The organism is Nonomuraea turcica (genome assembly GCF_030718205.1).
GTDB lineage: Bacteria > Actinomycetota > Actinomycetes > Streptosporangiales > Streptosporangiaceae > Nonomuraea.
Map to the genome: position 1 here is coordinate 1 of NZ_JAUZQF010000012.1, position 56358 is coordinate 56358.

General features: G+C 71.0%; 52 protein-coding genes (1 of these 52 only partly in view). 23 read left to right on the forward strand and 29 right to left on the reverse strand.

Annotated elements, in window-relative coordinates; translation table 11 throughout:
* Positions 1 to 389: 389 nt before the first annotated feature.
* Positions 390 to 1127, forward strand: coding sequence for a DUF6461 domain-containing protein (locus tag Q9G87_RS29305; protein ID WP_305919729.1), 738 nt, complete (start codon positions 390 to 392; stop codon positions 1125 to 1127).
* 42 nt (positions 1128 to 1169) lie between these two features.
* On the opposite strand, the gene Q9G87_RS29310 is transcribed toward Q9G87_RS29305, so the two are convergent.
* On the reverse strand, positions 1170 to 4076 hold the full coding sequence (locus Q9G87_RS29310; protein WP_305919730.1) for an AfsR/SARP family transcriptional regulator: 2907 nt from the start codon (positions 4074 to 4076) through the stop codon (positions 1170 to 1172).
* Positions 4077 to 4309: 233 nt separating this feature from the next.
* On the reverse strand, positions 4310 to 4444 hold the full coding sequence (locus tag Q9G87_RS29315) for a hypothetical protein (protein WP_305919731.1): 135 nt from the start codon (positions 4442 to 4444) through the stop codon (positions 4310 to 4312).
* Between the two features lie 61 nt (positions 4445 to 4505).
* Between Q9G87_RS29315 and Q9G87_RS29320 the strand changes: the two genes are divergently transcribed.
* The 4 genes from Q9G87_RS29320 (at position 4506) to Q9G87_RS29335 (ending at position 9021) form a co-directional block, all read left to right on the forward strand.
* Entirely contained in the window at positions 4506 to 5789 is a 1284-nt protein-coding gene (locus Q9G87_RS29320; RefSeq protein WP_305919732.1) for a helix-turn-helix domain-containing protein, read from the forward strand.
* Between the two features lie 44 nt (positions 5790 to 5833).
* The gene (locus Q9G87_RS29325) at positions 5834 to 6448 is read left to right on the forward strand and encodes a copper resistance CopC family protein (protein ID WP_305919733.1); all 615 of its coding nucleotides are present in this window, start codon (positions 5834 to 5836) and stop codon (positions 6446 to 6448) included.
* On the forward strand, positions 6445 to 8421 hold the full coding sequence (locus Q9G87_RS29330; RefSeq protein WP_305919734.1) for a cytochrome c oxidase assembly protein: 1977 nt from the start codon (positions 6445 to 6447) through the stop codon (positions 8419 to 8421). The genes Q9G87_RS29325 and Q9G87_RS29330 overlap by 4 nt, the downstream gene beginning before the upstream one ends.
* 207 nt (positions 8422 to 8628) lie before the next feature.
* Complete coding sequence (locus tag Q9G87_RS29335) at positions 8629 to 9021, forward strand: sensor histidine kinase (protein ID WP_305919735.1); 393 nt, start codon at positions 8629 to 8631, stop codon at positions 9019 to 9021.
* Positions 9022 to 9138: 117 nt separating this feature from the next.
* Here Q9G87_RS29335 and map read toward each other — a convergent pair whose 3' ends face one another.
* Positions 9139 to 9987 (reverse strand): type I methionyl aminopeptidase, encoded by an 849-nt coding sequence (gene map / locus Q9G87_RS29340; RefSeq protein WP_305919736.1) that lies wholly within the window; start codon positions 9985 to 9987, stop codon positions 9139 to 9141.
* A 32-nt stretch (positions 9988 to 10019) separates the two neighbouring features.
* Here map and Q9G87_RS29345 point away from each other — a divergent pair, with 32 nt between their 5' ends.
* The gene (locus Q9G87_RS29345; protein ID WP_305919737.1) at positions 10020 to 10196 is read left to right on the forward strand and encodes a hypothetical protein; all 177 of its coding nucleotides are present in this window, start codon (positions 10020 to 10022) and stop codon (positions 10194 to 10196) included.
* On the opposite strand, the gene Q9G87_RS29350 is transcribed toward Q9G87_RS29345, so the two are convergent.
* Entirely contained in the window at positions 10193 to 10837 is a 645-nt protein-coding gene (locus Q9G87_RS29350) for a cyclase family protein (RefSeq protein ID WP_305919738.1), read from the reverse strand. The genes Q9G87_RS29345 and Q9G87_RS29350 overlap by 4 nt on opposite strands.
* Complete coding sequence (locus Q9G87_RS29355) at positions 10834 to 11085, reverse strand: CBU_0592 family membrane protein (RefSeq protein ID WP_305919739.1); 252 nt, start codon at positions 11083 to 11085, stop codon at positions 10834 to 10836. Before Q9G87_RS29355 ends, Q9G87_RS29350 begins: the two co-directional genes overlap by 4 nt.
* 73 nt (positions 11086 to 11158) lie before the next feature.
* Here Q9G87_RS29355 and Q9G87_RS29360 point away from each other — a divergent pair, with 73 nt between their 5' ends.
* A complete protein-coding gene (locus tag Q9G87_RS29360; protein WP_305919740.1) occupies positions 11159 to 12115 on the forward strand; it encodes a LysR family transcriptional regulator in 957 nt (318 codons plus the stop codon).
* 169 nt (positions 12116 to 12284) lie between these two features.
* On the opposite strand, the gene Q9G87_RS29365 is transcribed toward Q9G87_RS29360, so the two are convergent.
* Positions 12285 to 12863: a hypothetical protein gene (locus tag Q9G87_RS29365; protein WP_305919741.1), complete on the reverse strand. Its 579-nt coding sequence runs from the start codon at positions 12861 to 12863 to the stop codon at positions 12285 to 12287.
* Positions 12864 to 13037: 174 nt separating this feature from the next.
* Here Q9G87_RS29365 and Q9G87_RS29370 point away from each other — a divergent pair, with 174 nt between their 5' ends.
* Positions 13038 to 14180 carry a lipase family protein gene (locus tag Q9G87_RS29370; RefSeq protein ID WP_305919742.1) on the forward strand — a complete coding sequence of 381 codons (1143 nt, stop codon included), beginning with the start codon at positions 13038 to 13040 and terminating at the stop codon, positions 14178 to 14180.
* Between the two features lie 205 nt (positions 14181 to 14385).
* Entirely contained in the window at positions 14386 to 15039 is a 654-nt protein-coding gene (npdG, locus tag Q9G87_RS29375) for an NADPH-dependent F420 reductase (RefSeq protein WP_305919743.1), read from the forward strand.
* Positions 15040 to 15129: 90 nt separating this feature from the next.
* Here npdG and Q9G87_RS29380 read toward each other — a convergent pair whose 3' ends face one another.
* Positions 15130 to 15831 carry an alpha/beta fold hydrolase gene (locus Q9G87_RS29380; protein ID WP_305919744.1) on the reverse strand — a complete coding sequence of 234 codons (702 nt, stop codon included), beginning with the start codon at positions 15829 to 15831 and terminating at the stop codon, positions 15130 to 15132.
* 13 nt (positions 15832 to 15844) lie between these two features.
* Positions 15845 to 17287 carry an aminotransferase-like domain-containing protein gene (locus Q9G87_RS29385; protein WP_305919745.1) on the reverse strand — a complete coding sequence of 481 codons (1443 nt, stop codon included), beginning with the start codon at positions 17285 to 17287 and terminating at the stop codon, positions 15845 to 15847.
* A gap of 59 nt (positions 17288 to 17346) precedes the next feature.
* On the opposite strand from Q9G87_RS29385, the gene Q9G87_RS29390 reads away from it, so the two are divergent.
* Both Q9G87_RS29390 and Q9G87_RS29395 read left to right on the forward strand, forming a co-directional pair.
* Entirely contained in the window at positions 17347 to 18519 is a 1173-nt protein-coding gene (locus Q9G87_RS29390; RefSeq protein ID WP_305919746.1) for a trans-sulfuration enzyme family protein, read from the forward strand.
* 27 nt (positions 18520 to 18546) lie between these two features.
* Positions 18547 to 19503, forward strand: a complete 957-nt coding sequence (locus Q9G87_RS29395; protein ID WP_305919747.1) for a serine/threonine dehydratase — start codon at positions 18547 to 18549, stop codon at positions 19501 to 19503.
* A gap of 361 nt (positions 19504 to 19864) precedes the next feature.
* Here Q9G87_RS29395 and panB read toward each other — a convergent pair whose 3' ends face one another.
* Complete coding sequence (panB, locus tag Q9G87_RS29400) at positions 19865 to 20695, reverse strand: 3-methyl-2-oxobutanoate hydroxymethyltransferase (protein WP_305919748.1); 831 nt, start codon at positions 20693 to 20695, stop codon at positions 19865 to 19867.
* A 136-nt stretch (positions 20696 to 20831) separates the two neighbouring features.
* On the opposite strand from panB, the gene Q9G87_RS29405 reads away from it, so the two are divergent.
* The 3 genes from Q9G87_RS29405 to Q9G87_RS29415 all read left to right on the forward strand — a co-directional run bounded on the left by Q9G87_RS29405 (position 20832) and on the right by Q9G87_RS29415 (position 24580).
* Positions 20832 to 22079, forward strand: a complete 1248-nt coding sequence (locus tag Q9G87_RS29405) for an MFS transporter (protein WP_305919749.1) — start codon at positions 20832 to 20834, stop codon at positions 22077 to 22079.
* Positions 22080 to 22256: 177 nt separating this feature from the next.
* Complete coding sequence (locus Q9G87_RS29410; RefSeq protein ID WP_305919750.1) at positions 22257 to 23810, forward strand: MFS transporter; 1554 nt, start codon at positions 22257 to 22259, stop codon at positions 23808 to 23810.
* A 167-nt stretch (positions 23811 to 23977) separates the two neighbouring features.
* A complete protein-coding gene (locus Q9G87_RS29415; RefSeq protein WP_305919751.1) occupies positions 23978 to 24580 on the forward strand; it encodes a TetR/AcrR family transcriptional regulator in 603 nt (200 codons plus the stop codon).
* A gap of 75 nt (positions 24581 to 24655) precedes the next feature.
* On the opposite strand, the gene Q9G87_RS29420 is transcribed toward Q9G87_RS29415, so the two are convergent.
* Positions 24656 to 25369: a DUF4386 domain-containing protein gene (locus Q9G87_RS29420; protein WP_305919752.1), complete on the reverse strand. Its 714-nt coding sequence runs from the start codon at positions 25367 to 25369 to the stop codon at positions 24656 to 24658.
* 216 nt (positions 25370 to 25585) lie between these two features.
* On the opposite strand from Q9G87_RS29420, the gene Q9G87_RS29425 reads away from it, so the two are divergent.
* Positions 25586 to 28417: a BTAD domain-containing putative transcriptional regulator gene (locus tag Q9G87_RS29425; protein ID WP_305919753.1), complete on the forward strand. Its 2832-nt coding sequence runs from the start codon at positions 25586 to 25588 to the stop codon at positions 28415 to 28417.
* 63 nt (positions 28418 to 28480) lie between these two features.
* A complete protein-coding gene (locus tag Q9G87_RS29430) occupies positions 28481 to 30649 on the forward strand; it encodes a right-handed parallel beta-helix repeat-containing protein (RefSeq protein ID WP_305919754.1) in 2169 nt (722 codons plus the stop codon).
* Positions 30650 to 30682: 33 nt separating this feature from the next.
* On the opposite strand, the gene Q9G87_RS60815 is transcribed toward Q9G87_RS29430, so the two are convergent.
* Both Q9G87_RS60815 and Q9G87_RS29445 read right to left on the reverse strand, forming a co-directional pair.
* The gene (locus tag Q9G87_RS60815; protein WP_371825848.1) at positions 30683 to 31744 is read right to left on the reverse strand and encodes an ABC transporter permease; all 1062 of its coding nucleotides are present in this window, start codon (positions 31742 to 31744) and stop codon (positions 30683 to 30685) included.
* Entirely contained in the window at positions 31671 to 32612 is a 942-nt protein-coding gene (locus Q9G87_RS29445; RefSeq protein ID WP_305919756.1) for an ATP-binding cassette domain-containing protein, read from the reverse strand. Before Q9G87_RS29445 ends, Q9G87_RS60815 begins: the two co-directional genes overlap by 74 nt.
* A gap of 49 nt (positions 32613 to 32661) precedes the next feature.
* On the opposite strand from Q9G87_RS29445, the gene Q9G87_RS29450 reads away from it, so the two are divergent.
* Positions 32662 to 33423 (forward strand): TetR/AcrR family transcriptional regulator, encoded by a 762-nt coding sequence (locus Q9G87_RS29450; protein ID WP_305919757.1) that lies wholly within the window; start codon positions 32662 to 32664, stop codon positions 33421 to 33423.
* Here the strand turns inward: Q9G87_RS29450 and Q9G87_RS29455 are convergent.
* On the reverse strand, positions 33397 to 34542 hold the full coding sequence (locus Q9G87_RS29455; RefSeq protein WP_305919758.1) for a hypothetical protein: 1146 nt from the start codon (positions 34540 to 34542) through the stop codon (positions 33397 to 33399). The two genes, Q9G87_RS29450 and Q9G87_RS29455, sit on opposite strands and share 27 nt — an antisense overlap.
* An 83-nt stretch (positions 34543 to 34625) precedes the next feature.
* Here Q9G87_RS29455 and Q9G87_RS29460 point away from each other — a divergent pair, with 83 nt between their 5' ends.
* The 3 genes from Q9G87_RS29460 to Q9G87_RS29470 all read left to right on the forward strand — a co-directional run bounded on the left by Q9G87_RS29460 (position 34626) and on the right by Q9G87_RS29470 (position 37357).
* Positions 34626 to 35309: a TetR/AcrR family transcriptional regulator gene (locus tag Q9G87_RS29460; protein WP_305919759.1), complete on the forward strand. Its 684-nt coding sequence runs from the start codon at positions 34626 to 34628 to the stop codon at positions 35307 to 35309.
* Between the two features lie 159 nt (positions 35310 to 35468).
* Entirely contained in the window at positions 35469 to 36464 is a 996-nt protein-coding gene (locus Q9G87_RS29465; protein WP_305919760.1) for a sigma-70 family RNA polymerase sigma factor, read from the forward strand.
* Positions 36465 to 36523: 59 nt separating this feature from the next.
* Positions 36524 to 37357: a YybH family protein gene (locus Q9G87_RS29470; RefSeq protein WP_305919761.1), complete on the forward strand. Its 834-nt coding sequence runs from the start codon at positions 36524 to 36526 to the stop codon at positions 37355 to 37357.
* 15 nt (positions 37358 to 37372) lie between these two features.
* Here the strand turns inward: Q9G87_RS29470 and Q9G87_RS29475 are convergent, their stop codons facing one another.
* Positions 37373 to 38371 carry a sigma-70 family RNA polymerase sigma factor gene (locus Q9G87_RS29475; RefSeq protein WP_305919762.1) on the reverse strand — a complete coding sequence of 333 codons (999 nt, stop codon included), beginning with the start codon at positions 38369 to 38371 and terminating at the stop codon, positions 37373 to 37375.
* 146 nt (positions 38372 to 38517) lie between these two features.
* On the reverse strand, positions 38518 to 38886 hold the full coding sequence (locus Q9G87_RS29480) for a MerR family transcriptional regulator (RefSeq protein WP_305919763.1): 369 nt from the start codon (positions 38884 to 38886) through the stop codon (positions 38518 to 38520).
* 102 nt (positions 38887 to 38988) lie between these two features.
* On the opposite strand from Q9G87_RS29480, the gene Q9G87_RS29485 reads away from it, so the two are divergent.
* Positions 38989 to 39612, forward strand: coding sequence for an SDR family NAD(P)-dependent oxidoreductase (locus Q9G87_RS29485; RefSeq protein ID WP_305919764.1), 624 nt, complete (start codon positions 38989 to 38991; stop codon positions 39610 to 39612).
* A gap of 73 nt (positions 39613 to 39685) precedes the next feature.
* Here the strand turns inward: Q9G87_RS29485 and Q9G87_RS29490 are convergent, their stop codons facing one another.
* The 8 genes from Q9G87_RS29490 to Q9G87_RS29530 form a co-directional block, all read right to left on the reverse strand.
* A complete protein-coding gene (locus Q9G87_RS29490) occupies positions 39686 to 40759 on the reverse strand; it encodes a hypothetical protein (protein WP_305919765.1) in 1074 nt (357 codons plus the stop codon).
* Between the two features lie 36 nt (positions 40760 to 40795).
* A complete protein-coding gene (locus Q9G87_RS29495) occupies positions 40796 to 41299 on the reverse strand; it encodes an SRPBCC family protein (protein WP_305919766.1) in 504 nt (167 codons plus the stop codon).
* Positions 41296 to 41658 (reverse strand): metalloregulator ArsR/SmtB family transcription factor, encoded by a 363-nt coding sequence (locus Q9G87_RS29500; RefSeq protein ID WP_305919767.1) that lies wholly within the window; start codon positions 41656 to 41658, stop codon positions 41296 to 41298. Before Q9G87_RS29500 ends, Q9G87_RS29495 begins: the two co-directional genes overlap by 4 nt.
* Before the next feature lie 74 nt (positions 41659 to 41732).
* Positions 41733 to 42428: an alpha/beta fold hydrolase gene (locus Q9G87_RS29505; RefSeq protein WP_305919768.1), complete on the reverse strand. Its 696-nt coding sequence runs from the start codon at positions 42426 to 42428 to the stop codon at positions 41733 to 41735.
* Between the two features lie 30 nt (positions 42429 to 42458).
* Positions 42459 to 44237 (reverse strand): NAD+ synthase, encoded by a 1779-nt coding sequence (locus Q9G87_RS29510; RefSeq protein WP_305919769.1) that lies wholly within the window; start codon positions 44235 to 44237, stop codon positions 42459 to 42461.
* Positions 44238 to 44269: 32 nt separating this feature from the next.
* Complete coding sequence (locus Q9G87_RS60820; protein WP_371825849.1) at positions 44270 to 45724, reverse strand: BTAD domain-containing putative transcriptional regulator; 1455 nt, start codon at positions 45722 to 45724, stop codon at positions 44270 to 44272.
* Positions 45725 to 45773: 49 nt separating this feature from the next.
* Positions 45774 to 47645: a sensor histidine kinase gene (locus tag Q9G87_RS29525; protein ID WP_305919770.1), complete on the reverse strand. Its 1872-nt coding sequence runs from the start codon at positions 47643 to 47645 to the stop codon at positions 45774 to 45776.
* 72 nt (positions 47646 to 47717) lie between these two features.
* Entirely contained in the window at positions 47718 to 48911 is a 1194-nt protein-coding gene (locus tag Q9G87_RS29530) for an MDR family MFS transporter (RefSeq protein WP_305919771.1), read from the reverse strand.
* A 59-nt stretch (positions 48912 to 48970) separates the two neighbouring features.
* Here Q9G87_RS29530 and Q9G87_RS29535 point away from each other — a divergent pair, with 59 nt between their 5' ends.
* On the forward strand, positions 48971 to 49933 hold the full coding sequence (locus Q9G87_RS29535; protein WP_305919772.1) for an ArsR/SmtB family transcription factor: 963 nt from the start codon (positions 48971 to 48973) through the stop codon (positions 49931 to 49933).
* A 27-nt stretch (positions 49934 to 49960) separates the two neighbouring features.
* Here the strand turns inward: Q9G87_RS29535 and Q9G87_RS29540 are convergent, their stop codons facing one another.
* Both Q9G87_RS29540 and Q9G87_RS29545 read right to left on the reverse strand, forming a co-directional pair.
* Entirely contained in the window at positions 49961 to 50935 is a 975-nt protein-coding gene (locus tag Q9G87_RS29540; RefSeq protein ID WP_305919773.1) for a terpene synthase family protein, read from the reverse strand.
* 8 nt (positions 50936 to 50943) lie between these two features.
* Positions 50944 to 51489, reverse strand: a complete 546-nt coding sequence (locus Q9G87_RS29545) for an EF-hand domain-containing protein (RefSeq protein WP_305919774.1) — start codon at positions 51487 to 51489, stop codon at positions 50944 to 50946.
* A 163-nt stretch (positions 51490 to 51652) separates the two neighbouring features.
* Between Q9G87_RS29545 and glnA the strand changes: the two genes are divergently transcribed.
* Complete coding sequence (glnA, locus tag Q9G87_RS29550) at positions 51653 to 53014, forward strand: type I glutamate--ammonia ligase (protein WP_305919775.1); 1362 nt, start codon at positions 51653 to 51655, stop codon at positions 53012 to 53014.
* Positions 53015 to 53070: 56 nt separating this feature from the next.
* On the opposite strand, the gene Q9G87_RS29555 is transcribed toward glnA, so the two are convergent.
* From Q9G87_RS29555 to Q9G87_RS29570, 4 genes are all read right to left on the reverse strand, one after another.
* A complete protein-coding gene (locus Q9G87_RS29555) occupies positions 53071 to 53514 on the reverse strand; it encodes a GNAT family N-acetyltransferase (protein ID WP_305919776.1) in 444 nt (147 codons plus the stop codon).
* A gap of 21 nt (positions 53515 to 53535) precedes the next feature.
* Complete coding sequence (locus Q9G87_RS29560) at positions 53536 to 53883, reverse strand: YciI family protein (RefSeq protein ID WP_305919777.1); 348 nt, start codon at positions 53881 to 53883, stop codon at positions 53536 to 53538.
* Between the two features lie 115 nt (positions 53884 to 53998).
* Positions 53999 to 55918 carry a S8 family peptidase gene (locus Q9G87_RS29565; RefSeq protein WP_305919778.1) on the reverse strand — a complete coding sequence of 640 codons (1920 nt, stop codon included), beginning with the start codon at positions 55916 to 55918 and terminating at the stop codon, positions 53999 to 54001.
* Positions 55919 to 56125: 207 nt separating this feature from the next.
* Positions 56126 to 56358, reverse strand: partial view of an AAA family ATPase gene (locus Q9G87_RS29570; RefSeq protein WP_305919779.1) — the final stretch only. The gene runs 397 nt beyond the window's last position; 233 of the gene's 630 nt are visible here — the last part of the coding sequence; the start codon falls outside the window, past its right edge; it ends in the stop codon at positions 56126 to 56128.

Here is a 56358-nt window from a genome sequence, read left to right on the forward strand (position 1 = left end):
CATTAACCAGCTCAAACGCAACCGCGCCATGGCCACCAGGTACGACAAGCTCGCTGTCCGCTTCGAGGCCACACTCACCATCGCCGCGATCAACGAGTGGCTCAGTGCCTTATGAAACACGGCCTAGTCGCGGGTTCGTGGTTCAGAGCTTATGTACTTCGTCACGGCGGGGTCGCCGTAGATGGTCAGGAGCGGGTCCACGTCGTCCGTATGGTCGTGACCTTTGCGATCAACGTGCGGCGCCTTCAGGCCAAAACACTCCGATGGGCACGACGCGGTTGTGGGCGGTGGCTAAAACGTCCTGCTGTGCCTCCGTAACCCCTGGAGGGATGCTACGTCTCGCCACTATTCGCAATCGGAGAGTGGATAACGCACGAGGAGCGCTTGGAGTGGAAATCACTTACGCCGATGTCAGCTGGCTCGCCGACGGGTGGGAGTTGGGCGACGTATGGTGTCTGACATTCCTACGAGGTCTGGAAGCGGCGGAGGCGCTACGGCGGTTAGGCGCCGCCGAGGAGAGCATCCGGCCGCTGAGCTACAGGGAATTGACGGATGCGGGACTGTTCCCGCACACGGTTCTGGCTGGGCGTCTTAAGGGTTGGGTCGTGCTCATCGAGCGGAACGGCAGCGAGGCGACAGAACTGGATACAATGCGAGCGCTGTCGGCCGGGACGGAGCTCGTGTCCGTCCTGCGGCACGACTACGCGACCGATCTGTTCGCGTATGCCATCGACGGGGATCGACTGACTTCCTTCGACCCGAGGAAGCCCGCATGGCGGTACGGCAGCGATCCGGATCGCCTCATCGACGCGATGCGGGAGGTAGGTGTTGATCCAACGTTCCTACCGGGAGGAGACGTCGCCGGAGACGAAGCCATCAGCACCGGTGCTCCGACAATGAGCGAAGTACTGATGCTCGCGGCCCGGCTGACCGGCGTCGTGCTGACTCCGGAAGTGCTGAACGGTCCGTTTGTGGGTGGTGTTGTCGGCTCTCAGGCTGACGACAGCCTAGAAGATGGCGATGGGCAGCAGGGGACAACATCGCACACGACTGTCGAGCTGTTTGCGGCGATCCGGCGAGGTGACCCGCAGCAGGTAAACCGCGACGAGGCAAGCGCCCAGGCATAGGCGGCAGCGGACGGCGGACACTGACCGCTGCGCTGAATGTGATCACACCCGGTGCACAGGCGCGGAGCCGCGCGCTTCGTGCACCGCGGCTTGTTCGTCCCTGAGCCGCCGCTCCCAGCGGGCGTGCCCGAGGCCGCCTCCCGCGGCGGCCGCCTCGTGCAGCACGGCGAGTGCTCGGTCGAGGTCGCCCAGCATCCGGTAGGTCCTCGACAGCGCGACCAGGCAGCGCAGCAGTCCGATCCGGTAGCCGTCCGCCGTGATCAGGTCGCGGCCCGCGAGGAGATGGGGCAGGGCCTGCTCCGGGTCGCCCATGGCGAGGTAGGCTTCGCCGAGCGCGAAGCGGATCCCCGCCTCGTGGCTGGCGTCTCCCGCCTCCTTGGCGTTGGCCAGGGCCTCGTGCAGCGGGTCGAGTGCCTTCTCCGGACGCCCCACGCCCACGAGGGCGCCGCCCATGACCATCAGCGCGTACCGTACGCCGACGCGGGCGCCGATGCGCCTGGCCAGCTCCAGCTGACGCTCGGCCCAGGGCAGTGCCTCCTCATGGCGCTCACCCGAGTTGCAGGCGGTGGCGAGGTTACCGAGCGTGCACATCTCGCGGAAAGAGTCGCCGAGTTGCCTGGCGATCGCCAACTCGGCCTGGAAGTGCGCGAGGGCCTCGTCCGTGCGTCCCGTCATGCGCAGGGCGTTGGCGATGTGTCCGTGGGCGAGCATGGTGCTTGCCTCGTCGCCGAGCCGTTCGCCGGCTCGCAGCGCCAGGGTGTTGAGTTCGTACATCTCGGCCATGCGGAAGGTCCGCTCCTGCTCCCAGAGCAGTCCGAAGGCGAGGTTGATGCCGAGCCGGGCGATCGTCTCGTCGGAGGAGCCGAGTGCCTGGCGCGCCGCTGCCATCAGGACGGCCTCCTCCTCCTGGAGCCATGCTCTGGCCTGCGCCGCGTCGCCGACCACGTGCGGAACCGCGTCGACCTGTCCGGCGGCCTGCGAACGGTGCGGGTCGCTGACGTGGCTGGCCAGGCGCGTGGAGGCGGCGTAGTACGACAGCGCGCGGATCAGCGCCTCGCGGGCCCCGGCCGGCCGCAGCTCGCCGGCGAAGAGACGTACGAGGTCGTGCAGCTCGTAGCGGGAGGGGCCGAGGCGATCGAGCAGGTGCGCGTCCACCAGCCGCTCCAGCGCCGCCTCCGCCTCCGGGGCGGTGACCGCGAGCAGCGCGCCCGCCGCCTCCGCGGTCACCTCCGGCACGTGCAACCGGCCGAGCAGCGCCAGGGCGTGCGCGGCCAGCCGGTCCACCGGGCGTGGGCCGCGTTCGAGGGCGGTGTGGCTGGCGGACAGGCTGGAGCGTACGGCCAGGTCGCCCGCGGACAGCTCGTGCAGGCGGCGCCGCTCGTCACTCAGCCGAGCCGTCAGCGCCGAGACGCTCCAGTCAGGACGGCCGGCCAGGCGCGCCCCGGCGATGCGCAGGGCCAGCGGAAGGCCTTCGCACAGGTGTACGAGCCGCGCGGTCTCGCCCGTGTCGGCCGCGACTCGTTCCGCGCCGGCCAGCTTGGCCAGCATCGTGGCCGCCTCCGCCTGAGACATCCGGCCGAGTTCCAGCTGGTAGGCGTCCTCGCTCCAGGACATGCTCTCGCGGCTGGTCACCAGCAGCGCGCTGCCGAAGGGCACCGCCAGCATGGGCCGTATCTGCCCCAGGTCTGCGACGTCGTCCAGAAGCGCCAGCACCCGCCGGCCGTGCAGGCGGCTGCGCCACATGGCGGCCGCCTCGTCGAGGTCCGCGGGCACGGACTGAGCCGGCACGCCGAGCCCCCGAAGGAATCGGCCGAGCATGTCCAGAGCGGTGAGCGGGGGCAGCTCCGGCGTGGCGCCCCGGCAGTTCACATAGAGTTGACCGTCGGGGAAGCGGGCCTTCGCCATGTGGGCGACGTGCGCGGCCAAGGCCGACTTGCCGACGCCTGGCGGGCCGGAGATGATCACGAGCGGGCCGGGTGGGCTGTCGTCCCACGGTGCCAGCCGCTCTTTCAGCCGTACGGCCTCCCTCACCCTGCCCACGAACTCCGCCAGCGGGCGGGGCAACTGATGTGGCACGAGCGTACGTGTCTCAGGATCCCCGGAGGCGTCGGTTCCCGGGCCAGGGGTTTCCGGTCCTCGAGCGGGCGTCTCGGGCGCCTGGGCGGGGGTATCGGGCTTCTGGTCGGGGCGTTCGGCACGTAGCACCATCTCGTGGCACCGGCGTAACCCCTCGCCCGGCGACAGGCCCAGCTCCTCGGCGAGCAGGACCCTGCCCTCCTCGTACACCTCCAGCGCCTCGGCCCGGCGGCCCGAGCGGAGCAGAGCCGTCATGAGCAGCTCCCGCGCCGGCTCGCGCAGGGGATGATGGCGGGTGAGGTCACGGAGCTCGTCGGTAGCCTCCTGGTGACGCCCCAGCCGCAGCAGGACGTCCGCGCGGTGCTCGGCCGCCGCCAGCCGCAGGTCTTCCAGACGGGCGCGTTCCGCCTCCGCGAACAGCCCCGGCAACCCGCTCAGCGCGGTGCCCCGCCACATGGCCAGGGATTGGTCGAGGAGGTGAAGGGCCCGGCGGTCGTCACCGGCGTGCCGCGCCTGGTGCGCCTGGCTCACTCGCTCGGCGAACGACAACGCGTCCACCTGCCCGGGCTCCACGCATAAGACGTAGCCGGCCGGCGACCCTGCCAGCACCCGCGACGGCTCACGGCGTCCCCGGTCCGGCTCGAAGGCGCGACGCAGCCCGGCGATGTAGGTATAGACGCTCTGCTCGGCGTTGCGCGGCGCCCGCTCACCCCAGATTCCGGCGACCAGCCGGCCCATCGGGACGGGACGGCCGGGTGCGGCGGCGAGAATGGCGAGCGCGGCACGCTGTCTGGCCGGGCCGAGGTCGAGGGAGACGGAGCCGCGCACGGCTGTCACCGCTCCCAGCAGGCGAATGAAGATCCCCTCGCTCACGCCAGCCTCCGTCGTCGCCCCCCATCCGTGCCAGGACGGCAGCGTAGTCTCTTTTGAGATCCCGTGAAGAGGGGCCCGAGACGATGTAGATCGAATATAGAGGCCGGTCGCTAAGCTGTCCTCAGCGCTGGGGTGGGGACCCGGAAGAGAGGGCACATGAGGTGCGTTGCCCAAGGCGCGGTGCGGTGTCGAGCCAGTGGCGGGCGTATGCGCCCCCTCTTGCGGAGCTCAGCTCAACAGCAGTCGCTGTTGTCCACCGCTGAATAGAGGGAAGACGCGTCGGCACTTGCGGCCGTAACATTACCTCCAATGGTCGTCGCGACCGCGACCGCGGTGATCAGGGCGGACAGGGCAATACGCATGCGCATGGGGTTCTCCCTCGCCTATGTGGGGGTTGCTCGGACTTCATCTTCTCAGGGAGCGAAAACTGTGACTACATCTGACCTAGTCGGACTCCGCATCAAGACGGTTCGGCGACAACGCGGCCTGTCACAGGCACAGCTGGCGCACCCCGAGTTGTCGGACAGTTACGTCTCGTTGATCGAGAGTGGCAAGCGTACCCCGACCCCGGCGGTTCTGGAGCTGTTGGCCCAGAAACTGGACTGCTCCCTGTCCTATCTGATCAACGGCGTCACCGCAGAGCAGATGGAGGACATCGAGCTGGCCCTCGGCTACGCGCGGCTGGCGCTCGAGAACGGCGAGGTCAACGAGGCACGCACCCGTTACACCGAGCTCCTGTCCAACAACAACCTGACCGGGCTCACCTCTCTTCGTCAGGACACCGAGTTCGGTCTCGCCCTCGCTCACGAGGCGTGCGGAGATGTCGACGAGGCGATCTCCATCCTGCTCAGTCTCCGCGACGAGGAGTTGTCCCCCGAGCGCCGCATCGAGGTCGCGATGGTGCTCTGCCGCGCCTATCGGGACAGTGAGCGGCTGACCGAGGCGGTCGAGGTGGGCGAGCGGATGCTGGTCGGAAACGAGCGCCTTCCCTGGACCGATCAGCTCGTCGAGCTGGGCGCCACCCTGCTGTCCGCCTACTACCAGCGTGGCGACCTGCTGCGTGCCCGCCAGTTCGCGGCCGAGCTCCTCAACGCCGCCGACGTGCTCGGCACGCCCCGCGCCATCGTGGCCGCCAACTGGAATGCCTCCAGCGTCGCCAACATCACCGGCCACGACGAGGAGGCGCTGTCGTTCGCCGAGCGCGCCATGGCCGTACAGGTCGAGAACGGCCAGCCCCGCGCCATCGCCAGGATGCGCCTCGCGCTCCTGCAGAAGCGGCTCAGGGCCCGCCCCCATGAGGCCCAGGCCGTGCGCGACGCGCTCCGCGCGACGGTGGCCGAGTTCGAGCAGACCTCCACCAGCCAGATCGACCGGGCCCGAGTCCACGTGGAGCTCGCGTACGCCGAATACATGACCGGCGACTTGGACAAGGCCGTCGAGCACGCCCTGATCGGCCGGGACCTGCTGCCCGAGTTCGGGCACGCACTCGGCGCCGAGGCCGGCCTCCTGCTCGGCAGGATCTACGGCTCCGTCGGCCGGGCCGATGAGGCCGCCGGGCACGCGGCCTCCGTACGCGACTGGCTGACGCCGCTGCCCGACTCACGCCGTTCCGCCTCCACCTGGTATGCCACGGCGGAGACCATGGAGCAGCTGGGCGACTCCGACGGCACGGTGGAGGCGTACCAGCGGGCGCTGGCCTGCGTGGGGCTGTAGCGCGGTCCGGACCGGGCAGTGGCGTCGGTAGCCTTGAGGATGCCATGAAGACATCCCCGCTCGCGGCACTCGTCGCGATACTCGCCGCCCTGCTCGTTCTCGGCGCCGCCGGGCCGGCGCTGGCGCATGACGCGCTCAAAAGCAGCACCCCGGCCAAGGGGGCGGAGGTCGAGGCCCTGGACGAGGTCAAGCTCGAGTTCAGCGCCACGGTGCGCATGCCGTTCGTCATCGTGCGCGGGCCCGGGGACACCCCGCGGCAGGCCGGTGACCCGCAGGTCGACGGCAAGGTCGTGACGCAGGCGGTGAAGGGGCCGCTGCCGGACGGGAAATACACGATCGCCTACCGGGTCGTGTCGTCCGACGGGCATCCGATCGAAGGGGAGATCCCGTTCACGGTCAAGGGCGCGAAGACGGCGTCTCCAAGCCCTGAGCCGTCCGGTAACGCGTCCGCGACCCCCGAGCCGTCTGGGACGGGGGAGGCGTCGCCGAGTGCGGCGCCGACCGGTGCTTCCGCGCCCGCGGGGCAGGCGTCGCTGGAGGCCGACCAGGCGTCGGCCACCCAGGACGCTGGCTTCCCCGTCTGGCTGATCATCGTGGTCGGCGGGCTCATCGGCATCGGCATCGGCTTCCTCCTCAGCGCACGGAGAAGGAAGCCATGAGCAGGGCGGCGCGTCTCGCGTTCGCGGGAGCGGCGGCCGCGGTCGTCGCGCTGGTGCTCGGCATGATCGCCGGAGGCAGGGCCTTCCCCAGAATCATTCCCGGTCTGCCCGACTCCGGCGCGGTCGTCAGGTGGGGCCTGCCCGTGTCCAAGCTCCTCATGGACGGCGCGGGACTCCTCACCGTCGGACTGCTGCTGATGGCCGCCGCGCTGCTGCCCAACGACAAGGGCGTGCTGGGCAAGCCCGCGCTCCACTACGTCAAGGCCGCCTCGTGGGCGGCGCTGGCCTGGGCCGGCGGGGCGTTCCTCGCGATCGTGTTCGGCGCCGCCGAGTCCATCGGCCGCACCGTGCCCCAGATCCTCGACGGCCCCATCCTCAGCAGCTACGCCACCCAGACCACACAGGGCGTGGCGCTCACTCTGGTCGTGTTGTTCGGCGTGGCGATCGCGCTGTTCTCACGGGGCGCGATCACCGCGGGCGCCGCGGCGGGACTGCTGGTGTTCGCACTGGTGACGCTGCTGCCCGCGCCGCTCACCGGGCACACCTCCTCCTCGCCCAACCACGACCTGGCCACTTCGGCGGTGTCGCTGCACCTGCTCGCGCTGGCTCTGTGGGTGGGCGGGCTGGTCGTGCTGGCCACGCACGCCCTGCGGCGCCAGCCGCAACTGGACGTGGCCGCCACCCGATTCTCCAAGATGGCCCTGTGGTGCTACATCGGGGTCGGGCTGTCCGGGGTGTTCAGCCTGGTCGCCCGGCTGGGCGCGGTGTCCGACCTGTGGACCTCCGAATACGGCGTGCTCGCCGTCGTGAAGATCGTCGCATTCGTGCTGCTCGGCTACGTGGGCTACTGGCACAGGGGGCGCACCCTGGCCCAGCTCGCGTCCGGCAGGCCCGGGGCGTTCACCCGGCTGGCCGGCGGCGAGACGCTGCTCATGCTCGCCACCGTCGGCGTGGCCGTCGCGCTGTCGCGCACGCCGCCGCCCGACTTCAGCATCCCCGCCGACCGGGCGTTCGAGCTGCTCGGCTTCCCCCTCCCGCCGGAGATCACCGTGGCGAACGTGTTCGCCCTGTGGTGGTTCGACCTGTTCTTCGCCGTGGTGGCCGCCGTGCTCGCCGGGCTCTACGGGATCGGCGTACGCAGGCTCGCGCGGCGCGGCGACCGCTGGCCGCCGGGGCGCACGGTCTCCTGGTTCGCCGGCGTCGCGCTGCTGGTGTTCGCCACGCAGAGCGGGCTGGCCAGATACGCCCAGGTCATGTTCGACATTCACATGATCGAGCACATGACCCTCTCCATGATCGTGCCGATCTTCCTCGTCCTCGGGGCACCCGTCACGCTGGCCCTGCGCGCGCTCAAGCCCGCTGCGAGGAAGGGCGACCGGGGACCGCGGGAGTGGATCACGACGATCCTGCACAGCCGGTTCACCAAGGTCGTCACGCATCCCCTCGTCGCCACGTCCATCTTCATCGCCTCCACATACGCGCTCTACTTCACGCCGCTGTTCGAGTCCGCCATGACGGAGCACCTCGGGCACATCTGGATGACCCTGCACTTCCTGATCAGCGGGTGCCTGTTCTTCTGGGTGATCATCGGGGTGGACCCCGGGCCCAACCGGCTCCCGCACGTCGGGCGGCTGCTCATGCTTTTCGTCACCATGCCGTTCCACGCGTTCTTCGGCATCGCGCTGATGATGATGGGCACGGTGATCGCCTCCGGCTGGTACGAGCAGCTCGGCCGCACCTGGGGCGACACCCTGCTGCAGACCCAGCAGGACGGCGGCGCCATCGCGTGGGGGTTCGGCGAGATCCCGACGCTGATCGTGCTGCTGGCCATCGCCGTGCAGTGGTACAAGGACGATTCCCGGCAGGCGCGGCGCTCCGACCGCAGGGCCGAACGGACCGGCGCGGGAGATCCAGAACTCGACTCCTACAACGCCTATCTCGCCCGTCTCAACCGCGCTGACAAGGGCGAGTAGCGGTTCGGCCATGCCCTCCTATCTTCCAACTACAAGTCTCTGGACCGCCAGGTAGCCTTTCTCTCAGGGGAGACGGGCATAACCTCGTCAGCTAGCGAGCGCAGCCTTGAGGGGGGATTGCGCACCGCCAGTGAGAGCGCCGGAGTGGGGACCGGCGCCGGCCCGGGGTGCCGAGGAAGGCGAGAACCATTGTCGGAAGAGACACGCATGCGCGGGGGGCAAAGCCTGGCCGAGGCGCTCGAGAGCTACCTCGCCGAATGGTCGGAACGCACCGGGATCGCCGTTGAGACCTGGGCGTTGCCGGCCACCGACGTCCCATCCCGCGTCTCCAGCAGCGTCATGGCCACCCTGCGTGAGGCCCTGGACAACGTGGAGCAGCACAGCAGGGCCAGGATCGTGTCCATCGCCGTGACGGTCGGCAAGAGCGGGTTGCGCATGACCGTCAGCGACAACGGCCAGGGTTTCCCTGCGACGGGGGCGGGACGGGGGATCGCGCGGATGCGGGCGGCGCTCGCCGAGGTCGGGGGCAGTTTGTCGGTCAACAGTGTGCACGGCGAAGGCACCACGATCACCGGGGTGGTGCCCACACAGCGTCACTGAGCGTGCCGGATTGGAGCGTTGCAGTCACGGAGGTCTGTTCCGCGCTGCCGCCGCCGCGGGTCTGCGGCGCCGGCGGCGCGTCGGCAACCGGCCGGAGCTGCGGGCGGCGGTGTTGGATTACGGGAGGGTGAGGATTTCGCTGCCCGATTCCGTGACCACGATCGTGTGCTCGAACTGGGCCGTGCGCTTGCGGTCCTTCGTCACCGCGGTCCACTGGTCCGGCCAGATGTCGTACTCGATCGTCCCCAGCGTGAGCATCGGCTCGATCGTGAACGTCATGCCGGGCACCAGCTCCACCCGCAGCGTCGGGTCGTCGTAGTGGGGGACCATCAGGCCGGAGTGGAAGCTCGTGCCGATGCCGTGGCCGGTGAAGTCGCGGACGACGCCGTAGCCGAAGCGCTTGGCGTACGCCTCGATGACCCGCCCCACCACGTTGAGCTGGCGGCCGGGGGCGACCGCCTTGATGGCGCGCATCGTCGCCTCGCGGGTGCGCTCGACCAGCAGCCGCGACTCCTCGTCCACCTCGCCCACCAGGAACGTCGCGTCCGTGTCGCCGTGCACGCCGCCGATATAGGCGGTGATGTCGACGTTGACGATGTCACCGTCGCGCAGCACGGTGTCGTCGGGGATGCCGTGGCAGATCACCTCGTTGATCGAGGTGCACAGGGACTTGGGGTAGCCCTTGTAGCCCAGTGTGCTGGGATAGGCGCCGTGGTCGAGGAGGAACTCGTGGCCGATCCTGTCGAGCTCGTCGGTGGTGACGCCCGGCTGGACGTGCTTGCCCACCTCCTCGAGCGCTTGGGCGGCGATCCTGCCCGCCACCCGCATCCGCTCGATGATCTCGGGGGTCTTCACGTCGGACTCGCCGATCTTGGGGCGCTTCTTGCCGACGTACTCCGGCCGCTCGATGTGGGCGGGGACCTTTCGCAAGGGCGAAACTCGCCCTGGCTGGAGCAGTGTCGTCATGAACTAGGAGTCTACGGGGCAGAATTGACCTCGTGAGCGAAGGCCAGTGGTGGTTCTGTCTCAAGCACATGCGGGTCGAGCCCGAGCAGGGCTGCCCCAACAAGGACCGGATGGGTCCCTACTCCTCCGAGCAGGAGGCGGCCGGGGCACTGCAACGCGCCGCCGAGCGCAACAAGGCATGGGACGAGGCCGACGAGGACGACGATTAGGCAACGATGGCGTAGGCCCGGACGGGGAAGGTCCCCATGCCGGCGATCATCGGTGGCGCGGCATGGAAGCGGAAGCCCTCGCCGGGCAGCTCCGCCAGGCCCGTCAGGTGCTCCACCAGCGGGATCCCCGCCTCCAGCAAGATCGTGTGGGCGGGGCGCTCGCCGTGCGGCGGGGTGTCGTCGATGTTGAGCGAGTCGATGCCGACCAGCGCCGCGCCCTGCTCGGCCAGCCACTTGGCCGACTCCGGCGCCAGGTAGGGGTGGCCGTGGGTGTAGGCGTCGGTGCCGAAGTAGCGGTCCCAGCCGGTGTGGATCAGCACGGCCTTGCCGCGTACGTCCAGGCCCTGGTCCAGGACCACCTCCCGCGGTCCCTGCGCGCGCACGACGAGTCCCGGGAGATCGGCGAGCTTGGTCAGCGGCACCTGTGACAGGTCGGGGCCGTCGGCGTAGCGGTGGTAGGGCGTGTCCAGGTAGGTGCCGGTGTTGGCGGCCAAGGTGATCATGCCGATGTGGAACTCCGTGCCGGGCGCGTACACCTCGCGGGAGTCCTCCCGGCTGAGATGCACGCCCAGCTTGGGGCCGGGGATGCCGGGATAGGTCACCATGCCGTCGACGATGCGATGGCTGAGCTCGACGATCATTTGGCCACTCCTACGCGTGCGAGTTTGATCAGGGCCACCCCGCCGATCGCGGCCCACACCAGGTTGAGCCCGGCCGAGGGCCACGCGGCGCTGTAGGCGCTGTTGACCATGAGACCGACCGAGCCGAACAGGTTGAGCAGCTGGTATGCCACCCCGTCCCCGGAAAGGCGGGACGACGATACCAGGGCGTAGCCGAGCAGGAGCGCGGCGGCGCCCGCCCACCCGATGACGGCGAGGAGCAAATCCATGGGCGCCATTGTCCGGAAATTTGGCGCTGAAGCACAAATAAAGAAACCTAAAGGTGGTCGTAAGCTAACCTTCATGGACATTGATCCTCGGCGGCTGCGCGTCCTGCATGAGGTCGCCCGCCGCGGTGGCGTGATGCGGGCCGCCGAGGCGCTCCACCTGACCCCCTCCGCGGTGTCGCAGCAGCTCGCCCAGCTCGAGCGCGAGGTCGGGCTGGCGCTCATCGACCGCTCCCAGCGCAGCGTCTCGCTCACCCCGGCCGGGCGGGTGCTGGCCGGGTACGCCGAACGGGTGGAGGAGGAGCTGCTGGAGGCCAGGCGGGAGCTCACCCGGTTCACCGAACGGCTGGCCGGGCCCGTGCACATCGCCGCGTTCCCCACGGTGATCACGCACGTGCTGGTGCCGGCCATGCGGGAGCTCGCCGTACGGCATCCCAAGATCACACCGATCATCCACGAGATCTACGGCCAGCCCGCGCTGCAGGAGCTGCGGATGGGCGCGGTGGACGTGCTCATCACCGAGCAGGACATGGGACTGCCCGCGCTGTCGCAGCCGTCGCTGAGCACGCGCCTGCTCTACGTGGACGAGTACCGCATCGTGCTGCCGCCCGACTGGCCGGACCCGCCGCGTGCCTTCGCCGACCTGACGGAGGTGCCGTGGGTGGCCGGGGAGCCGAGCCAGGCGACCGGGCAGGCGCTGGAGCGGCTGGCGGGGCTGCACGGGTTCGAGCCGCGCAGGGTGCACGTCATCACGGAGTTCGGGCCGACGCTGGCGCTGGTGGCGGCTGGGCACGGGGTGGCGATCGTGCCGGCCCTGGCCCTCCTGGACGTGCCCGAAGGCGAGGTCCGGGTGAGCGGGTTGCGGGATGTGGGGGCGCGGCGGCTGGACGCCGTGACTCGGGTCAGCCGTACGAGGTCGGGGGAGCCGGACCCGGTGCAGGCCGTGGTGATCGGCGCGATCGAGGAGGCCACGGCGGCCCTGGCGACGCCTCTCAGCGGCCGTCTGCGCACCCCCGAACCGCTCGACTCGTAGCCGCCCGGCTCCTGGACCTGCTCGGCTCCTGGACCCGCCCGGCCGGACTGTGCCTGGTCGGGCTGTGTGGCTGGCTGGTGCTCGGCTGGGCCGTGTGGCCGGACGGTGTGGCCGGTGTGGTCGGGGGACGGGGACGGTCGGCGGTTGGCCGCGTAGTGAGGGCTGCGGCTCAGTCGGCCAGTTGGGGGCCGCTGACCTTCTCCAGGAGGCGGGCCAGGCGGGCGCGCAGGCCGAGCCGCTGCTCCACCTCCCCGGCCGCCGCGCTCACCAGATGCTGCGCGCCGTCGAACGTCACCAGCCCGTCCCGCGGCACCGCGATCCTGTCGTGCGCCAGACCGGCCAGCTCCGTGTCGCCGCCCTCGATCGCCAGGATGGTCGCGCCCGTGTGGCGGGCGTCGTTCACCCGCTCGAGCAGCGGCACCGGTGCCTGCTGCTCCGACAGCACGAACAACGTCTCGCCCCGCGCCGCCTGCTCCAGCCGGTCGAGGCCGACGCGCAGGTGGGCGGGCGCGTCGAGGGGCGGCGCCCAGCGCACCAGGGTGGGCGTCAGCTGCGGCAGACCGGAGAACCGGGCCTCGTCGCCGAGATGCGCGGTCAGGTGCCATGGCTCGTCGTCAGGGGTGCCCACCAGCAGCAGGCCGCCGGGGGAGCGGGTGGCGCGCAGGGCGTGGCCGAGCTCGCGGGCGCGTTCGAGCCAGCCGGTCTGGGCCAGGAGTTCGCGCAGAAGGGCTACCGATCCTGAGTCCATGGGTTCCATGGTGCCTGACGAGTCCGTTCGGGGGAGCTGTTTCGCGAGTGATGTATTGACACAAGCTGTGTTTCTCCGTCATTTCGGGCCTTGACATGGAGTTACCCTCGGGTAACGATCGGCTCGCGGCGCCGCCGTCCCAAGTCGAGTGATCCTTAGGGAGAGGGGCGGCACATGAACTTACGTGTCCGCGTCAGCGTGTCCGTGATCCTGTTATTGATCGTGTCCCTCACCACGGCCCCCGCGCGCGCCGCGACGGCGGGAGACGTGGTCTCCGCACAGCCCACCACCGTCTACCTCCTGCCGGGGAAGCTGCTCGAGGTGCCGGTCAACGCCTGGCACATCCTCTACCACTCCACCTCCGCCATCGGCGCGCTCAACGCGGTGTCCGGCACACTGCTCGTGCCCAAGAGCGCTTACCCGCTGGGCACGCGCCCGATCATCGGGTACGCCACCGGCACCCACGGCCTTGGCGACCAGTGCGCCCCGTCCGTCAGCATGAGCGAGGGCAGGGAGGCCGAGCTGGCGCTGGTCAGCCTGTTCCTGCTCAAAGGGTTCGCCGTGGTCGTGACCGACTACGAAGGCCTCGGGACGCCGGGGCAGCACACCTACATGGCGGGGATCTCGCAGGGCCACGCCGTGCTCGACGCGGTCAGGGCCGCCATGCGGGTGCCGGCGGCCGGGCTGTCGACCCGGGCGCCGGTCGCCGTCATGGGCTACTCTCAGGGCGGCGCGTCGGCCGGGTGGGCCGCTCAGCTGCAGCCCGCCTACGCGCCCGACCTCAGGCTCAGGGGCGTGGCCGCGGGCGGCGTGCCCGCCGACCTGCGCGCCGTGGCGAGCCACCTGGACGGCGGCGAGAACTTCGGGCTGGCCGCGGCCGCCGGGGTCGGGCTCGACGCCGCCTACCCCGAGCTCGACCTCGAGGCCGATCTCAACGACCGGGGACGGGCGCTGCTCGCCGACGCCGCCGACGACTGCGTGGGGGACCTCGACAGGCTCGCCGGGCTCCGCTTCTCGGACCTGAGCCCGATCGACCTGCTCAACCAGCCCAAGTGGCTGGCCCGGCTGGCCGAGAACCGGCTCGGGGCGGTGACGCCGCGGGTGCCGATGTTCCTGTACCACGCCAGGGGTGACGAGATCATTCCGCTCGCGGTGGGGTCCACTCTGCGCTCGGAGTACTGCCGGGCGGGGGTGAACGTACGGTGGATGGCGCTGCCCGCGCCCGATCATGTCACGGGGGCCGTTGAGGGTGGGCCGCTCGCCATCGAGTGGCTGACGCTGCGGATACTCGGGCTGCCGGCGTTCGGCAACTGTTAGCGGCCTGCGATCGCACAGCCGGGCCCTGGCCCTGTCCCGGGCCCGGCTGTGACTTGCCGGTGCTGCCGGCTGTTGAGTGGCCGATCATCCTGCTGGCGACGGGCCGGCGCCGCACGGCGCAGGCCGGGCGCTGGAAGGCGGCGGGCGGTGGCGGAGGGTGTGGGCGGCGGTGGGGTGGGAGCGGGGTGCTGGCATGATGCGGCATATGACTGACGTGAACGGGCTTTCCATCGGCATTCTCGGCGGCACCGGCGACCAGGGGAAGGGGCTGGCGCGGCGGTTCGCGCTGGCGGGCCATCAGGTGCTGATCGGCTCGCGCAGCGCGCAACGCGCCCAGGACGCGGCCGACTCCATCGGGTCGGGCGTCACGGGTGGTGAGAACGCCGCCGTGGCCGCCCAGGCCGACATCGTGATCGTGGCGGTGCCGTACGAGGGCCACAAGGCGTTGCTGGAGTCCCTGCGCGCCGAGCTGGCAGGGAAGATCGTGGTGGACTGCGTGAACCCGCTCGGGTTCGACAAGCAGGGCGCGTACGCGCTGCCCGTCGAGGAGGGCAGCGCCGCCCAGCAGGCCGCGGCGGTGCTGCCGGACAGCCGGGTGGTGGCGGCCTTCCACCACGTGTCGGCCGTCGTGCTGATGGATCCGGCGGTGGACAAGGTGGACCTGGACGTCCTGGTGCTGGGCGACGACCGGGAGGCGACCGACACGGTGCAGGCGCTGGCGGACGTCATTCCGGGCGTGCGCGGCGTCTACGGCGGCCGGCTGCGCAACGCCCACCAGATCGAGGCGCTCACCGCCAACATCATCTCCGTCAACCGCCGCTACAAGGCGCACGCGGGGCTGCGCATCACCGACATCTGAAGATCACAGCCAGCGGGCGTTCATCGGCGATCCGGATGGCGTCGATCTTGTTGCGGATCGTCGTGCCCTGCCCGGCCGGTCAGCCCGAATTCACGACTTGCGCGACAGCTTCAGCAGCGCGTCCGTGACGCCTTCTGGGTCGACGATCTGGTGCAGGTGGTTGCCGGGGACGCGGGTCACCGGCCAGCCCCGCCGGTGCGCCTCCTCGGCGACCTTGTCGTACGGAGGCCCGAACCACAGGCACGAGCACCTGACCTCGTCCCACCCGGCGGGCACGGGGATGGACTGTGTGTAGTAGTCGAGCGGCAGCCGCGGCTGCTCTCCCGCGACCCGCACGCGTACGGCGGGATCGGGCAGCATGGCCACCACGTCCTCCTCGTCCCACCAGTCGGTCCAGCGCGGCAGCACCCCGTCGGGCCCGGCCAGATCGTGCAGGAACGGCAGGAAGCCGTCGTCCGCGACCTTGATCAGCCCGTCGCGGGGCGGGATGTGCGCGTCGGCGAACACGCACGCCACCACGCGATCGCCCAGCCCCTCCTTGATCAGCGGCAGGAAGAATCCCGCGTTGCTGTGCCCCACCAGCACCACCGGCGTGTCGGGCGTGGCGTCCCTGACCGCCGCCACCACCCGCGGCCAGTAAGGCGGCCCGCCGACGGAGATGCCGGTCACTTCGGGCACCACGGCGGCGTGTCCGCGGCGCTGCAGCGACTCGGCCACGGGAGTCCAGGTCGACGGTCCGACGGAGGGGCTGTGCACGAGGACGAAGGTCTTCTCGATAAGAGTCGTCTCCACACGTCCCACACTTTCAGACGATGAGGGTGTGGCGGGAGGCCGTGCGCCCCGCTCCGTCGAAGACCGCCCAGGCCGCGGCCAGGTTGTTCACCGCTCGCGAAAGCTCGTCGGCCGGGAACAGGAAGTGCAGCCGCATGTGGTCGGCGTGCCCGCCCAGCGGGTCGAACGATCTGCCCGGCGGCACCGCCACCCCGTGCCGCAGCGCCACCTGGGAGAAGGCGTCCGCGTCGCCGCGCGGGATCCGTACCCAGATCGTCTGACCGCCGTGGGCGGGCTCGAACGACCACGACGGCAGGCTCCCGCGCAACTCGGCGCACAGGTGGTCGTGGCGCTCGCGGAGCCCGCGCACGCGGGCCGCGCGCACCTCCTCCAGGCGGCGCAGCAGCGCCGCGGCGGCGAGCTGGCTGAAGACCTCGCCCCCGAGGTCGTGCACGGCCCGCAGCCGGGCCAGCCGGGAGATGAGCGGCGCCGCCGCGCGGATCCAGCCCACGCGCAGCCCGCCCCAGACGAGCTTGCTCAGCGAGCCGATCGTGATGACGTGCTCGCCCTGTCCGGCTCTGGGTCCGAACGCGGCCAGCGGGGGCGGTGTCTCGCCGGAGAAGCACAACTCGGCGCAGACCTCGTCGTCGATCAGCGGCACGTCGTGCTCGCCGGTCAGAGTCACCAGCCGCCTGCGGTCGTGGTTGGCCATGACGGCGCCGTCCGGGTTGCGCGCGGTGGGGACGAAGTAGGTGAACGCGGGACGTTCGCGCAGGGCGTAGCGCAGCTGCTCCGGCGTCACGGGCTTGACCACGGCGGCGGCGTGCCTGAACACCTCCAGCGAGCCCGGGTACGTCGGCGACTCGGTCAGCACGGTGTCGCCCGGCGCCGCCAGCAGCGCGGTGAGCAGCGTGAGCGCCTGCTGAGCGCCCGTCGTCGTGATGATCTCCTCCGGCGTCGTCGGCACGCCGCGGGCGCAGTAGTAGTCCGCCAGCGCGGCGCGCAGTTCGGCGTTGCCCGCCGGCTGGTAGCCCAGGTCGCGCACGCCGGCCAGCCGCGCCCCCGCCTCCTCGTACGCCTCGAACAACGCCTGCGGCGGATCATGGGGAGCGGCGCACGTCAGCAGGATCACCCCGTCCGGCGGGTGCAGGATGTGCTGCAGCAGCGGATTGGCGACCACGCCGTCGGCCGTCCGGGTCGCGGACAGGTCGAGCGGGGCCACCCGGGTGCCGCTGCCCTGGCGGCGCACCACGCGGCCTTCCTGCTGCAGCAGGTCGTACGCCGCCACCACGGTGCCCCGGCCCACCGCGAGCCGCTTGGCCAGCACCCGGTCGGGCGGCAGCGCGTCGCCCGGTGGGAGCACGCCGTCGTCGATCAGCGCCCGCAGCCGGACCGCCAGCAGCAGGTAGAGCGGGCCGCGTCCCGACGCCCACCGCCCCAGCAGATCGACGAGGTCATCCAGATTGGCCCCATTCATGAGCCAATTCTGCCCGATTGGCTCTGACGTTGAATCCCCGCACGGGAAATCATGGCCACATGACCGATTTCCGCCCCGAGACCAGAGCCGTCCACGTCCCTCAGCCGCTCGTCGAGGGCAGCCGCCCGATCACCATGCCGATCTACCAGACCTCGGGGTTCGTCTTCGACGACCCCGCCGTGATGGCCGACGCGATGGGGCGTCCCGACGGGGCGTTCGTGTACGGGCGCTACACCAACCCGACCGTGCGCTCACTGGAGCTGGCCGTCGCCGGGCTCGAGGGCGGCGCGGCCGCCATTGCCGCGGGCTCCGGCATGGGCGCGATCAACACCGTCCTGCTCGGCCTGCTCCAGCCCGGCGACCACCTGATCGCCCAGCGGTCGCTGTACGGGGGGACGGCCGCGATGCTCAACGAGCTGGTGGGCAGGTTCGGGATCACGGTCACGTACGTGCCCGAGAACGATCCCGCCGCGCTGCGCGCCGCCGTGCGGCCCGAGACCAGGCTCGTCTACCTGGAGACGATCAGCAACCCGATGACGCTGGTGGCCGATCTGCCCGGGATGTGCGGGGTGGCGCGCGAACTGGGGATCCCGTCCGTGGTGGACAACACGTTCGCCACGGCGATGCTGTGCCGGCCCTTCGAGCATGGGGCGGACATCGTCATCCACTCGACCACCAAATATCTGTCCGGACACACCGATGTGGTGGGCGGCCTCGCGGTCTTCGCCGACACCGCGCTCTACGAGCGGATCTGGCACTTCGCGATCGAGCTGGGCGCCTCGGCCGACCCGTTCGCGGCCTGGCTGACGCTGCGCGGGCTGCAGACGCTCGCGCTGCGCATGGAACGCCACTGCTCCAACGCCGAGTTCCTGGCCACCCGGCTGGCCGAGCACCCCGCCGTCCAGGCGGTGCACTGGCCGGGGCTGGCGTCGCATCCGTCGTACGAGCTGGCCGGCAAGCTGCTGCCCGGCTTCGGCGGGGTGTTCTCGTTCGACCTGGCCGGCGGGCGGGCCGCGGGCGAGAAGTTCATGAGCTCGGTACGCCTCGCGCTGCTCGCCCCCTCACTCGGCGGCGTCGAGACGCTCATCCTGCACCCGGCCACCACCTCGCACCGCGCGCTGAGCCCGGACGAGCTGGCCAGGAGCGGGATCGGCGAGGGCACGGTGCGGATCGCGGTGGGCATCGAACATCCCGAGGACCTCTGGGCCGACGTCTCCCAGGCGCTGTCGTAGCGTTCCTCCGTCTTAGGGTGTGATTCCATGACTGCCGTCGCGTATGAGGATGTGCTGGCCGCCGCCGGGCGGATCTCCGGGCTCGTGCTGCGCACGCCCATGCTCGAGGTCTCGCCCGGGCTGTTCCTCAAGCTGGAGCTGCTACAACATTCCGGATCGTTCAAGGTGCGCGGGGCCTTCAACCGGATGTTGTCGGCGGGTGCCCTGCCGGACAGCGGGGTGATCGCGGCCAGCGGGGGGAACCACGGGCTGGCGGTGGCGTACGCCGCGAAGGCGCTGGGGGTGCGGGCCGAGATCTTCGTGCCCGAGGTGACCAGCCCGGTGAAGGTGGCCGGGCTGGCGGCGCTGGGGGCGGATATCACGCAAACGGGGGCCATCTACTCGGACGCCGCGGAGGCTGCGGCCAAGAGGGCCGCCGAGACCGGTGCGCTGAGCGTGCACGCCTACGATCAGCCGGAGGTGGTGGCCGGGCAGGGGACCACCGGGCTGGAGATCATGGAGCAGACCGGGGGCGTGGACACCGTGGTGGTGGCCGTCGGAGGCGGCGGCTTCGCCGGGGGGATCACTGTGGGGACGGCCGCGCGGTCGGCCGGCGAAGCCGGCGCGGCGGGTGCGGCGGGTCCGCGGATCGTCGCAGTCGAGCCCGAGCGCATCCCGACCCTCCGCGAGGCCCTCCGGGCCGGCGGGCCGGTGCCGGTCGAGGTCGGTGGGGTGGCGGCCGACGCCCTGGGCGCGAGCCAGATCGGCGGCCTGGCCTTCGAGATCCTCTCGGGGCCGCGGGTGGAGAGCGTGCTGGTGAGCGACGAGGCGATCGTGGCGGCCCGCCGGACGTTGTGGGAGCGGCACCGGCTGGTGGCTGAGCACGCGGGCGCGGCGGCGTACGCGGCGCTGCTGTCGGGCGCGTACACGCCGAGGGCGGGGGAGCGGGTGGCCGTGGTCGTCTGCGGTTCCAACACCGACCCCGCCACCCTTGGCAACTCCTGACCGCGTCCTCCTGCCCGCCGAGCCCGATCCGCCCCAGCCTGCCGCGCCGGACCCGATCTGCCCTCGCCTGCGCGCCCGCCGGCGGCCCTCGCCTGCGTGCCCGCCGCCGGTCGCGCTTGTAGGCCCTTGGGGCGGCCGGCCAGCGTGCTATGGCCCGGTGCCCGCTCGGTCCGCGGTTGGTGTGACGGCGCCGCAGGGCGTGCCGACCGGGTGGGTCGGCCGTCCGCGGGTCGGCGTGGCGTCCGTGCGGGTGGGTCGGCTGTCCGCGGGTCGGCGTGGCGTCCGTGCGGGTGGGTCGGCCGTCCGCGCGTCGGCGTGGCGTTCGTGCGGCCGGGTCCCAGGTCGCTGAGGCGGGGACGGGTCAGGTGTAGGTGTGCTCCGGGGCCGGGAAGGCGCCGGAGGCGACCTCGTCGGCGAAGGCCCGGACGGCGCGATCCATGTCGGCGGCCAGGTCCGCATACCGCTTGACGAACTTGGCCGGGCGCGGCGTCAACCCCATCAGGTCCTGCCACACCAGCACCTGCGCGTCCGTCGCCGCCCCCGCCCCGATGCCGATCGTCGGGATCGCGAGCGACGTCGTCACCCGCTCCGCCAGGTCGGCCGGCACGCATTCCAGCACCACCGAGAACGCCCCGGCCCGCTCCAGATCCTTGGCGTCCGCCATGAGCTCGTCGCCCGACTGCCCCCGCCCCTGCACGCGGTAGCCGCCCAGGACGTTGACCGACTGCGGGGTCAGCCCGAGATGCGCCATTACCGGCACGCCCGCCGCGACCAGCGCCTCCACCTGCGGCAGGATCCGGCGGCCGCCCTCCAGCTTGACCGCGTGGGCGCCCGCCTCCTTCATGAAGCGTGCCGCCGACTCCAGCGCCTGCTGGGGCGAGGACTGGTAAGACCCGAACGGCAGATCCGCGACCACGAGCGCGCGGGACGACCCGCGCACGACGGCCGCCGTCAGAGGCAGCAGGTCATCGACCGTGACGGGGAGCGTGGAGTCGTAGCCGTAGACGACCATGGCCGCCGAGTCGCCCACCAGCAGAACCGGGATGCCCGCCGCATCGAACACCCGCGCCGTCATCGCGTCGTAGGCGGTGACCATGGGCCACCGCTCTCCGCGCTCCTTGGCGGCGGCGAGATCGCGGACGGTGACACGGCGCCCGGAGACGCCGCCGTACAGCGTGGTTGAAGAGGACATGCGTAAACCCTCCGGAAAACGTCTCGAGGCGCCCCAGTGGCGTCCCCGGACTCCTTCTGATGATGGCACGGGCGGAAAACCTGTGGCGAAACTGTCGGTGCCTGTTGCCACAATCAACGTGGAGGTAATCAACGACATGGCTCTCGTCCCTTACCGACGCCTGCTCAAGATCCGGGGCGTCCCCACGTTGCTGCTGGTGGGGCTGCTGGCCCGGGTTCCTGCCACGGCCACGGGCATGGCACTGACCCTGCACGTGGCCGTGGTGCTCGAGCTCGGCTACGCCAAGGCGGGGCTGGTCACCCTGGCGAGCACGATCGGCATGGCGGTCGGCTCGCCGTTGTCGGGAAGGCTCGTCGACAAGCACGGCCTCCGTCCCGTGCTTGCCGTCACCACCGTGGCGCAGGCGGCGTTCTGGGCGTGCGCGTGGACGCTGCCGTTCCCCGTCCTGCTCGTCGCGGCGGCTCTGGCGGGGCTGCTGGCGCTGCCGGTGTTCAGCGTGATCAGGCAGTGCCTGGCGGCCATGGTGCCCGTTCCGCAGCGGCGCACCGGCTTCGCGCTCGACTCGATCCTGGTCGAGATGTCCTACATGACGGGGCCGGCGCTGGCGGTGGCCGGCATCACGACGCTGGGCAGCGGCGTGACCATGGCGGTCGTCGGGGCCGGCATGACCGCCGCCGGGCTGGGGCTGATCATGCTCAACCCGCCCACCCGATCGGCCGACGAGAAAGAAAGCAGGGAAGAGCAGTCGGGCGTCAGGCTGCCCAGGCGCCAGTGGTTCACGCCGGCGTTCGGGGCGCTGCTCGGCACCGTGGCGGCGGCCACGTTCGTGCTCACCGCGAGCGAGCTCGCCCTGGTCGCGACCATGACCCAGGCTCACCAGACCGCGTGGGTCGGCCTCGCCGTGGGCATCTGGTGCCTCTACTCGCTGATCGGCGGTCTGGTCTACGGCGGCCTGTCGCGCGGCTTCACGCCCCTGACGCTCATCGGGGGCATGGGCCTGCTGACCATCCCGGTGGGCTTGGCGGGCGGCGACTGGCGCTGGCTGATCGTCGCCCTCCTGCCTGCCGGGTTGCTCTGCGCGCCGTCGCTGTCGTCCACCGTCGACGCCGTCAGCGGATGGGTGCCGGCCCGTGCCAGAGGTGAGGCGATGGGCTTCCACGGCACCGCTCTGCTGATCGGCGGCGCCGCTTCGGCTCCGATCGCCGGGGCCGTCATCGACGGCGTCGGCCCGGCTTGGGCGTTCACGGTGGCGGGGCTGGTCGGGGTGGCCATGGTGCTGGTCGCCTTGCCGTTCTGGCGGCGCCGTCCGCAGGGGGCTTCCTCCACACCGGCCGAGGACGTCGCACAGGGGACACCAGCTCCGGTTCCTTCCACGGCGAGCTGACGCACGCTCGTCGCGGCACCGGTTGCAGGGGCGTCGGTGCCGCACAGGCTGCGGGCGGAACGGAGGCACGCCCGGAGTTCACATGGAGTTTACGAAACGGGACCGTTGCGTATCGGAATAGCTTGCGATACGGTGTCGTTGCGAAACTCAGACGTATCGAAATTAAGGATGCCTCCCATGGATGCAAACGCAGGACATCCACGCCGATGGGCGATCCTCGGCGTGCTGGTCTTCAGCTTGCTGGCGGTCGTGCTCGACAACACGATCCTCAACGTGGCGATGAAGACGATCGCCGACCCGGTTGAAGGGCTGGGGGCGACGCAGAGTGAGCTGGAATGGGCGATCAACTCCTACACGCTGGTGTTCGCCGGGTTGTTGTTCACGTTCGGTGTGATCGGTGACCGAACAGGCCGCAAGCGGATGTTGTTCATCGGCATGGCGCTGTTCGGCCTGGCCTCGCTGGCCAGCGCCTACGCCCAGGATCCGATGCAGTTGATCCTGGCCAGGGCGGCGATGGGCATCGGTGGTGCGGCGATCATGCCGGCGACCCTGGCCATCATCTCCAACGTCTTCCCACCCAGCGAGCGCGGCAGGGCGATCGGCATCTGGGCCAGCGGTGTGGGGCTCGCGGTGGCGATCGGCCCGATCACCGGCGGCCTGCTGATCGAGAACTTCTGGTGGGGCTCGGTCTTCCTGATCAACGTGCCGATCGTGATCATCGGGTTGTTCCTCATCGCCGGCATCGTGCCCGAGTCGAGAGACCCGAAGCCGTCCAGGCTGGACCCGGTCGGCGTGGTGCTGTCGATCATCGGCCTCGTGGCCCTCGTGTTCGGCATCATCCGCGGCGGCTACCTGGGCACCGTGGCGAGCGCCGAGGTGATCGTGCCCACGCTGCTCGGCGTGGCGGTGCTGGGCGCGTTCGTGTGGTGGGAGCGGCGCATCGACCACCCGGTCTTCGACGTGCGCAACTTCTCCAACGTCAAGTTCAGCTCGGCCATCGGCATGATGGGCATCGTGTTCTTCGCGATGATGGGCGGGATGTTCTTCCTGACCTTCTACCTGCAGGCCGTGATGGGCTTCACCCCGCTGCAGGCGGGCGCGCTGATGATCCCCTTCGCCGCCGCGCAGCTCATCTTCGCGCCGCTCAGCCAGCGGGTGAACGAGCGGTTCGGGGCCAAGCTGTCGGCCACGGTCAGCATGAGCGTGGTGACCGTGGCGCTGGCCAGCTACGCGCTCATGGACCAGCACACGCCGATCCTGCTCATCGAGGTCATCTTCTTCGTCCAGGGCGCCGCGATGGCCAACATCATGCCGCCCGCCACCACCGCCATCATGGAGGCGCTCCCCAGGGAGAAGGCCGGGGTCGGCTCGGCCATGAGCAACACCGTCCGCCAGGTCGCCGGCGCGCTCGGCGTGGCCGTGCTCGGCTCGGTGCTGTCGTCCAGCTACCGCGGCGAGATGGCGCCCGCGCTGGCCGCGCTGCCCGCCGACGTGCGGCACTCCGCCGGTGAGTCCATCATGGCCACGCTGGGCGTCGCCGAGGGGCTCGGCGGGCGGGGCGAGGCGCTGATCCAGCCCGCGTTCACCGCCTTCGTGAACGGCATGCACGTCACGGCCCTGGTGTCGGCCGCGATCGCACTGTTCGGCGTCGTGGTCGTGGCCAGGTGGATGCCGGGCAAGCCGCGCCCCGTGGAGCAGGTGGAGGGGCTGAAGGAACCCGCCACCGTTTGACGTCCTCCCCCGCCTGATCCGGGCGGGGGATTCAGCCCATCTCACGCCAAGAGGAGGACAAGTGAACCGGTGGCAAGATCGGGAGGCCGACGTGCCGCGCCGTTCCCCGCGCCCTCCCTTGACCGGGGGAGGGCGAAGGCACGGTGGAGATGTACGGTGAGACCGCGATGACGATCCAGGAAACAGGGGCCGCCCGTCCGGCCGGGCGCCCGCGAAGCGAGAAGGCCGAGAAGGCCATCATTGACGCCACCCTCGATTTGATCAGCGAGGGCATGGGCATCTCCGAGCTGTCCATCGAGGCGATCGCGTCGAGGGCGGGCGTCGGCAAGACGACGATCTATCGGCGCTGGTCCAACAAGGAGGACCTGGTCGTCGACGCGCTCTCCACGCTCAAGGCGCCGGTGCCGCCCCTCGCCGGCACGTCGGTGCGGGACGATCTGATCAGCCTGCTCGACGCGATGCGGCAGGAGCACGGCAACAAGCGCAGTCGCTGCGTGATGAACATCGCGATGAGCGAGGCCGATCGTTACCCGCAGTTGCTGGAGCGCTTCGTCAAGCGCGCCGTCGAGCCCCGCAGGCAGGCGTTGCGCGGCGTGATCGAGCGCGGCGTCGCCTCCGGCGAGCTCCGGGCCGACGTCGACGTCGACTTGGGCATGGCCATCCTCTCGGGCGCCATGCTGTGGCACACCAAGTGGGGTCCGGCCGGGGACCTTCCTGTCGATCTTGCCGAACGCATCGTTGATGCGGCTCTGGCGGGCATGGCCCCGTAAGCGGGGACCGTACGCCCGCCGGCCGCGCGGTGCCAGCCCGGCCTGCGTCCAGCAGGTCTGCCGCCAGAACGGGCTCTACCGGATTTCGGCGCGCCCGGCGGTGCTCGCCTCGGCGAGTGGCGTGGCGCGGTTGAAGCCTCTGATGAGCAGCCAGAGCGCGAGAACCATTTCGTTCACCGCCAGCGGGACGATGAGGATCGTGTGCAGCGGTGCGGAGAGGCTGAGCACGCCGAACATGACGAGGAGGCCGTCGGCCAGGTACGGCGCCACCGCGATCAGCGCCCAGGCCGATATCAGCCGGGGAACGATCGACGACCGGTAGAGCACCCAGTTGAGCAGCAGGACACTCAGGCAGAAGAAGATCGAACTCACGGGATGTCCCCAGTCGGCGTAGGTCTGCGTCAACGAGTACGCCGTCTGGAGGCGGGCGTCGGCGTTCGGCGAGCCGGGTGGTAGGGCGTCTCGGCTGACGGCCACCACCATGAGCGGACCGACCGCGCCGGGAAGCAGGAGGACGACCTCGACCGTCCTCGAGACGGCGTACCCGAGCGCCAGCGGTTCGCTGCGCTCCTTCAGCACGGGAAAGATCAACGGTGGGATCATGGCGATGGCGGCGGCCATGATCAGTACCATGAGCGCACCCATGGTCGTGGTGCGAGCGCCCTGCATCACGGACTCTCGCGAGATTTCTGTGTCTGGTTGCCCGAGGAACACCACGCTCAGCACGCCCGCAGCCGTCGCGATGAGGAAAAGGACACCGACGGCTCGTGCCGTCGTCCGCCTGCGCATACCCTGGCTCCTATGGTCCGATGTCGTCCGATCGGAGGCTCGGTCCGGCCTGCCGGCTCCGGCAGCACTGCCGGTCGCACGCCCACCGTTGCCGAGCCCGGTGTGCCAGTGGTTGGCCGGCGGTGTGCGTGCGGTTGGGGCTATTGCGCCGCCGTGTTGCCCGCGTGCCCTGGCCGTGGCAGGCTCGGCTGAGATCGAGGTTCAGGGAGCGGCCCTGTGGTCCGGATCCGGGTGTTCGGCGGCGTCGCTGCCGAGACCGATGACGGTCAGCCGATCGACGTCGGATCGGGCAGGACCCAGGCACTGCTGGGCGCCCTGGCGATGTCGCCCGGCTCCCCCATCCCGGTCACCCGCCTCATCGAGCTGGTGTGGGGCGAGAGGCCGCCGCGGACCGTGGCGAAGACCCTGCAGTGGCATATCGCCCGGTTGCGCAAAGGACTGGGTTCCGCCGCCATCAGCCGGGTCGGTTCCGCGTACCGTCTCGACGTGACACCCGACGCGGTCGACGTCGCACGCTTCCGGCGGCACCTTCGCGAGGGTGACGCCGGCGCGGCCCTCGCGGAGTGGACAGGAATCCCGCTGGCGGGGGTGGACGCTCCGGGCCTTGCCGCGACGGTGGACGGCCTCGCGGAGCAATGGCTCGGCGCGGTCGAGGCCGACCTCGAACGCAGGGTGGACTCCGACCCGCACGTGTCCATCGCCGCGTTGACCGAGCTGGTCGGGCGTCATCCCCTCCGCGAAGGGTTGTGGGCCTTGCTGATGACCGCGCTCGCTCGTACCGGACGCCGGGGCGATGCGCTGGCGGCGTACCGGCAGGCCCGGCATCACCTCGTCGAACAGCTGGGGATCGAACCCGGACCGCGGCTGCGGGAGCTGGAATCCATGATCCTTCGCGAGGACGAGCGGCTGCGCGAGCCCGACGCGCCGGTGCCGGGCGGCCAGGAAGGCAACCTGCCCCGCCGCCTGAGTCCTCTCATCGGCAGGGACGACGCACTCCGTACCATCGACGACGTGATCAGCGGGTCGACGGTGGTCACCCTGGTGGGGCCGGGCGGGATCGGCAAGACCCGGCTCGCCCTGGCAGCGGGGCGTCGTCTGGCCGGGGATCGAGGATGGCGTGCCTGGTTCGTCGAACTGGCCGAGATCAACTCCTCCAGCGATGTGCCGCGCGCGGTGGCCGACACGCTCGGGGTCGCGCAGCGGGCCGGGCGAAGCCTCACCGAGTCGGTCGTCACCGCTCTGGGGTCCCGGCCCGCGCTGCTGCTCGTCGACAACTGCGAGCACGTCCTCGACGGCGCGGCACGGCTCGTCCAGGCCGTCGCGCTGGGCTGCGCCCATGTCCGGGTGCTGGCCACGTCTCGGGAGCGCCTCGACGTCGACGGCGAGCAGGTGCTCGCCGTCGGCCCGCTGCATCCCGCTGCGGGCGCCGAACTGTTCCATGTGCGCGCGCTCGCCGCGGACCGGACCTACGAACGTGACGCATATCGGGACGATGTCACCGAACTCTGCCGCCGGCTCGACGGCGTACCGCTGGCGATCGAGCTGGCCGCCGCTCACGTCCGCAGCCACCATCCGGCCGAACTGCTGGCTCGGGTCCACGATCACTTCAGGGCGACCGGCGTCCGCCGGACCGGCGCACCGAGGCATCGAAGCCTGCGCGCCGCGATCCAATGGTCCTACGACCTGCTCACAGCTTCCGAGCAGGCGTTGCTGCAGTGCCTGTCGGTGTTCAACGGATCGTTCCCCCTCGACGCGGTGGCGGCGGTCGCCGACGACTCGGCGCGCGGCCTCGACGAGGTCGACGGCGTTCTCAGCGCCCTGGTCGACCGGTCGATGGTGACCGTCGAGCCCGGCCCGTCCGGTTCCCGCTTCCGGCTGCTCGAGCCGATGCGCCAGTTCGCCGCCGTGCACCTGCGTGAACAGGGCCGCATGGACCTGGCCGCCGAACGGCACGCGCGCTGGTGCCTCGGCGGGGTCACCCGCGTAGGTGTGCTCCTGACTGGTCCTAGCGAGATCGAGGGGGTCGCTCGCCTCCGCGAGCTGTGGCCGAACCTGCGTGCGGCGCTCGCGTGGGCGTGTTCGGCCGGCGATCCGCGGCTGGCCGACGCGCTGGTCCGGCCGGTGGCGACCGAGCTCACGCTGCGCGGCCAGCAGGAGATCGGTGACTGGGCGGAGCGGATCCTCGACCTGGCCCCGCCGGACGAGGAGGACCTGCGGGCCTTCTGGCTGCTGTGGGCGGCCGAGCGGTACACCCAGAACGGCAACCCCGCCGGCTACGACGACCTGGTGGACCGCGGTGGCCGGCCCGACCGGCCGCTGAGCCATTATGCTCGCGCATACGTCGGCGGAGACGGCCAGGCCCTGAGCCGGTGGCTCCCGGCGGCTGCCGCAGACCTGCGCCGCCAAGGCGAGCCGTACGTGGCAGCGTTCCTCGAAATGAACTCGTCCGGGACGCTGCTCGGCATCGGCCACTTCGACCAGGTCGACCGGACCGTCTCGGCCATGGCCGATCGCTACCGGTCGGAAGGTCCGCCCACGCTCCGGCACTGGGCACTGCAGACCCTCGCATACTCCGCCTCGTTTCAGGGACGGCCCCACGACGCCGAGCGGTACTTCGACGAGGCGGCCACCGTCGACGTCCCTGAAGGCTCACTCTCGGCCAGCAAGGCTGTCCAGGCGCAGACGGCGTTCCGCCGCGGCGACCGGCGGCGCGCCTTCCAGATTCTCCGTACCTACATCGACGAGCTCATCGCCACCGACAACGTGATCGCCGCCAGCGTCGTCTGCATCGAGTTCATCACCATGATGGCGGTGATGGACCATCATGACGAGGCGGCGCGCATGCTCGCGTACCTGGAGACGAGAAACGACTTCGGTGCCATGGCCGCCCGGACGCTCGTCGCCGGCAACACCTCCAGCAGCCGGTACAGCTCCCTGAACCAGATCAGCGACCGCCAGGCCCTCACGTACATGGGCGACGTCCTCGACCGGCTGGCGGCGGACGGCACGGCCGGCCCGCGCGGGCCGGTCACCTCGACGACGCGGTAGTCGCCGGCCGGACGACTGCTCTGGGCCTGGGCAGGACGTGTGCATCGTTCTAGTCTCGCGGTCATGGGCCCCATGCGGAGGATCGCGGCGGTCGTCGCGCTCGCGTCAGGTCTGCTGTTACCCGCCGGTGTCGCCTTCGCGCATGAGGAGCGGGAGGTGAGCTTCCCCGACGGCACGGGTACGGTCCCGCGGCTGCGGACAGGGGAGCCTGATGTGCTCGTCTGCAAGTCCGACCAGGCCGACTTCGAGCGGCGAATCGCGAAATTTCCGGCGCGGCTCCAGGAGCGCAACCGCGACCTTTTCGCGAAATGTCAGGAGAACGGGGCGAGACACCTCCAGGAGGCCGTTGACCAGGTCGACCGCCCCGGGATGACCATCGCCATCCTCCCCGGCCTCTACCGCGAGGAACCCAGCCACGCCGCCCCGACCGGCGACTGCGCCCGGCTTCCCGCCCGCTGGGCGCACCACGGGGGATACCAGATCCTCAGCTTCGACCAGCAGCGCCAATGCCCGCACAACCAGAACCTCGTCGCCATCCTCGGCAAGGAGGATCTGCAGATCGAGGGCACCGGCGCGGGCCCGCTGGATGTCGTCATCGACGCCGAGTACCGCAAGCTCAACGCCATCCGCGCCGACCGCGCCGACGGCGTCTACTTCAGGAACTTCACCGCGCAGCGCACCACGTTCAACTCCCTCTACGTGCTCGAAACCGACGGTTTCGTCATCGACGAGGTCCTCACCCGCTGGAACGACGAGTACGGCTTCCTCACCTTCGCCAGTGACCACGGCCTCTACACCGACTGCGAGTCGTACGGCAACGGCGACGGCGGCCTGTATCCGGGCAGTGCCTCTGACATCAACGACGGCCGCGGCCACGACGTGCCCCGCTACGCCATCGAGATCCGCCGCTGCAAGAGCCACGACAACGCGCTCGGCTACTCCGGCACCGCGGGCGACTCGGTGTGGGCGCACGACAACGAGTTCTACGGCAACATGGTCGGCGCCACGATGGACAGCCTCTGGCCGTCCCACCCCGGTCTGCCGCAGAACCACGCCAGGTTCGAGAACAACAAGATCTACGACAACAACCGCGACTACTACCGGTACCTGCGGAACGGCACCTGCGCCAAGCCCCCGGCCCAGCGGGGTTACGAACAGGGCGTCGTCTGCCCTCAAGTGGGAGTCCCGTCGGGCACGGGCGTCCTGGTCGCGGGCGGCAACTACAACGTCTTCACCGGCAACCGGATCTGGGGGCACCGGCGGGCGGCGTTCCAGCTGTTCGGCGTGCCCGCCTTCATCAGGGGCGAGACCGACCTGGCCAAGCAGGCCGACACCTCCGACTTCAACCGGTACGAACGCAACGTCTTCGGCGTCACGCCGGCGGGGGAGCGGCAGCCGAACGGGCTGGACGTGTGGTGGGACGGGCAGGGCACCGGCAACTGCTGGCAGGGCGACACGGGCACGTCCACGCCCGCCGTGCTGCCGGTGTGCGCCGACCGGGTGCCCGAGCTGTCGGGCGGGACGCGCCGTATCCTCGCCGAGCCGGTCAAGCTGATCAAGCTGTACATGTGCGCCGACTTCAGCGCCTCGGAGGTCCGCCTGCCCGCCGGGTGCGACTGGTTCGGCGCGTCCGGACTGGGCACGGTCGAGGCTCTCCTGGCGCTGGCAGGTTCGGTGGTGCTGGGCCTGCTGGCGGGGCTCTTCTGGTGGCGCTCCCGCCGTGCCGCGGGCCTCCCCGGCGCCACGTTCCGGATGACGTTCGGCGCCTCGTTCCACGTCACGGCCGGTGCGGGCCGGCGGCCGGAGGCGGGCGCACGGATCGGCGGGGAGGAGGACGACCCGTCAGGGAACCGCCGTAGGCACCGGCTGATCGTGGCGGGCACCCTCGCCGGGACGGCTGGGCTGGTGCTCGACGTCGTGGCGGCGGCAGTGGGGAGTCCACGGCAGGCCGGGGTGGCGTTGCTGCTCATGGCGGCGTGGTGGTTGTGCCTGGGAGCGGCGCTGCGGGCCCGGCGGCCGGTGTTCGGCTGGTTCACGGTCGTGCTGGGTGTGCTGGCCGTGGCGGACGCCTTCGATCGGCTGGTGCACTTGATCCCGTTCGTCCCGCTGGGGCCCGGATGGGTGCGCGGGCTGCTCACCGGCCTCTGGGTGGTGTGCGCGGTCCTGGTGCTCGTGCTCCGGGACAGCCGCAGCGCGGACAAGAGCACCGCCGAGGCCGAGGTGCCGGCGTGAACCGCCCGGCGGTGCGATGCACGCCGAGGCGGGCTAGGCCGAGGTCCGGCGGCGGAACAGCACCGCCGCGATCGGCACGCTCATCACCACCACGCCCGCGAGCCAGAGCGCCGCCACCACGCCGGACGATCCCACGGGCTCGCCTTGGAGCAGCGCCCGCAACGTCACCACGATCGGCGTGATGGGCTGGTGAGAGGCGAAGTCCCGCAGCAGGCTCGGCATGGTCTCCGCCGGCACGACCCCGTCCGACAGGTACGGCAGGAACAACACGACGAAGCTGAACGCCCCGGCCGCCTGAGTCGACCTCACCAGCAGCCCCCACAGCACCGCCAGCGACGACATCGCCAGCACGTACGCCGCCACCAGCCCCAGCACCAGCGCCCACCCGGCGAGCGTGGCGTCCGGGCGGAAACCGAGGATGACGGCCGCGACCAGGGCGAAACCGCAGGCCGCCACGTTGCGGACCACGGAGGCGACCACGTGTCCCGCGGGACCACCCAGCCGCCGATCGGCAGGGTGCGGAAGCGGTCGATCATGCCTCCGGTCATGTCGTCGGCCACGTTCACGGCCGTCAGCGCGGCCCCGTACCCGCCTGACATGAGCAGCACGGCGGGCACCACGAAGTCGATGTAGGCCAGCCCGCTGGAGCCGGTGGTGATCGCGCCGCCGAAGACGTACACGAACACCACCATGATGATGACGGGCAGCACGATGTTCACGATGAGACCGTCGAGGACGCGCACCTCGCGGCGCAGACCGCGGACGACGAGGTGGCGCAGGTCGCCCGCGGCGGTCAGCACCCCGCTCATGCGGCCTCCTCCGTCGGCCCCATGAGCGGGATACCCGGCTGTGTTGATTGGTCGCTCGCTGCGCTCGCTCATGCGGCCTCCTCCGTCGGCCCCATGAGCGGGATACCCGGCTGTGTTGATTGGTCGCTCGCTGCGCTCGCTCATGCGGCCTCCTCCGTCGGCTCCATGAGCGGGATACCCGGCTGTGTTGATTGGTCGCTCGCTGCGCTCGCTCATGCCGCGGCCGCCGTGAGCTCGAAGAACACGTCGTCGAGCGTGGGCGTGCGCAGCTCCACGTGCTCGACACCGACGCCGGCCCGGTGCAGCACGTCGAGCGTGTGGCGCAGGTGGTCGGGGCCCTGGACGGCCACCGTGAGACTCCCGGCCTCCGCGTCGGCGGACGCTCCGAGCAGCGCCCCGGCGCGCGGGCCGTCCTCCGCCCGGGACAGGCGCAGGATCAGGCGTTCCGCGCCTACCTGCCGCTTCAGCGCGGCGGGGGAGTCGTCGGCCACCACCCGCCCCCCATTGATCACCACGACCCGGTCGGCGAGCTGGTCGGCCTCCTCCAGGTACTGCGTGGTGAGGAGGATCGTGGTCCCTGAGGCCAGCAGTTCGCGGATCATCGACCACAACTCGGCCCGGCTGCGCGGGTCGAGCCCGGTGGTGGGCTCGTCGAGGAAGAGGATCCGCGGCGCCGACACCATGCTCGCCGCGAGGTCCAGCCGCCGCCGCATCCCGCCGGAGTACGTCGCCACCTGCCGGTTCGCAGCCTCCGCCAGGTCGAACCGCTCCAGCAGCTCCTGGGCCTGCCGCCGCGCCCGTCGCCCGCCCAGGTGGTGGAGGCCGGCGAACAACTCCAGGTTCTCCCGGCCGGTTAACAGGTCGTCCACCGTGGCCTGCTGGGAGGTCAGCCCGATCACCCGGCGCACCGCCACGCCGTCACGCGTCACGTCGTGCCCGCCCACCGTGGCGGTGCCGCCGTCGGGCGCGAGCAGCGTGGTCAGGATGCGCACGGTGGTCGTCTTGCCCGACCCATTCGGGCCGAGCAGGGCCAGCAGCGAGCCCGTGGGCACGGTCAGGTCGATCCCGGTCAGCACCTGGGTCGCGCCGAAGGACTTCGTCAGGCCCCGCGCGCGGATAGCATCTGTGAATGGCGTACTGTGTATACCGTTCATAGTTCTAAGGTAATGCACAATCCTAGGAGCGGGTCAAGGAGGAGTTCGCATGGCGCAGGAGCGGCCGCTGCCGTCCGTGGTGGCACGCATGTGGGGACGCGAGCCGGTGACGCGCCGGGGACCGCGGCCGCGGCTGAACCTGGCGACCATCACCGCCGCCGCCATCGAGATCGCCGACGCCGAAGGGCTGGCCGGGGTCTCCATGGCCAGTGTGGCCTCGCGGGTGGGAGTGGCGGCGACGGCGCTTTACCGGTACGTCGAGAGCAAGGAGGACCTGCTCACGGCCATGGCCGACGCCGCCGCGCCACTGCCGCCCGAGCCCGGAGGCATGACCTGGCGTGAATACCTGGCTGTGTGGACCCGGGCGCAGCGCGACATCCTGCTCGACCATCCGTGGTTGTTGTCGGCCGCCGCGCCCGTGCCGCCGATGGGCCCGCGGCGGCTGCTGTGGCTGGACCGCGCCCTGGCGGCACTCGACGGCACGGGGCTCGACGACGGCGAGAAGATCAACGTGGCGAGCGCCCTGACCGGATACGCGCTCACCGACGCCGCGCTCCGCCACGCCGTCGGCGACCCGCGGATGGAGGAATCCGGGATCAAGGGCGCCGCCGACTACGGCGAGGTGCTGGCCGAGGTTCTCGACCCCGAGGCCTACCCGGCCCTGTCGGCGGCGATGCGCTCGGGCGCCATGCGCGGCGCGGAGGGCTGGGTGGACGACGGCGACTTCGTATTCGGGCTCGACCTGCTGCTCGACGGTGTCGAGGCGCTGATCCGGCGGCGAGTGCTAGAGGGCCACGTCGGAGGGGAGTAACTGCTCGGTGAGCAGCCGGCGTACCCGTTCGGGGCGCGTCGCCGCCCAGGGGCGCAGCAACTCCCATCCGTGGAAATATCCGAAGATGTACGGGCTCGTCGGGGACGGCCGGAGCAACCCCAGCACGAGCGCCACCTCAGCGTCGCTGTAGAGCGACCACCGCGCCAGGTAGGCCGCCAGGTCCGCGTCCGTACGCCCCTCGGCCGCCAGGAACGCCACGTTGCCCCACACTCCCCACAGGACGTTCTTGGCATGGTGGATCGCCGCGAGGTCGCCGCTGGGGCGGATCCCTGTCTCGGGAAAGACCCGCCGGTTCAGCCACACCTGCGCCTCGTCACCGGGGAAAAGGATCTCCTCGGCCAGCAGCCCGAGCCCCTCGCTGAGCACGAACGACGGCGACACCATGAACCGCACCCTCCGGTCCGCCCGCCCCGCCAGATGGATCTCCTTCAGCATCGACTCCGCGATGTGCCCGGGGTGACCCTCGTGGGCGACGAGATACAGCAGATCGGCCAGGTTGAAGGGGATCGCCTTGTTGATGTGGATGGTCGATCTCAGCCCGCCCTCGTAGTCCCCGGCTCCATGGAACGACACTCCCTCGACGAGCCTGCAGCCCACGACCTCGTCCTCCGGCAGCGGGATGATGGCGTTCGTCCGCGCCCGCGTCTCGGCCACCGCCCTGGCCACCAGATCGGGCAGCCGCTCGATCTGCCCCAGCGTGTGCGCCGCCTGCCACGCCTGGAGCCGCTCCGCCAGCGACCCCGGGCCCTTCGGCAGGGCGGCGTCCAACTCCCCGTGTGCCTCCTCGAACACCTCCTCCGGCAGCCGCCGCGGCTCCAGGCCCAGGCACTGCCGCGCGTACTCGGCCAAGGGCAGCCGCTCGCCGTCGAGGTAGCGGGCCACGGCACGCATCGCGCGTACGTGCCCGGCCAGATAGGCGGACGGCGCGCTCTCCAGCAGCCGCTCGGCCTCGTCGGCCAGCGCCCCGGGCGAGGGCGGCGGCTCGCTCGCCGCCTGCGTGCTCCACGCCTCGGGCCCGCGGTAAATGAGCAGGGCGCCGCCCGCCAGCCGGTTGATCCGCAACGCCAGCATCGCGTAGTCGCGCTGCCAATCGTGCATCGAATCCGCCTCCTTCGTCTCGCGCTCGCCGCCGCCTAAGCTAGCTGTACGGTTTTCCGTACAGTGCACGGAAAGGCTGGGAGATGCCGGAGTCCATCTGGTTCCGCGACGACGCCCGCCCGCGCAGGCCCCGGCTGTCGCGCGAGCGCATCGTCGAGGCCGCCGTCGCGTTGCTCGACGCCGAAGGCGTGCGCGGCTTCTCCATGCGGGCCCTGGCCGCCCGCCTGCGGGCCGGCACGATGTCGCTATACGAGTACGTCAAGAGCAAGGAAGACGTGCTCGACCTGGCGTTGGACGAGGTCTTCGGCGAGATCGAGCCGGAGGAGCAGCCTACGTGGCGGGCCACCATCGTCCGCCGGCTCACCCAGAGCAGGGACGTCATGCGCCGCCACCCCTGGGTGCCGGAGCTCACCGCCACCCGTCCGCTGCTCGGCCCGAACGCGCTGGCCCGCTCCCAGCTCTTCTACGCCACCCTCGCCGGCGCCGGGCTGAGCGGCCCCGCCCTCAACTCCGCCGTCGGCGCCCTGTCCTCCTACGTGAACGGGTACGTGGCCGCGGAGAACACCTGGTGGGCCACCGTCCGCACGCCCGGCGCGGACGCCGAGATCCGCGCACGCGCCGTCCGCTACCTCGACGAGCACGCTCCGGAGCTGTCCCGGCACGCGGACGTGGGCGACGGCGACTTCGACCGCAACTTCCTCCTCGGCCTGGACCTCATCCTCGACGGCATCGAGGCCCGGCTCCAGACCGGTGACCGATCGGGGTGAGAAGCACCGTGACGTCTCCTGGCCGCCCGCGTCCAGGGCCCCGGTGCGGGCGGAGGCCGTGGCCTCGGGCAAGTACCGCCATAGGCCGTCGGCGTACAGGAGCAGGTGCGATCCTCTCAGGTAGCTTGGCCACGAAGAAGGCGGAAAGGGGACGAAGCGATGGCCACGACGCCCACGGCGGAGTTGCTGGCCGCGGCGCGGGCGGGCGACCGCGACGCGTTCAGCCGCCTCGTCGGCCCGCTGCGGGAGGAGCTGCGCGCGCACTGCTACCGCATGCTGGGCTCCGTCCACGACGCCGAGGACGCCGTGCAGGACACGCTGGATCGGGCCTGGCGCAACATGGCACGGTTCGAGGACCGCGGGACGTTCAGGGCGTGGCTCTACAAGATCGCGACCAACCGGGCGCTGACGCTGATCGAGCGGCGGGGACGGCGCGAGCTGCCCACCGACCTGAGCCCCGAGGCCGCACCGGTCGCCGAGGTGACGTGGCTGGAGCCGTACCCGGACCGGCTGATGGGCTGGACGGCCGAGCTGGGCCCCGAGGCGCGCGCGGTGGCGAAGGAGAGCGTGGAGCTGGCGTTCGTCGCGGCGCTGCAGCACTTGTCGGCCCGGCAGCGGGCCGCCCTGCTGCTGCGGGACGTGCTCGGGTACGCCGCCGCCGAGGCCGCCGACCAGCTGGACACCACGGTCGCGGCGGTCAACAGCGCCCTGCAGCGGGCCCGTAAGGTCCTCACCGAGCTGCTGCCGGAGCCGAGCCAGCGGCAGACGCTCGACGTGCTGGGTGAGCCCGGGCAGCGGGAGCTGGCCCGCCGGTACGCCGCCGCCTGGGAGGCCGGCGACATCGACGCCATCGTGGCCATGCTGACCGAGGACGCGAAGTACTCGATGCCGCCGCTGACCGCCTGGTACCAGGGCCACGACGGCATCCGCGGCTTCCTGGCCGAGGGGCCGCTGACCCACCGCTGGCGTTTCCTGTCCGCGCGGGCGAACGGGCAACTCGCGTTCGGGACGTACATGTGGGATGAGCGGCGGGCCGCGTACGTCCCGGCGGGCCTGGACCTGATCGTCGTGCGCGGCACCCGGATCGCCGAGGTCGTCTCGTTCCTGGAGGCCGAGTTCGCGGACTTCGACCTTCCGCCCGAATTGCCGCGATGATTTCGCGTCCCGGCCCAGGTTGTACTCCTGACGGACCCACCGACCGAAAGGACTGCACCATGACCGGCGACGAAGAGCGGATCCGCGAGCTGATCGAGCGCTGGGCCGAGGCGGTGCACGCCGGCGACCTCGAGCGCGTTCTCAATGATCACGCCGACGACATCGTGATGTACGACGTGCCGCCGCCCTACGAAGGCGTGCACGGCATCGAGGCGTACAAGGAGACGTGGCCGGGCTTCTTCCAGTGGCAGGCGCAGGGCGCGTCGTTCGAGATGGAGACCCTGGACGTCACCGCCGGCTCCGACGTCGCCTTCGCCCACGCCCTGCTGCGCTGCGGCACCCCCGGTGAGCTGGCGGCGAACCCCGATTACCGGCTGCGGCTGACGCTCGGGCTGCGCAAGGAGGACGGCCGCTGGGTCGTCGCCCACGAGCACCACTCGTTCCCCCTCGGGGATGAGCGCGCGGCCGAGGAGGAGGTGCGGCAGGTCCACGAGCGCTGGTACGCCGGCACCGCCGCGAAGGACCTGGATGGCATGATGACCGCGATCGACGACGACGTCGTCTCGTACGAGCACGAGGCGCCGCTGGAGTACGTCGGCGTCGACGAGGTGCGCAAGGTCTGCGCCCGTGGCCTCGACGTCCCTGGCGACGTGAGCTTCGACGTGCCCGACCTGAAGATCCTGGTACGCGAGGACCTGGCGGTGGCGTGGGGACTCAACCGCGTCCGCGTCGCAGGCGAGGACGGTCAGGTGTCCGAGATCTGGTCGCGGGGCACGCGGGTGTTCGAGAGGCGGGACGGCGCCTGGATGATGACCCACCAGCACCTGTCGTTCCCGCTCGACCAGGCCACCGGCGCGGTCAGGACCGACCTGCGCCCGTCGCCGCCTCGCTAGCGACGCGGGCGGCCGTCAGGGGAGCGACACGGGCAGTCCGAACAGCGGGAAGTGCTCGCGCCCGATGAACGAGGTGATCTCGCTGATCTGGTCGCCGCGCAACGTCAGCACATTGATCGACCAGGCCAGATGCGCGCCGGCCGCGTCGTCCCAGAGGTAGGAGGCGACGGCCGGCTGGCCGTTGGCGTGCGCCGGGAGGTGCCGCCAGGAGCCGCACGAGGTCAGCGGCACCCGTACCGCGAAGTCGGTGACGGCCGCCAGGCCGCGGTACCAGTGCGGCATGGGCGGCATCGACCAGGTCACGTCCTCGGTGAGCAGCGCGACCAGGGCGTCGGCGTCGCCACGTTCCAGCGCGGCGGCGTACCCGGCGACGATCTCCCGCGTGTGGGCGTCCCCGAGAGTCCGCAGCGTCTGCTGCTGGGAAGGGGAAGGCACCCGTTCGGCGACGATCCTGCGGGCCCGCGCCAACGCGCTGTTGACGGACGTGGTCGTGGTCCGCATCATCTCGGCGATCTCGGCGACGGAGAATCCCAGCACCTCGAACAGCAGCAGCGCCGCCCGCTGGTTGCCCGGCAGGTGCTGCAGGGCCGCGACGAACGCCAGCTCGACGGCCTCCCGCTCTTCATACCGCGCGGCCGGGCCGGTGTCCGGGTACGGTCCCAGCCAGGCCACGTCCGTCCGCGGCGCGTTGTCGGCCACGGTGCGGTCGGCAGCCGGGCCGAGATCCACCGGCAGGGCCCGCCTGCCGCGCGTCTCGACGAGATCCAGGCACGTACGGGTCGCCACCGTGTACAGCCACGAACGCAGCGAACTGCGACCCTCGAAGCGCGCCAGCCCCCGCCAGGCCCGCACCAGGGCCTCCTGCAGGGCGTCGTCGGCGTCGTGGGCGGAGCCGAGCATGCGGTAGCAGTGTGCGTGCAGTTCACGGCGCAGCGGCGCGATGAGGCGGTCGAAGGCGGCATCGTCCCCTTCGCGCGCCCGGCCCAGGTCAGGATCCTGCGTTGTCGAATCCACGGTTGGCTGGCGAGTTTCGCTCACGAGCCCCGATTGTGCCCCAAGAGGGCTGTTGGGGGGGAGCGCTCGGTGCCGCTCAGAGGATCGGGGGCGCGCTTCGGCTGGGCCTGGTGCCGGTCGAGACCCGGGTGGTGGCTGGGGCCGCTTCAGACGTGCTGCTCCCGGACGGAGGCCAGCATGGTGTCCAAGTGCCGCTGGGACGTCTGGAGACGCTCGATCGTCGCGGTGATGCGCCGCCGCTCCTGCCGCAAATGGGTGATCATCCCGGGGCAGGCCACCGGCACCATCCGCCCGCCCTCGTCGTCGTGGACGCAGTCCAGCAGCCGGGCGATGACCGCGGTGGGCAGGCCGGCGGCCAGCAGGGTCCGGATGTGGCGGACGGCGGCGACGTCCGACTTGTGATACTCGCGATAGCCGTTGGGCAGCCGGACAGGTCGCAAGAGTCCCTGCTCCTCGTAGTACCGCAGCAACCGCCTGCTCACCCCGGTCTCATGGGCCAGGTCGCCGATCCGCATGTGCTCCTCGCTCCGAGCTTGACCTTCACATCGATGTGACGCCTTAGCGTCCCCTTGTCTGCCACTGCCAACAAAGCGAAGGAGCCGATGATGCCGGGAGCGGTGATTATCGGAGCGGGTCCGGGGATCGGCCGGTCGGTCGCCCGCCGGTTCGCGCGTGAGGGCCTGCCGGTGGCCCTCGTCTCGCGAACGGGCGACACCCTGGGACTCGATAAGGTGCGGGCTTATCAGGCCGACAGCGCCGACGAGACGGCCCTGCGGGCCGCCCTGGACGCGTCGGCCGCCGATCTGGGCACTCCGGACGTCGTGGTCTACAACGCCGCGATCATCCGGCCCGACTCGCCCGGCGAGGCGACCGTACGCGCCCACCTGGACGCCTGGGCGGTCAACGTGGTCGGCGCGCTCATCGCGGCCGCCCACGTCGCCCCTGCGATGGCGCGGCGGGGCGGCGGCACGTTCATCATCACCGGCGGCATGCCCGAGCCCAAGCGCCAGTACACCAGCCTGTCCCTGGGCAAGAGCGGCGTGCGCACGCTCGTGGCGCTGCTCGACCAGGAGTACGGCCCTTCGGGCGTGCACGTGGCCACCGTCACCGTGGCAGGCCCCGTCGCGCCGGGCACGGCCTTCGATCCCGACGACATCGCCGAGCACTACTGGCGCCTGCACACTCAGCCCCGCGACCGCTGGGACCACGAGATCCTCCACAACGGCCGCCACGACCGGTGACCTGGGGCGGCCGGGGCAGGATGCTCGTGGTCGGGGTGCCCGGGGTCACGGTGTCCAGGTCACGGTGTCCAGGTCACGGTGCAGGTGTCAGGGTGAAGGCGGTGGTCGCGGCCACCCTGCCGTTGACGATCACGTCGAGCTCCCGGGGCCCGGGCGGCTCGTCGCGCGTGGTCACCGGCCGAAACGAGTGGCTCTTCCGTAACGTGAACGTCGCCCCGGCCCCGTCCGCCTCACGCTGGCCCAGGTGGAACACGCGACGCGAGCCCGGCCGCCGGATCGCGTATTTGAGCAGCAGCGGCCCCGCCCCGTCAGCCGTGACCGTGACCGAGAAGCCCAGCTTCTCGCCGACGGCCACCGCCTCCGACTCCAGGGCGAGCACGTCCACCGCGCCGCTGCCCGGAGTGGCGCCCACGAGCGCGAGCGCCTCAGGATGCCCGGCTCGCAGCAGCCCGCGCACCGCGTGCCGCAGGACCTTCTCCACGTGCGAGCCGCCGTCGGCGCGCCAGCGCGCCAGCAGCGCCAGCGCCTCCTCCGGATGGTCCTTGGCCAGGTCGTTGACGTGGTTGGCGACCGAGCGGCGGACGTATTCGCTCGGGTCGTCGCGCAGCCGGTCGAGCAGGGGGAGCGTCGGCCCCGGCGCCATCAGCCAGCCCACCCGCGTGGCCCACGGCAGCCGCGGCCGCGATCCCTCCGACGCCAGCCGGCGCAGATGCTCGTCCGGCGACTCCGCCCAGGCATGCATGATCTTGAGCGCGTCGTCGCGATAAAGCTCCAGGAAGGGCCGGACCGCGAACTCGCCCGACGAGTATGGCGTGAGCGCCGCCAGCGTCCCCATTGCCGCGTCCAGGTGATCGAGCCCCTGGACGGCCGTGTGATCGGTGGCGGGCCAGCCGCTCCACATGTCCAGCACCGCCCGCGAGGCGCAGCCGCGCACGATCTCGGCGGCCTGCGGATAGGGCAGCGGCAGCGCGTTGGCCAGTGCCGCGGCGACGTGCCTGACCCGGTCCTTCAGCTCCAGCCCGTCGAGCCCGTCCAGGGCCCGCCCCACGAACCGGTCCCGCGGGAAGGACGCCCAGGCGGCGGCCAGCCCGTCGGCCAGCACCGACACGGATCGGGCGTTGATCATGTCTTTCAGCGGTTGAGCCACGGCCTCACTGTGCCAGCCGCCACCGACAGATTCCCGCTACGCGTCCGTGTCCCGCAGCTGGTCGAAGTAGGGCTTCATCGACGGGTAGTAGTCGTCGAAGTCCGGCTTCGGGGAGCCGTCGCGGGAGGCCACGAGCAGGTCGAGGTAATACTCCCAGCCGGGGCCGATCTCGCCGATCCCCTCCTCGTCGGCCAGGTGCTGGACGAACCGCAGCTCCGTCGTGCCGTCGGCCTCGGACAGCAGCAGCTCCAGATGCCAGGACCCGGCCTCGTCCACGGCGGACACCTCCAGCCGCCGCGGTGGCTCGCACGCGTCGATGCGCATTTCGTACCAGGGCTGCTGCTCCTCGAACAACATCTGGACCTTGATCGTCCGGCCGGGCCCGGCCTGGCCCTCCCATGGGCCGAACCAGCGCGCGGTGCGCTCCGGCTCGGTGATGCTGGCCCACACGTCCTCGGCGGCTGCGCGGAAGGTGCGGGTGAGGACGAGATCGCTGCCGGACTCCGTGCGGAACAGTCGGCCGGTGGGGAATCGGTTCATGCCGTGCCTGCCTTTCTGCTGTCAGCGGTGCCGCCCGTGCGGCGTTCGCGGCGCGTTCGGTAGACCTCTGTCTCCAAAGCGTCGAAGTGGTGCTCCCAGCCCGAGGGCCGGACGAACTGTGCCAGCCACGCGATGAGCTCGGTGAACCGATCAGGATCGAGCGTGTAGAAGCGCTGTCTGCCCACGAGCTCCGCGCGGACCAGCCCGCTCTCCTTGAGCACGCGCAGGTGGCGGCTCACGGCGGGGCGGCTGATCGGGAACCGGTCGGCGACCTCGCCGGCCGCCAGGCGCCCCTCTCTGAGCAGCACCAGGATCTGCCGCCGCACCGGATCCGCGATCGCCCCTGCCACTTCGTCCACGCGAAAAGCGTAACCCATTGGTTACGCGTTCGCCAGCACCTCTCCCGCATCGTGGCGGAAGAGGGAGGGTGCCCTTACCTGCGGGTGGCCGCGTCGAGCAGGATGCGGGCCAGCTCACGCGGCTGGGAGAACATCGGCCAGTGGCCGGTGTCCATCTCGACCAGCCGCCACCGCTCGCCGGTGAGCAGCCTGGCCACGTCGTCGGCCGGCTTCTCGCCGTCGAGCAGGCATTTGATGTAGGTGGCGGGGAGCTCGCCGAGCGGCCGCGCCAGCACCGCGGGCTCGGTCAGCGAGGCCCCGGGATGTGGCGTCGAGCCCTCCACGATCCGCGCGATCTGCTCGTCGCTCAGCCCCTGGCCCGCATAGTCGGCCGCGGTCTGAGGCGGCCAGAAGCCGCCGTGGGCGTCGATCTCGGTCGCCGCCCAGCCTTCCGGCGCCCCGGACGCGAACGCCTCGCCGTGCGTGGGCACGTTGGAGTCCACGAAGACCATGTGGGCCAGCCGGTCGCCGATCCGCTCGGCCGCCTGGCCGACCGGGATGCCGGAGTAACTGTGCCCGACCAGGACGACGTCCCGCAGATCGCGGCGCTCGACCTCGTCGACGATGTCCTGGACGTGGGTCTGCTGCCCGGCGGGCACACCCTGCTTGTCGGCGAGCCCGGACAGCGTCAACGGGTGCGCGCCGTGCCCGGCCGCCCGCAGCTCCGGCACCACCTCGTCCCACGCCCACGCCCCGAGCCACGCGCCTGCCACCATGACGAATTCAGCCATGGCGGCACCGTAGCCGAGCCCTCCGACAACTCAGCCGGTGGTGGTCTCCCGCCAGCGGTTGGTGATCGGGAGGCGGCGGTCCCGGCCGAAGTTCTTCGGGGTGATCTTCGGGCCCGGCGGATACTGGCGGCGCTTGTACTCCGCCAGGTCCACCAGCCTGATCATGCGCGTCACCAGCTCAGGATCATGGCCGGCCGCGATGAGCTCCTGCGAGCCCATGTCCTTCTCCACGTAGTCGTCCAGCAGCCGGTCCAGCACCTCGTAGGGCGGCAGCGAGTCCGTGTCGCGCTGGTCCGGGCGCAGCTCCGCGCTCGGCTCCTTGGTGATCGAGTTCTCCGGGATCGGGCGCTCGGCCGTCAGCAGGAACTGCGGGTCCGCGTGCGCGTTGCGCCACCGGGACAGCGCCCACACCATCGTCTTCGGCACGTCCTTGATCGGGGCGAAGCCGCCGGCCGAGTCGCCGTAGAGGGTGGAGTAGCCGGTCGCGAGCTCGCTCTTGTTCCCGGTGGTCAGCACCAGGTGGCCGTGCTGGTTGGACAGGCCCATGAGGATCATGCCGCGCACCCTGGCCTGGAGGTTCTCGGCGGCCAGGCCGGACAGCTCGATCTCCTTCTCGAAGGCGTCGACGACGTCGGCGATGGGGACCATCTGCGCGTTGACCCCCTGCCTGCGCACCAGCTCCTCGGCGTCGGTCACCGAGTGCTCGGAGGAGTAGCGCGACGGCATGAGCACGACGTGCACCCGGGACGGGCCGATCGCGTCGGAGGCGATGGTCGCGGTCAGCGCCGAGTCGATCCCGCCCGACAGCGCCAGGATGATCGACTGGAACCCGTTCTTACGCACGTAGTCCCTGACCGCGAGCACCAGCGCCGAATAGACCTCCGCGTGCAGATCGAGCCGCTCGGCGATGCCGGCCGGCTCAGCGGGATAGGGCGCCACGGGCTGCTCCGACAGCACCAGCCGCTCGACGGTGATCGTGGAGTCGTCGCCCGCGTCGTGCGGGTACGTGCCCGGCTCCGCGTCCGAGACCGGCAGGTCGTCCAGGTCCACGACCAGCAGCTCCTCCCGGAACTGGCCCGCCCGCGCCACCAGCTCGCCCGAGCCGTCCACCACGATCGAGTCGCCGTCGAAGACCAGCTCGTCCTGCCCGCCGACCTGGTTCACGTAGACGAGCGCGCACCCGGCCTCACGGGCGCGGCGCCGGCACAGCTCCAGCCGTACGTCGTCCTTCTCCTTCTCGTACGGCGAGGCGTTCGGCACCACCAGCAGCCCGGCCCCCGCCTGCCCCACGACCGACACGGGACCGCCCTCCTGCCAGAGGTCCTCGCAGACGGCGATCGCCACGTCGACCCCGTGTAGCCGGAAGATCGGCAGCCGGTCGCCGCGCACGAAATAGCGGTATTCGTCGAACACGCCGTAGTTCGGCAGGTGGTGCTTGGCCGTACGCGTGACCACCTCGCCCTTGTAGAGCAGCGCGGCGGCGTCCAGCGGGGCGCCCTTCGGCTGCCCCACCCGGGGCGCCAGGCCGGCCCGGTCGACGTAGCCGGCCACCACGGGGAGATCGCCCAGGCCCTCCAGCTCCAGCCTGCGCGCCACCTCCTCCAGAGTCCGGATGCTGGCGTCCACGAAGGACGTGCGGAGCACCAGGTCCTCCACGGGGTATCCGGTGAGGAACATCTCGGTGAAGACGACCAGGTGCGCCCCGCGCTCGGCGGCGTCGCGGGTCCACGCCACCAGCTGGTCGGCGTTGGCGGCCAGGTCGCCGACGGTCGGGTTGGTCTGTGCCAGGGCAATGCGCAGTTGTGCCACGCGCCCAGCCTAATATGGCGCGATTTTTATCGTCAAAGCGACGAAAAGTGAGCCTTCTCACCTGGCGTGACCAGCCCGGACTCGTACGCGGCCATGACCAGCTGTGCCCGGTCGAACAGCCCGAGGTGCTCGAGCAGCGACTTCACCATCAGCGAGGCCTCTTCCTCCGGCAGCGAGAGGGTCTGGCCGATCTGGCGGTTGGTCAGGCCTCTGGCGACCAGTTTCAGCACGTCGAGCAGGGCGTCGGAGAGCCCGGCCAGCGCCGGCGGCGAGGCCGGGTCGGCCCGCCCGGCGAACGCGGAGATCAGCCGCGTGGTGACCGCCGGATCGATGAGCGCGTCCCCGCCGGCGGCGGCCCTGATCGCGGCTACGAACTGCTCCGGAGCCGCCGTCTTCAGCAGGAATCCGCTCACTCCCGCCCGCAGGGCCGCGTAAAGGTTCTCGTCGCTGCCGAACGTGGTCATCATGACCACCTTCGGCGGCCGCTCCTCCGCCAGGATCCTGCGCGCGGCCGCCAGACCGTCCAGATGCGGCATCTGGATGTCGAGCAGCACCACGTCGGGCCGGGTCTCGCGGACGGCCGCGATCGCCTCCTCGCCGTTGCCGGCCTCGCCGACCAGCGTCACCCCTGGTTCGGCGGCCATCATGGCCCGGAGCCCCGCCCGTACGAGGGCCTGGTCGTCGGCCACCAGAACCCGCAGCACGTCCGCGGGAACCGCCGCAGGCGCCGGCGCGGGAGCCGGCTCCTCCAGGCGCTGGGCGAGCATGTCGCCCTCCAGGCGCTGGAGCGCGGCCGACAGGTCCAGTCCCAGCTCGTCCCGCCACACCGCGCGCGCCCTGCGCAGCGCGGCCAGCGCGTCGCCCTGGCGGCCCAGCCGGTAGAGCGCCACGGCCAGCAGCCGCCAGGCCTCCTCACGCAGCGGGTACGCCGTCGCGTGCGCCTCCAGGTCCGCCACCAGCGACGTCGCCCGGCCCAGCGCGAGCCCGGCGTCGGCCCGCCGTTCGACGGCGATCAGCCGCAGCTCCTCAAGCCGCCCGGCCTCCGTCGCCGCCCAGCTCAGCTCGCTGAACTCGGCCAGCGCGGGCCCCCGCCACAACCCCAGCGCGGTGTCCATGGCCGCCCACACCTGCGCCGGCGTGCCGTCCGACTTCACCAGGCTCTCGAAGTGCCAGGCGTCCACCTGCTCGGTCCCGGCCCGCAGGGCGTAGCCGGGCGGCGCGGACACCAGCACGCCGGCCTCCTCGCGGGGCGCGCGGTCGGGCTCGAGCGCGCGGCGCAGGCGGGAGACGTAGCCCTGGATCGTGGACAGGGCCTGCGCCGGCGGGGCGCCCGGCCAGAGCTCGTCGATGAGGGTGTTCACGGGAACGGCGCGGCCGCCGGCCACGAGCAGGCGCGCGAGCACCGCGCGCTGCCGCTGGCCGCCGAGGTCGAGAGGGGCGCCGCCGGCCCAGGCCTGGAACGGTCCGAGAGCAGTGAAGGTGAGCATGTCAGGCGTAACTTTAGAGGGAGAACGGGCTTCGGTATATGGCGAAAGGTCACAGTGGGAGCTCGGCCTGGACGACGGTGCCTCCTCCTTCGGCCTCGCGCACCACGCAGATGCCCCCGAGCTCGGCGGCCCGCTCCCGCATGGAGCCCAGGCCCACGCCCGGCCGGGCGTCCGGCGGCACCCCCACGCCGTCGTCGGTCACGCTCACCCGCAGCCGGTCGTCGCGCCGCAGGCTGATCGTGATCCGGGTGGCGTGGGCGTGTTTGCGGGCGTTCGTCAGCGCCTCCTGGACGATGCGGTAGGCGGCCACCTCGACCGCCGCCGGCAGGCTCGCCAGGTCGCCCGAGGTCTCGATCGGCGTCTCCGCCAGCTCCTCGACCGCGCCCGCCAGCCCCAGTTCGTCGAGCGCGGGCGGGCGCAGCCCGTACACGAGCTGCTTGATGTCGCCGCTCACGGCGTCCATGCCGGCCCGCAGGTCGGCGAGCAGCCGGTCGGCTTCCTGCGGCGAGGAACGCACGCTCAGGCGGGCGGCGTTGATCGACATGGCCATGCCGGTGAGCGACTGCCCGAGCCCGTCGTGCAGGTCGCGGCGCAGCCGCCGCCGCTCCTCCTCGCGGGCGGTCAGGATGCGCTCGCGGGAGCGCTGCAGCGCCGCCGTGAGGCGTACGGCGTGCGCGGCGTCGGCGATGTACGGCGTCAGCGTCGCGATCACCCGCTCGTCGTGGGCGGCCGGGAACCTGCGCCGGTCGGTCGGCCCGATCAGCAGGAGCCCCACGGGCTCCCCGTGCCACACCAGCGCGATGGTCTTGACGGGCCGCGGGGCGTTGCCCGCGTCGCCCACCGCCCCCGACGTGGTCGTCGTGCCGTCCACCTCCACCGCGACGCCCGTCACCGACAGTCCTTCGCGCAGCACGTCCAGCGTGGCCAGCAGCCCGTGCACCGGGTCGGCGTGCTGGAGCCGGTGCCGTAGCCGCCTGGCCAGCGCGCCCGGCACGCCGGTGCTGCCGTAGAGCAGCCGGTCCACGCCGCGTTGCAGCCCGCGCCGCATCGGCTGGAAGAAGGCCCCGGCGAACACCGCCGCCGCGATGCCCGCGATCGGGTCCACCTCCGACAGGAACATGCTGCCCGCCGCGCTCACCGCCACGTAGACGCCCATGGTGACGACCGCCAGGCCGGTGCCCACCAATGCCCGGCTGATCAGCGTGTCGATACCGAACAGCCGATACCGCAGCACCGCCACCGCGATGGCGGCCGGGATCAGCGGGATCGCCAGCGTCGCCAGCCACCACACCGAGCCGCCCACGATGAACGGGATCAGCAGCCCCGGCAGCGTCACCAGAAGCCACAGCAGCTGTCTCCGCTCGACCGCGTCGCCGCGCTTGAACCGGACGACGAGCGAGGCGAACGCCGCCGCCATGGCGGCCGCCACCATCCAGTGCGCGAACTCCCTGAGCGAGCGCTGGCCGGCCACCACCGCGACCCAGTCGAGCGCCATACCCGTGACGGCCAGGACGACCACCCAGCGCCACCGCCTGGACAGCAGTTCTCCCGCCGGATAGAGCAGCGGGAGCAGCACGCCCAGGGTGAGCTGGAGAACGTTCCACGTAAGGTTGACGATCACCCAGCCGTGGGGCGGGCCGCCGTACAGGAGCATGAAGAGGTTGGCCGACAGGATGTTGGCCGCCGCGCTCAGCCCGCCGACGCACAGCAGCCACCCGATGACCAGGCGCGGCCTGCTGTGGACGAGGATCGCCCCGAAGATCGGGAAGGCGGTGCCGGCCATGTCCTCGGGTGCGAACGGCAGCGGCGTATGAGGAGACTGCGGCAACTGCGCCGTCACCCAGATGTCGGTGAGCTCCAGTACGACCGCGAGCGCGGCGATCCCGATCGCCACACCTCTAGCCAGACCTGCGCGGCGCATGGCACCCGCCCTTCCCACCCCATGGATGGGAGAAAATTATCGGGCAAGTGCCAATACCCGATCAAAATTCTCTCAACGCCGCCGGATCGCGGGCCCGAGCACCATCATCCCGGCCGCGGACACCAGCCCGACCCCGCCCATCGTCCACCACAGCGCCTCCATCCCGAGGTCCAGCAGCGCCCCGCCGAGCAGCGGCGCCAGCACCATGGCCACCGACCAGGCGAACCCGAACAACCCCGCGTACCGCCCACGCAACTCCGCGGGCGCCAGCGCGGCCACGATCGAGCCCGCGATGCCCGCCGTGACGATCTCGCCCGCCGTCCACACCGCGATCGTCGCGGCCAGCCCCAGGGGGTTGGTGACGAACGCGGTCATCGCGAAACCGGCCCCCATCACGGCCAGGCCCAGCGCGAACGTCCGTGAGGCGTCCCTGCGCCCCAGCCAGCCGGACACCAGCGGCTGGACCACCACGATCAGCACCCCGTTCAGCGCCATGGCCAGCCCGAACTGCGCCGGCGTCAGCCCCACCACCTTGGTCATCGCCACCGGCAGCATGCTCATCGTCTGCGCGTACAGCACCGCGTTGCCCAGCGTGACCAGCGTGAACGCCACCATCACCCGGTCGCGCAGCACCACCCCGAATCCGCCGCTCGACTCCCGCGCCGCCGGCCGCGTCTCCGGGACCGCCCGCCACACCAGCACCGCGAAGACCACGCTCGACACCGCGTCGATCCAGAACAGCCAGATGAACCCGAGCCCCGCCAGCCAGCCGCCGGCGGTCATGCCGACCGAGTAGCCGAGGTTGATCCCCCAGAACAGCAGCCCGTACGCCCGGGGCCGCTCCGCGGGCGAGACCAGGTCGGCGACCAGCGCGTTGGACGCGGGCCGGTAGGCGTCGATCACCAGGCCGAGCACGAACATCGAGGCCAGGATCGCCGGCAGGGAGGTGCTGTAGCCGAGCGCCAGCATGGAGGCGGCGGTGGCCAGCATGCCGCCCGACAGCGTGGCCCGCCGCCCGACACGGTCGGTGAGCACGCCGGCGAGCAGCTGGGACAGCAGCGAGCCCGCGCCGAACACGGCCATCACCAGGCCCGCGGCGGTCACCGACAGGCCGCGGGCCTGGGTCAGGTAGACGCCGGTGAACGGCACGACCATGGTGCCGAGGCGGTTCACCAGCGTGCCGCCCCACAGGGCCCAGAACGGGCGGGGCAGGCCGGCGACCTGGGAACGGAGGAACGACGGCTTCTCGACAGTGGGACTAGACACGCGATAAAGGTTGATATTTCCGGTTTCCCGGCGCGAACGGTTTAGCCCACACTAAAAGGATGTCCATCACCTGGGTCATGACGCCGGAGGACGTGGCGCGCATCCGGTTCGCGTTCTCCCCGATGTGGGAGCTCGTGGCCAGCTTGCGCACCCTCCAGCAGCCCGCCAGGCACTCGATCCACCTGCCATGGCTCAAGGCCGTCCGTCACCGGCTGGCCGGTCTCGACCTGGCCGAGCTGTTCGCGCTCGTGCCGCCGGCCGGCTACATCGCCGACTTCGTCACCCCGCCGCCCGACACGCCGATGCCGGACTTCGCCGCCGAGCTCGACCGGGTCAGGAACGCGCCGCCCGAGCGGGCCGAGCTGGAGGCGGCGAGAGTGCGGGGAACCGACCGGTCCGTGCTGGAGCGGTTCATTGCTGACCCCGAGGCCGGCGTGGCCAGAGTGGCGAACACGCTTCAGGCGTACTGGGAGTCATGCTTCTCCGAGTACTGGCCCCGCGTGTACGCCCTGCTCGAACGCGACGTCCTGCGCCGCTCGCGGCAGCTGGCCCAGGGCGGCGCCAGCGCGCTGTTCGCCGGGCTCGACCCCACCGTGGTCTGGACGGGGGAGCGGCTGCTCATCGAACGGCACCACTGCGAGGTCAGCGGCCTGCACGGCGACGGGCTCGTGCTGCTGCCCAGCGCCTTCTGGGGCCCGGCGGTGGCGGTCATGTCGGCGCCGTACCAGTCGATGCTCGTCTACCCCGTGCACGGCGTCGGCACCTTGTGGGAGCAGGGCGCGCCGCCCGCGCCCGGCGCGCTGGCGGCGCTGATCGGCCGTAGCCGGGCGCAGATCCTGCTCGCGCTGGCGGAGCCCAGCACCACCTCCGCGCTCGCCGTCCGCATGTCGCTCACGCCGGGCGCGGTCAGCCAGCACCTCGGCGTGCTCAGCGGCGGCGGGCTCACGGTCGGGATGCGGGTCGGTAAGCAGGTCGTCTACCGCCGCACCCCGACCGGCGACACGCTCGCCGGTCAGGCGTGAGCGGCCGCCGCGCGAGCCGCTCGCCGGTCAGGCGTAGCGCGTGGACTCCAGCAGCCAGTCCAGGTGCGCGCGGGGCGCCGCCAGATAGGCGCAGGCCACCTTGCTGACGTCCCTCGCCGCCTTGGGCGCCAGATCGTCCAGCGGCAGCCGCCTGGCCGCCGCCTGCATGTCCTCGCAGCGCCGGACGATCCTGTCCAGCACCCAGCCCGTCGCCTCCCGCTCGCTCAGCCCGAGCTGGCGCATCGCCAGCACGACGAAGTTGTGCACGTCGCCGTGCTCCTTCGGCCGCGAGGCCACGTCGTTGCACCAGGCGGTGACGTCGCTGCAGGCGTTCACCAGTTGCTGCCAGGGCTCGGACTCATGCACCCAGGCCGGCACCTCCACCCGCAGGCACGGCTCGACCAGGTCGTACAGGTACGGCCCCACCGTGCCCCTGCGCAGCGCCGGGTACTCCTCCAGCGTCGGCATCCGGCCCGCCGCCCGGTTGTCGGCCTCGGTACGGCAGGCGTCGTGCTGGCGTTGCAGGCCCACCGCGAACCTGGCCCGCCACCGGTCGCTCATCCGCACGCTCGTCACCCGCCACAGGTCCGCGAACGCCGCCTCCAGCGGGTGGCGCACCGCCCCCTTGAGCATGCCGGTGAAGACTTCCAGCCGGCACTCGCCCTCGTCCAGCTCGTCGTCCAGGTGGAACAGCCACGTCAGCCACTGCGCGAACAACGCCGCCGCCGCCGCGTCGAACTCGGCGAACGCCCGGCCCGCCATCCGGTGGAAGCCGACGCCGGGATCGGCCCGCAGGCCCGTCCTCCTGGCCCAGTCGATGACAGCGGCCTCGATCGCGTACACGGCCGGGTGCATCCGGCACGGCTGAGCCATCGCCGGCACGCGTTCGATGAGCGGCAGCAGCGCGAGGGCCGCGGCGCCGCCCCGGCGCGGCAGCGGCATCATCGAGGTCAGCACGGAACGCAGCGCGGTGCGCACCGTGGCGAACACGGTGGTCGTCATCGTGATGCTCACAGGGGACCGAAAAGCCAGTTGCCGGCGGCATTCGGGTCGTCGCTGCGGTAGTACTCGGAGGCCGCCGCGACCAGCCCGTCCACGGTCAGCGTGCCCCTGTCCGCCCGGTCGAGCCGGTCGAACGCCTCCTCCACGTCGTCGTAGGCGACGCCGAACGCGCACAACATGGTGCGGAACTCGGCGAGGTCGATCTCGCCGTCCCGATCGCCGTCGCACAGCTCCGCCACCGCCACCGTCGCCGGCCTGAACACCGGCTCGTACTGATCGCCGATGACGAACGCGGCCGTCATGGCGGTGCGGAAGTCCGGGCGCGCGATGCCGGAGTCGCCGTCGCGCTCCAGCGCCTTCGCCAGAGCGGACCAGATGCCGTCGAAGCTGTCGACGAGGCTAGCCCCGGTGACCGACGTGGGGGACTCCCCGAAGCCCACCAGGATGCGGGCGCCCAGCCCCAGCAAGTCCTCACGCTCGACGACGCCGTAACCGCTCGCGTCGATGTGGTCGAACGCCCGATCGAGCTTGTGATTGAGCAGGTCGATAGCCACCAATGCCTCCCCCGAGACTGACTGCGTGATCACAGTAAGGCGGGGCGGGGGCTTTGTCAGCGAGGCACGCACCGGCTTGTTCACCGGCACCCCCCGTAACGTGTGCGAAACACGGACACGGCATCCTGGTAGGAGACCTGTACTGTCTTCATGAGGGGATGCCTTGGACCGCCAGCAGGAGTTCGTGCTCCGCACGCTCGAGGAACGCGACATCCGGTTCATCCGGCTCTGGTTCACCGACGTTCTCGGCTTCCTCAAGTCCGTCGCCATCGCACCGGCCGAGCTCGAGGGGGCCTTCGCCGAGGGCATCGGCTTCGACGGCTCCGCCATCGAGGGCTTCGCCCGCGTCTACGAGTCCGACATGCTCGCCAAGCCGGACCCGTCGACGTTCCAGATCCTGCCCTGGCGCAGCGAGACGCCGGGTGCCGCGCGCATTTTCTGTGACATTCTCATGCCGGACGGCTCGCCGTCGCACGCCGACCCGCGCTGGGTGCTCAAGCGCACCCTCGCCAAGTGCGCCGACATGGGCTTCACGTTCTACACCCACCCAGAGATCGAGTTCTTCCTGCTGAAGAACCGGCCCGAGACCGGCGAGCGGCCCGAGCCCATCGACTCCGGCGGCTACTTCGACCACACGCCGCACAGCTCCGGGCACGACTTCCGGCGCCAGGCGATCATGATGCTCGAGTCGATGGGCATCTCCGTCGAGTTCAGCCACCACGAGGGCGCACCCGGCCAGCAGGAGATCGACCTGCGCTACGCCGACGCGCTCACCACGGCCGACAACATCATGACCTTCCGGCTGGTCATGAAGGAGGTCGCGCTCGAGCAGGGCATCTGGGCCTCGTTCATGCCCAAGCCGTTCACCGAGCACCCCGGCTCCGGCATGCACACCCACATGTCGCTGTTCGAGGGCGACAGGAACGCCTTCTACGAAGCCGGCTCCGACTACCGGCTGTCCAAGATCGGGCGCTCGTTCATCGCCGGGCTGCTCAAGCACGCCGCCGAGATCACCGCCATCACCAACCAGTGGGTCAACTCCTACAAGCGGCTGTGGGGCGGCGCCGAGGCCATCGCGGGCCAGGGCGGCGAGGCGCCCTCCTACGTGTGCTGGGGCCACAACAACCGCTCGGCCCTGGTGCGGGTGCCGATGTACAAGCCGCACAAGGGCGGCTCGACGCGCATCGAGTTCCGCTCCCTCGACTCGGCGTGCAACCCCTACCTGGCGTTCGCGCTGATCCTCGCGGCCGGGCTGAAGGGCATCGAGGAAGGCTACGAGCTGCCGCCCGCGGCCGAGGACAACGTCTGGACGCTGACCAGCGCCGAGCGGCGGGCCCTCGGCATCCAGCCGCTGCCCGGCTCGCTCAACGACGCGATCGAGGTCATGGAGCGCAGCGAGCTGGTGGCCGAGACGCTGGGCGAGCACGTCTTCGACTTCTTCCTGCGTAACAAGCGGTCGGAGTGGCGCGAATACCGCCGCCACGTGACGGAGTTCGAGCTCGGCCGCTACCTGCCGGTCCTCTGACCCGCGTGCGCTGACGGCCGCCCGGCGCTCATGGACACGTGCGCCGGGCCGCTCGCTCAGCGGCGGTGGGACATGATGATCAGGTCATCGTCCGCCACCGCATGGGTGACGGAGAAGCCCTCCGACTCGTAGAGCGCCCGGGCGCGCCGGTTGGCCGCCCGGACGTCCAGCCAGACGCGCCCGGCGCCGTGGTGTTCGTAGGCGCGGGCGAGCGCCGCCCTGAGCAGCGCCCGCCCCTGAGCAGCGCAGCGCCGCCCCGGATCGACCACCATCCTGCGCAACTCGATGACACCGTCCCCGCCGCTCAGCCCGGCCAGCACCGCGAACCCCGCCACCGCGCCGTCGTGCTCGGCGACGACGTGATCCTGATCCGGGTCGGCCAGCGCACGCTCGTGCCAGGCCAGGCCCGTCTTGCCCAGCCACGCCGCCGTGTCGCGGTCATCCTCCCAGGCGGTGAGCAGCGGCAGGTCCTCGGCCGTGGCGGGACGGATCATCGACATGCGGGCAGGATAGCCAGCCGATCACTCGCCTTGGAACTCGCGGACCTCGACCGGGAGCAGCGCCACCGCCTCTGCCATCTTGCGGCCCCACTCAAGCGCCGTCTCCATGTCGGGCGCCTGGATGATCGTGAACCCGCCGATGTGCTCCTTGCCCTCCGTGTACGGCCCGTCGGTGGTGAAGGCCTCGCCGGCCCGCATCCGGATCACGCGCGCCTGGTCGGCGGGCTGCAGCCCGCCGGAGAAGACCCACGCGCCGGCGTCCTTCATCTCCTTGTCGAGGGCGTTGAGGTCCTGCATGATCGGGTCCAGGATCTCGGGTGCCGGCGGCGGCCCGTCGCCCTGGTAGATGGTGAGCACGTACTGCTTCATGGATGTTTCCTTTCCTTCAGATCTCACCCCTTACACGAACGACGTCCGCCCGGATCGACACCCGGGAACGAAAAAGCGGGTCACGTCATCGACGTGACCCGCTTTTCGGAAACTTCTACTTGTTGACGTGCTTGTACAGGTATACGGCTGCCTTCTTCATCGCGGCCGTGCTCTTGCCCGTACGGTGCCGCTCCGCGGCCGCTACGGCCTTGGAGAGGGTCGTCTTCCCATGCACCTTGGCCGAGCCGTTGTACACGCCGTGCGCGTAGTTCAGCCAGGCGGCCAGCAGCTCACGGTCGAGCAGCGCCTTGGCGGCCTTGCTCTTGGTGCCGAGCACCTTGTACGCCTTGGCCAGGGTGGTCGCGTCGGTCAGCTCGGGGAAGATCTTGCTGCCGTTCTGGGCCAGCGTCAGATAGCACACGAGCGTCTTGTCGCTCAGCGAGCCCTTGTTCTTCAGCATCTCCTTGGCCCAGGTCTTGGCGCTCAGCGGCTTGGTGCCCTTGCCCCGCGTGCAGTTGTCGGGGACCGGAACCAGGTCGATGTTCACTCCCGGGTCTCCGGGACCGCCCGTGTGGGTGTGCGTCGGAGTCGGGCTCGGCGTCGGCGACTTCGTGGTCGTGGGCGTCGTCGTCGGGGTGGCCGTAGGCGTCGCGGTCGGGGAGGCCGTGGCGGTCGGGGAGGTGGTGGGCGTCGCCGTCGGGCTCTGGGTCGCCTTGGGCGGCAGCGCGTCCGTCAGGTTGATCCGCTTAGTGGTCACCTGACTGTTGCCGCTCTCGTAGGTAATGCTCCTGCCGGTGGTCTGCAGCTTCGCGGCGAGCTCTCCGGCGGACAGGTTCGGGTACGCCTGCCGCATGAGCGCCAGCGCACCGGCCACGTGCGGGGCCGCCATCGAGGTGCCACCGGCCGAGCCGTAGGTGTTGTCCGGCACGGAGGAAATGATGTTCACGCCGGGAGCGAACAGGTCGAGCAGCGGGCCGCGGTTGCCGAAGCCGGCCGGGGAGTCATTGTCATCGGTGGCACCGACCGTGAGTGCCTTGGAAAGGCAGGCCGGGCTGGCGACGCCGTCCTCGTGATATTCGTTACCCGAGGCGATGACCGTGGTCACACCAGCCCCTAGCAGCGAGGCGACCTCGGGCGCGAGCGTGCCGTAGGCCGGGTCGTTGTCGCAGTGCGTGGTGTGCTTCGGCCCACCGCCGAGGCTCATGTTGACCGCCACGACCTTGTGCTGGGCGCGGACGCTTTCTACGTACTGGAGTGCGGCCTTCTGGAGAGAGTCGAAGCTCGCGAAACACGGCGCGGTGGTGTCCAACTCCTCCTGGCAGACGGGTCCGTCGAACCTGACGAACACCTGGATGGGCAGAATGCCCGCCTCCGGGGCGACGCCGTTTGCTGGAGCGCTGCCCGTCTTCTTGCCCGCCGCGATGCCTGCGACATGCGTGCCATGGGCGCACTCGTTCTGCCCCGACGCCATGCATTGCGGGATCTCGGTGTTGGCAGCGCCTGCGCCCACCTGGAGCGGCAGGCCGTTGGGGCACAGCGAGCGGGCCTTGTAGTACGTGTCGGTGGTACTGGCGGAAAAGCAGGCCTCGTCAACGATCCGGCCCGTGAAGAACGGGTGGTCGCGGTCGATGCCCGTGTCCAGGATCGCGATGGTGGAGCCCGCGCCCGTCCAGCCGGCCTCGTTGGCCTTGTCCGAGCCGATCAGCGCGGTGCTCTGTGCGAGCGTCGGCTTGCTCAGCCGGTCCTCGTAAATGGCCGCGATCCGGTCATCGGTCTTGATCGTGTTGAGCGTGCTGGCGTCCAGAGTGGCGACCAGGAACTCGTCGGACATCGTCTTGTCGACGACCCTGGTCTCGCTGGACGCGGCCTCCGTCTTCTCGGCCACTTTCGCGACGCTCTCGCCCGGCTTCAGCTCGATGATCGCGCGTACCTTCTCGCCCGATTTCACATCGGCCGTGACGCTCTTGGCGACCTCGGGGTCGCCGGCGCTCGCCTGGGCGGGCGCGGCGACGGCCAGCAAGGCCGTCGTAGTCATGACGAGCGCAGATGCGCTCGCCAGTAGAGACCGCAGTCTCACAGGACCTCCGGGGGGTTGAGGGGACCCACCCATCAGCGGACATGCGGGCATGCGAGCAGAGCTCAGCGACGCCCGCGCTTCCCCGTGGCTGATGTTGGAACGCTTCCCCGCTTATGTCTGAGCGGCAAGCGTATGGAGTGACCGGAGAAAACGGTGGGAATGAGGTTATTCCGTTATGTGGAAATCTTGGTGTGTTGAATTGCCGGTCGGGCCGTCGAAGACGATGGATCCCAGGAGGGCGGCCTCGGCGCGGTCGAGGATGCGGGCGCCGGAGGCCGGGGCCGGGTCACCGTTCTTGACCCGCGCCACCAGGTCCCCCCACCTGCGCTGGTGGCGGGCGAACGTGCGGGGCGCGACCACCCTGCCCCTGGCTCGCTGCCCGGCCAGCGCCGCCTCCG

Coding starts and splice junctions, on each gene's coding strand:
- Q9G87_RS29315 (WP_305919731.1), bottom strand. CDS start 4,444: ATGCGCATGCGTATTGCCCTGTCCGCCCTGATCACCGCGGTCGCGGTC.
- Q9G87_RS29325 (WP_305919733.1), top strand. CDS start 5,834: ATGAAGACATCCCCGCTCGCGGCACTCGTCGCGATACTCGCCGCCCTG.
- Q9G87_RS29330 (WP_305919734.1), top strand. CDS start 6,445: ATGAGCAGGGCGGCGCGTCTCGCGTTCGCGGGAGCGGCGGCCGCGGTC.
- Q9G87_RS29335 (WP_305919735.1), top strand. CDS start 8,629: ATGCGCGGGGGGCAAAGCCTGGCCGAGGCGCTCGAGAGCTACCTCGCC.
- map (WP_305919736.1), bottom strand. CDS start 9,987: ATGACGACACTGCTCCAGCCAGGGCGAGTTTCGCCCTTGCGAAAGGTC.
- Q9G87_RS29350 (WP_305919738.1), bottom strand. CDS start 10,837: ATGATCGTCGAGCTCAGCCATCGCATCGTCGACGGCATGGTGACCTAT.
- Q9G87_RS29355 (WP_305919739.1), bottom strand. CDS start 11,085: ATGGATTTGCTCCTCGCCGTCATCGGGTGGGCGGGCGCCGCCGCGCTC.
- Q9G87_RS29360 (WP_305919740.1), top strand. CDS start 11,159: ATGGACATTGATCCTCGGCGGCTGCGCGTCCTGCATGAGGTCGCCCGC.
- Q9G87_RS29365 (WP_305919741.1), bottom strand. CDS start 12,863: ATGGACTCAGGATCGGTAGCCCTTCTGCGCGAACTCCTGGCCCAGACC.
- Q9G87_RS29370 (WP_305919742.1), top strand. CDS start 13,038: ATGAACTTACGTGTCCGCGTCAGCGTGTCCGTGATCCTGTTATTGATC.
- npdG (WP_305919743.1), top strand. CDS start 14,386: ATGACTGACGTGAACGGGCTTTCCATCGGCATTCTCGGCGGCACCGGC.
- Q9G87_RS29385 (WP_305919745.1), bottom strand. CDS start 17,287: ATGAATGGGGCCAATCTGGATGACCTCGTCGATCTGCTGGGGCGGTGG.
- Q9G87_RS29390 (WP_305919746.1), top strand. CDS start 17,347: ATGACCGATTTCCGCCCCGAGACCAGAGCCGTCCACGTCCCTCAGCCG.
- Q9G87_RS29395 (WP_305919747.1), top strand. CDS start 18,547: ATGACTGCCGTCGCGTATGAGGATGTGCTGGCCGCCGCCGGGCGGATC.
- panB (WP_305919748.1), bottom strand. CDS start 20,695: ATGTCCTCTTCAACCACGCTGTACGGCGGCGTCTCCGGGCGCCGTGTC.
- Q9G87_RS29405 (WP_305919749.1), top strand. CDS start 20,832: ATGGCTCTCGTCCCTTACCGACGCCTGCTCAAGATCCGGGGCGTCCCC.
- Q9G87_RS29410 (WP_305919750.1), top strand. CDS start 22,257: ATGGATGCAAACGCAGGACATCCACGCCGATGGGCGATCCTCGGCGTG.
- Q9G87_RS29415 (WP_305919751.1), top strand. CDS start 23,978: ATGACGATCCAGGAAACAGGGGCCGCCCGTCCGGCCGGGCGCCCGCGA.
- Q9G87_RS29420 (WP_305919752.1), bottom strand. CDS start 25,369: ATGCGCAGGCGGACGACGGCACGAGCCGTCGGTGTCCTTTTCCTCATC.
- Q9G87_RS29430 (WP_305919754.1), top strand. CDS start 28,481: ATGGGCCCCATGCGGAGGATCGCGGCGGTCGTCGCGCTCGCGTCAGGT.
- Q9G87_RS29445 (WP_305919756.1), bottom strand. CDS start 32,612: ATGAACGGTATACACAGTACGCCATTCACAGATGCTATCCGCGCGCGG.
- Q9G87_RS29450 (WP_305919757.1), top strand. CDS start 32,662: ATGGCGCAGGAGCGGCCGCTGCCGTCCGTGGTGGCACGCATGTGGGGA.
- Q9G87_RS29455 (WP_305919758.1), bottom strand. CDS start 34,542: ATGCACGATTGGCAGCGCGACTACGCGATGCTGGCGTTGCGGATCAAC.
- Q9G87_RS29460 (WP_305919759.1), top strand. CDS start 34,626: ATGCCGGAGTCCATCTGGTTCCGCGACGACGCCCGCCCGCGCAGGCCC.
- Q9G87_RS29465 (WP_305919760.1), top strand. CDS start 35,469: ATGGCCACGACGCCCACGGCGGAGTTGCTGGCCGCGGCGCGGGCGGGC.
- Q9G87_RS29470 (WP_305919761.1), top strand. CDS start 36,524: ATGACCGGCGACGAAGAGCGGATCCGCGAGCTGATCGAGCGCTGGGCC.
- Q9G87_RS29480 (WP_305919763.1), bottom strand. CDS start 38,886: ATGCGGATCGGCGACCTGGCCCATGAGACCGGGGTGAGCAGGCGGTTG.
- Q9G87_RS29495 (WP_305919766.1), bottom strand. CDS start 41,299: ATGAACCGATTCCCCACCGGCCGACTGTTCCGCACGGAGTCCGGCAGC.
- Q9G87_RS29505 (WP_305919768.1), bottom strand. CDS start 42,428: ATGGCTGAATTCGTCATGGTGGCAGGCGCGTGGCTCGGGGCGTGGGCG.
- Q9G87_RS60820 (WP_371825849.1), bottom strand. CDS start 45,724: ATGCTCACCTTCACTGCTCTCGGACCGTTCCAGGCCTGGGCCGGCGGC.
- Q9G87_RS29525 (WP_305919770.1), bottom strand. CDS start 47,645: ATGCGCCGCGCAGGTCTGGCTAGAGGTGTGGCGATCGGGATCGCCGCG.
- Q9G87_RS29535 (WP_305919772.1), top strand. CDS start 48,971: ATGTCCATCACCTGGGTCATGACGCCGGAGGACGTGGCGCGCATCCGG.
- Q9G87_RS29540 (WP_305919773.1), bottom strand. CDS start 50,935: ATGACGACCACCGTGTTCGCCACGGTGCGCACCGCGCTGCGTTCCGTG.
- Q9G87_RS29555 (WP_305919776.1), bottom strand. CDS start 53,514: ATGTCGATGATCCGTCCCGCCACGGCCGAGGACCTGCCGCTGCTCACC.
- Q9G87_RS29560 (WP_305919777.1), bottom strand. CDS start 53,883: ATGAAGCAGTACGTGCTCACCATCTACCAGGGCGACGGGCCGCCGCCG.
- Q9G87_RS29565 (WP_305919778.1), bottom strand. CDS start 55,918: ATGACTACGACGGCCTTGCTGGCCGTCGCCGCGCCCGCCCAGGCGAGC.